This is a genomic window from Dactylosporangium cerinum (assembly GCF_042653625.1).
GTDB lineage: Bacteria > Actinomycetota > Actinomycetes > Mycobacteriales > Micromonosporaceae > Dactylosporangium > Dactylosporangium cerinum.
In genome coordinates this window covers 558049-614259 of the sequence record NZ_JBHSIU010000011.1, presented here as the reverse complement: position 1 = coordinate 614259, position 56211 = coordinate 558049, and the positions used below count along the sequence as shown (strand labels likewise).

55 protein-coding genes and 3 pseudogenes (1 of these 58 only partly in view) are annotated in these 56211 nt (G+C 68.7%); 21 read left to right on the top strand and 37 right to left on the bottom strand.

Annotated elements, in window-relative coordinates:
- Window positions 1-221, top strand: a pseudogene (locus ACFPIJ_RS11770) (hypothetical protein); the annotation flags it as partial.
- A gap of 84 nt (window positions 222-305) precedes the next feature.
- On the opposite strand, the gene ACFPIJ_RS11765 reads toward ACFPIJ_RS11770, so the two are convergent.
- The 9 genes and pseudogenes from ACFPIJ_RS11765 to ACFPIJ_RS11725 all read right to left on the bottom strand — a co-directional run.
- Window positions 306-1472: a hypothetical protein gene (locus ACFPIJ_RS11765; RefSeq protein ID WP_380114756.1), complete on the bottom strand. Its 1167-nt coding sequence runs from the start codon at window positions 1470-1472 to the stop codon at window positions 306-308.
- Between the two features lie 65 nt (window positions 1473-1537).
- Window positions 1538-2038 (bottom strand): SigE family RNA polymerase sigma factor, encoded by a 501-nt coding sequence (locus tag ACFPIJ_RS11760; protein ID WP_380114755.1) that lies wholly within the window; start codon window positions 2036-2038, stop codon window positions 1538-1540.
- Window positions 2039-2147: 109 nt separating this feature from the next.
- Window positions 2148-2756, bottom strand: a complete 609-nt coding sequence (locus ACFPIJ_RS11755; RefSeq protein ID WP_380114754.1) for a hypothetical protein — start codon at window positions 2754-2756, stop codon at window positions 2148-2150.
- A 190-nt stretch (window positions 2757-2946) separates the two neighbouring features.
- Entirely contained in the window at window positions 2947-3582 is a 636-nt protein-coding gene (locus ACFPIJ_RS11750; RefSeq protein WP_380114753.1) for a response regulator, read from the bottom strand.
- Window positions 3575-4738, bottom strand: a complete 1164-nt coding sequence (locus ACFPIJ_RS11745) for a sensor histidine kinase (protein ID WP_380114752.1) — start codon at window positions 4736-4738, stop codon at window positions 3575-3577. Before ACFPIJ_RS11745 ends, ACFPIJ_RS11750 begins: the two co-directional genes overlap by 8 nt.
- A gap of 2 nt (window positions 4739-4740) precedes the next feature.
- Window positions 4741-5436 carry an ABC transporter permease gene (locus ACFPIJ_RS11740; RefSeq protein WP_380114751.1) on the bottom strand — a complete coding sequence of 232 codons (696 nt, stop codon included), beginning with the start codon at window positions 5434-5436 and terminating at the stop codon, window positions 4741-4743.
- A 5-nt stretch (window positions 5437-5441) separates the two neighbouring features.
- On the bottom strand, window positions 5442-6344 hold the full coding sequence (locus ACFPIJ_RS11735) for an ABC transporter ATP-binding protein (protein ID WP_380114750.1): 903 nt from the start codon (window positions 6342-6344) through the stop codon (window positions 5442-5444).
- Window positions 6345-6501: 157 nt separating this feature from the next.
- Window positions 6502-6642 (bottom strand): hypothetical protein, encoded by a 141-nt coding sequence (locus ACFPIJ_RS11730; RefSeq protein ID WP_380114770.1) that lies wholly within the window; start codon window positions 6640-6642, stop codon window positions 6502-6504.
- A gap of 49 nt (window positions 6643-6691) precedes the next feature.
- Window positions 6692-7027 (bottom strand): annotated as a pseudogene (locus ACFPIJ_RS11725) (NACHT N-terminal helical domain 7-containing protein); the annotation flags it as partial.
- Between ACFPIJ_RS11725 and ACFPIJ_RS11720 the strand changes: the two are divergent.
- Entirely contained in the window at window positions 6992-7297 is a 306-nt protein-coding gene (locus ACFPIJ_RS11720; protein WP_380114749.1) for a hypothetical protein, read from the top strand. The pseudogene ACFPIJ_RS11725 and the gene ACFPIJ_RS11720 sit on opposite strands and share 36 nt — an antisense overlap.
- A gap of 148 nt (window positions 7298-7445) precedes the next feature.
- Here ACFPIJ_RS11720 and ACFPIJ_RS11715 read toward each other — a convergent pair whose 3' ends face one another.
- From ACFPIJ_RS11715 to ACFPIJ_RS11690, 6 genes are all read right to left on the bottom strand, one after another.
- Window positions 7446-7964, bottom strand: a complete 519-nt coding sequence (locus ACFPIJ_RS11715; protein WP_380114748.1) for a polyketide cyclase — start codon at window positions 7962-7964, stop codon at window positions 7446-7448.
- A gap of 118 nt (window positions 7965-8082) precedes the next feature.
- Entirely contained in the window at window positions 8083-8484 is a 402-nt protein-coding gene (locus ACFPIJ_RS11710) for an Imm10 family immunity protein (RefSeq protein WP_380114747.1), read from the bottom strand.
- A 211-nt stretch (window positions 8485-8695) separates the two neighbouring features.
- Window positions 8696-9544: a phosphotransferase gene (locus tag ACFPIJ_RS11705; RefSeq protein WP_380114746.1), complete on the bottom strand. Its 849-nt coding sequence runs from the start codon at window positions 9542-9544 to the stop codon at window positions 8696-8698.
- A gap of 219 nt (window positions 9545-9763) precedes the next feature.
- Window positions 9764-10339: a hypothetical protein gene (locus tag ACFPIJ_RS11700; protein ID WP_380114745.1), complete on the bottom strand. Its 576-nt coding sequence runs from the start codon at window positions 10337-10339 to the stop codon at window positions 9764-9766.
- A gap of 205 nt (window positions 10340-10544) precedes the next feature.
- Complete coding sequence (locus tag ACFPIJ_RS11695; protein ID WP_380114744.1) at window positions 10545-11042, bottom strand: hypothetical protein; 498 nt, start codon at window positions 11040-11042, stop codon at window positions 10545-10547.
- 350 nt (window positions 11043-11392) lie between these two features.
- Window positions 11393-11917 carry a hypothetical protein gene (locus ACFPIJ_RS11690; protein WP_380114743.1) on the bottom strand — a complete coding sequence of 175 codons (525 nt, stop codon included), beginning with the start codon at window positions 11915-11917 and terminating at the stop codon, window positions 11393-11395.
- Window positions 11918-12198: 281 nt separating this feature from the next.
- On the opposite strand from ACFPIJ_RS11690, the gene ACFPIJ_RS11685 reads away from it, so the two are divergent.
- A complete protein-coding gene (locus tag ACFPIJ_RS11685; protein ID WP_380114742.1) occupies window positions 12199-12345 on the top strand; it encodes a hypothetical protein in 147 nt (48 codons plus the stop codon).
- A 141-nt stretch (window positions 12346-12486) separates the two neighbouring features.
- Here the strand turns inward: ACFPIJ_RS11685 and ACFPIJ_RS11680 are convergent, their stop codons facing one another.
- Window positions 12487-13056: a TIGR03086 family metal-binding protein gene (locus tag ACFPIJ_RS11680; protein ID WP_380114741.1), complete on the bottom strand. Its 570-nt coding sequence runs from the start codon at window positions 13054-13056 to the stop codon at window positions 12487-12489.
- Window positions 13057-13250: 194 nt separating this feature from the next.
- Here ACFPIJ_RS11680 and ACFPIJ_RS11675 point away from each other — a divergent pair, with 194 nt between their 5' ends.
- A complete protein-coding gene (locus ACFPIJ_RS11675) occupies window positions 13251-13844 on the top strand; it encodes a TetR/AcrR family transcriptional regulator (RefSeq protein ID WP_380114740.1) in 594 nt (197 codons plus the stop codon).
- Window positions 13845-14169: 325 nt separating this feature from the next.
- Here ACFPIJ_RS11675 and ACFPIJ_RS11670 read toward each other — a convergent pair whose 3' ends face one another.
- From ACFPIJ_RS11670 to ACFPIJ_RS11660, 3 genes are all read right to left on the bottom strand, one after another.
- Complete coding sequence (locus tag ACFPIJ_RS11670) at window positions 14170-14313, bottom strand: hypothetical protein (protein WP_380114739.1); 144 nt, start codon at window positions 14311-14313, stop codon at window positions 14170-14172.
- A 291-nt stretch (window positions 14314-14604) separates the two neighbouring features.
- The gene (locus tag ACFPIJ_RS11665) at window positions 14605-16470 is read right to left on the bottom strand and encodes a DUF6461 domain-containing protein (protein ID WP_380114738.1); all 1866 of its coding nucleotides are present in this window, start codon (window positions 16468-16470) and stop codon (window positions 14605-14607) included.
- An 81-nt stretch (window positions 16471-16551) separates the two neighbouring features.
- Window positions 16552-16785 (bottom strand): hypothetical protein, encoded by a 234-nt coding sequence (locus tag ACFPIJ_RS11660; RefSeq protein ID WP_380114737.1) that lies wholly within the window; start codon window positions 16783-16785, stop codon window positions 16552-16554.
- 190 nt (window positions 16786-16975) lie between these two features.
- Between ACFPIJ_RS11660 and ACFPIJ_RS11655 the strand changes: the two genes are divergently transcribed.
- The 5 genes from ACFPIJ_RS11655 to ACFPIJ_RS11635 all read left to right on the top strand — a co-directional run bounded on the left by ACFPIJ_RS11655 (window position 16976) and on the right by ACFPIJ_RS11635 (window position 20237).
- Window positions 16976-17494, top strand: coding sequence for a hypothetical protein (locus ACFPIJ_RS11655; RefSeq protein WP_380114736.1), 519 nt, complete (start codon window positions 16976-16978; stop codon window positions 17492-17494).
- Window positions 17495-17674: 180 nt separating this feature from the next.
- Entirely contained in the window at window positions 17675-18196 is a 522-nt protein-coding gene (locus tag ACFPIJ_RS11650) for a DEAD/DEAH box helicase family protein (RefSeq protein ID WP_380114735.1), read from the top strand.
- Window positions 18197-18355: 159 nt separating this feature from the next.
- Window positions 18356-19318: an isopenicillin N synthase family dioxygenase gene (locus ACFPIJ_RS11645; protein ID WP_380114734.1), complete on the top strand. Its 963-nt coding sequence runs from the start codon at window positions 18356-18358 to the stop codon at window positions 19316-19318.
- Between the two features lie 108 nt (window positions 19319-19426).
- Window positions 19427-19825, top strand: a complete 399-nt coding sequence (locus tag ACFPIJ_RS11640) for a hypothetical protein (RefSeq protein ID WP_380114733.1) — start codon at window positions 19427-19429, stop codon at window positions 19823-19825.
- A complete protein-coding gene (locus ACFPIJ_RS11635) occupies window positions 19788-20237 on the top strand; it encodes a hypothetical protein (protein ID WP_380114732.1) in 450 nt (149 codons plus the stop codon). The genes ACFPIJ_RS11640 and ACFPIJ_RS11635 overlap by 38 nt, the downstream gene beginning before the upstream one ends.
- A gap of 48 nt (window positions 20238-20285) precedes the next feature.
- Here the strand turns inward: ACFPIJ_RS11635 and ACFPIJ_RS11630 are convergent, their stop codons facing one another.
- Window positions 20286-20798, bottom strand: a complete 513-nt coding sequence (locus ACFPIJ_RS11630) for a hypothetical protein (RefSeq protein WP_380114731.1) — start codon at window positions 20796-20798, stop codon at window positions 20286-20288.
- A gap of 393 nt (window positions 20799-21191) precedes the next feature.
- Between ACFPIJ_RS11630 and ACFPIJ_RS11625 the strand changes: the two genes are divergently transcribed.
- The gene (locus ACFPIJ_RS11625; RefSeq protein ID WP_380114730.1) at window positions 21192-21659 is read left to right on the top strand and encodes a hypothetical protein; all 468 of its coding nucleotides are present in this window, start codon (window positions 21192-21194) and stop codon (window positions 21657-21659) included.
- 416 nt (window positions 21660-22075) lie between these two features.
- On the opposite strand, the gene ACFPIJ_RS11620 is transcribed toward ACFPIJ_RS11625, so the two are convergent.
- A complete protein-coding gene (locus ACFPIJ_RS11620) occupies window positions 22076-22936 on the bottom strand; it encodes a helix-turn-helix transcriptional regulator (RefSeq protein ID WP_380114768.1) in 861 nt (286 codons plus the stop codon).
- Window positions 22937-23098: 162 nt separating this feature from the next.
- On the opposite strand from ACFPIJ_RS11620, the gene ACFPIJ_RS11615 reads away from it, so the two are divergent.
- Together ACFPIJ_RS11615 and ACFPIJ_RS11610 are read left to right on the top strand one after the other, a co-directional pair.
- Complete coding sequence (locus tag ACFPIJ_RS11615; RefSeq protein WP_380114729.1) at window positions 23099-23728, top strand: class I SAM-dependent methyltransferase; 630 nt, start codon at window positions 23099-23101, stop codon at window positions 23726-23728.
- Window positions 23729-24533: 805 nt separating this feature from the next.
- Window positions 24534-25895 carry a tetratricopeptide repeat protein gene (locus ACFPIJ_RS11610; protein WP_380114728.1) on the top strand — a complete coding sequence of 454 codons (1362 nt, stop codon included), beginning with the start codon at window positions 24534-24536 and terminating at the stop codon, window positions 25893-25895.
- Window positions 25896-26216: 321 nt separating this feature from the next.
- Here ACFPIJ_RS11610 and ACFPIJ_RS11605 read toward each other — a convergent pair whose 3' ends face one another.
- On the bottom strand, window positions 26217-26687 hold the full coding sequence (locus tag ACFPIJ_RS11605) for a hypothetical protein (RefSeq protein WP_380114727.1): 471 nt from the start codon (window positions 26685-26687) through the stop codon (window positions 26217-26219).
- A gap of 220 nt (window positions 26688-26907) precedes the next feature.
- Window positions 26908-27885: a hypothetical protein gene (locus ACFPIJ_RS11600; protein WP_380114726.1), complete on the bottom strand. Its 978-nt coding sequence runs from the start codon at window positions 27883-27885 to the stop codon at window positions 26908-26910.
- Window positions 27886-28087: 202 nt separating this feature from the next.
- Between ACFPIJ_RS11600 and ACFPIJ_RS11595 the strand changes: the two genes are divergently transcribed.
- A complete protein-coding gene (locus tag ACFPIJ_RS11595) occupies window positions 28088-28651 on the top strand; it encodes a DUF4303 domain-containing protein (RefSeq protein WP_380114725.1) in 564 nt (187 codons plus the stop codon).
- Between the two features lie 131 nt (window positions 28652-28782).
- Here ACFPIJ_RS11595 and ACFPIJ_RS11590 read toward each other — a convergent pair whose 3' ends face one another.
- From ACFPIJ_RS11590 to ACFPIJ_RS11580, 3 genes are all read right to left on the bottom strand, one after another.
- On the bottom strand, window positions 28783-29328 hold the full coding sequence (locus ACFPIJ_RS11590; RefSeq protein ID WP_380114724.1) for a DUF4240 domain-containing protein: 546 nt from the start codon (window positions 29326-29328) through the stop codon (window positions 28783-28785).
- Between the two features lie 181 nt (window positions 29329-29509).
- A complete protein-coding gene (locus ACFPIJ_RS11585) occupies window positions 29510-30172 on the bottom strand; it encodes a hypothetical protein (protein ID WP_380114723.1) in 663 nt (220 codons plus the stop codon).
- Window positions 30173-30425: 253 nt separating this feature from the next.
- Window positions 30426-31781: a ferredoxin reductase family protein gene (locus ACFPIJ_RS11580; protein WP_380114722.1), complete on the bottom strand. Its 1356-nt coding sequence runs from the start codon at window positions 31779-31781 to the stop codon at window positions 30426-30428.
- A gap of 461 nt (window positions 31782-32242) precedes the next feature.
- Between ACFPIJ_RS11580 and ACFPIJ_RS11575 the strand changes: the two genes are divergently transcribed.
- Window positions 32243-34072 (top strand): Hsp70 family protein, encoded by a 1830-nt coding sequence (locus ACFPIJ_RS11575; protein ID WP_380114721.1) that lies wholly within the window; start codon window positions 32243-32245, stop codon window positions 34070-34072.
- A gap of 115 nt (window positions 34073-34187) precedes the next feature.
- Here ACFPIJ_RS11575 and ACFPIJ_RS11570 read toward each other — a convergent pair whose 3' ends face one another.
- Window positions 34188-34502, bottom strand: a complete 315-nt coding sequence (locus ACFPIJ_RS11570; RefSeq protein WP_380114720.1) for a hypothetical protein — start codon at window positions 34500-34502, stop codon at window positions 34188-34190.
- Between the two features lie 187 nt (window positions 34503-34689).
- On the opposite strand from ACFPIJ_RS11570, the gene ACFPIJ_RS11565 reads away from it, so the two are divergent.
- Window positions 34690-35556 (top strand): TIGR03619 family F420-dependent LLM class oxidoreductase, encoded by an 867-nt coding sequence (locus tag ACFPIJ_RS11565; RefSeq protein WP_380114719.1) that lies wholly within the window; start codon window positions 34690-34692, stop codon window positions 35554-35556.
- 155 nt (window positions 35557-35711) lie between these two features.
- Here ACFPIJ_RS11565 and ACFPIJ_RS11560 read toward each other — a convergent pair whose 3' ends face one another.
- The 8 genes and pseudogenes from ACFPIJ_RS11560 to ACFPIJ_RS11525 all read right to left on the bottom strand — a co-directional run bounded on the left by ACFPIJ_RS11560 (window position 35712) and on the right by ACFPIJ_RS11525 (window position 44135).
- Window positions 35712-37055, bottom strand: coding sequence for a hypothetical protein (locus tag ACFPIJ_RS11560; protein WP_380114718.1), 1344 nt, complete (start codon window positions 37053-37055; stop codon window positions 35712-35714).
- A 418-nt stretch (window positions 37056-37473) separates the two neighbouring features.
- Window positions 37474-39636, bottom strand: coding sequence for a LamG-like jellyroll fold domain-containing protein (locus ACFPIJ_RS11555; RefSeq protein WP_380114717.1), 2163 nt, complete (start codon window positions 39634-39636; stop codon window positions 37474-37476).
- Between the two features lie 882 nt (window positions 39637-40518).
- On the bottom strand, window positions 40519-41160 hold the full coding sequence (locus ACFPIJ_RS11550; protein ID WP_380114716.1) for a hypothetical protein: 642 nt from the start codon (window positions 41158-41160) through the stop codon (window positions 40519-40521).
- A gap of 179 nt (window positions 41161-41339) precedes the next feature.
- Window positions 41340-41969: pseudogene (locus ACFPIJ_RS11545) on the bottom strand (ISL3 family transposase); the annotation flags it as partial.
- A gap of 522 nt (window positions 41970-42491) precedes the next feature.
- Window positions 42492-43061: a dihydrofolate reductase family protein gene (locus ACFPIJ_RS11540; protein WP_380114715.1), complete on the bottom strand. Its 570-nt coding sequence runs from the start codon at window positions 43059-43061 to the stop codon at window positions 42492-42494.
- Window positions 43058-43330 (bottom strand): hypothetical protein, encoded by a 273-nt coding sequence (locus tag ACFPIJ_RS11535; protein ID WP_380114714.1) that lies wholly within the window; start codon window positions 43328-43330, stop codon window positions 43058-43060. The genes ACFPIJ_RS11540 and ACFPIJ_RS11535 overlap by 4 nt, the downstream gene beginning before the upstream one ends.
- Window positions 43327-43797 carry an SRPBCC family protein gene (locus tag ACFPIJ_RS11530; RefSeq protein ID WP_380114713.1) on the bottom strand — a complete coding sequence of 157 codons (471 nt, stop codon included), beginning with the start codon at window positions 43795-43797 and terminating at the stop codon, window positions 43327-43329. The genes ACFPIJ_RS11535 and ACFPIJ_RS11530 overlap by 4 nt, the downstream gene beginning before the upstream one ends.
- Window positions 43794-44135, bottom strand: a complete 342-nt coding sequence (locus ACFPIJ_RS11525; protein ID WP_380114712.1) for an ArsR/SmtB family transcription factor — start codon at window positions 44133-44135, stop codon at window positions 43794-43796. The genes ACFPIJ_RS11530 and ACFPIJ_RS11525 overlap by 4 nt, the downstream gene beginning before the upstream one ends.
- A 442-nt stretch (window positions 44136-44577) precedes the next feature.
- Between ACFPIJ_RS11525 and ACFPIJ_RS11520 the strand changes: the two genes are divergently transcribed.
- The 3 genes from ACFPIJ_RS11520 to ACFPIJ_RS11510 all read left to right on the top strand — a co-directional run bounded on the left by ACFPIJ_RS11520 (window position 44578) and on the right by ACFPIJ_RS11510 (window position 48947).
- Window positions 44578-44874: a sigma factor gene (locus tag ACFPIJ_RS11520; protein ID WP_380114711.1), complete on the top strand. Its 297-nt coding sequence runs from the start codon at window positions 44578-44580 to the stop codon at window positions 44872-44874.
- Between the two features lie 148 nt (window positions 44875-45022).
- Complete coding sequence (locus ACFPIJ_RS11515; RefSeq protein WP_380114710.1) at window positions 45023-46699, top strand: hypothetical protein; 1677 nt, start codon at window positions 45023-45025, stop codon at window positions 46697-46699.
- Between the two features lie 52 nt (window positions 46700-46751).
- Complete coding sequence (locus ACFPIJ_RS11510; RefSeq protein ID WP_380114709.1) at window positions 46752-48947, top strand: hypothetical protein; 2196 nt, start codon at window positions 46752-46754, stop codon at window positions 48945-48947.
- Between the two features lie 176 nt (window positions 48948-49123).
- On the opposite strand, the gene ACFPIJ_RS11505 is transcribed toward ACFPIJ_RS11510, so the two are convergent.
- Together ACFPIJ_RS11505 and ACFPIJ_RS11500 are read right to left on the bottom strand one after the other, a co-directional pair.
- Complete coding sequence (locus ACFPIJ_RS11505; protein ID WP_380114708.1) at window positions 49124-49255, bottom strand: hypothetical protein; 132 nt, start codon at window positions 49253-49255, stop codon at window positions 49124-49126.
- Between the two features lie 119 nt (window positions 49256-49374).
- Entirely contained in the window at window positions 49375-50136 is a 762-nt protein-coding gene (locus tag ACFPIJ_RS11500) for an SDR family NAD(P)-dependent oxidoreductase (protein ID WP_380114707.1), read from the bottom strand.
- Window positions 50137-50215: 79 nt separating this feature from the next.
- Between ACFPIJ_RS11500 and ACFPIJ_RS11495 the strand changes: the two genes are divergently transcribed.
- The 3 genes from ACFPIJ_RS11495 to ACFPIJ_RS11485 form a co-directional block, all read left to right on the top strand.
- Entirely contained in the window at window positions 50216-50977 is a 762-nt protein-coding gene (locus tag ACFPIJ_RS11495; protein ID WP_380114706.1) for a hypothetical protein, read from the top strand.
- Between the two features lie 239 nt (window positions 50978-51216).
- The gene (locus ACFPIJ_RS11490) at window positions 51217-51531 is read left to right on the top strand and encodes a trypco2 family protein (RefSeq protein WP_380114705.1); all 315 of its coding nucleotides are present in this window, start codon (window positions 51217-51219) and stop codon (window positions 51529-51531) included.
- A gap of 76 nt (window positions 51532-51607) precedes the next feature.
- A protein-coding gene (locus tag ACFPIJ_RS11485; RefSeq protein ID WP_380114704.1) for a trypsin-like peptidase domain-containing protein crosses the window boundary here: on the top strand, window positions 51608-56211 show its 5' portion. It continues 1114 nt past the right edge of the window; 4604 of the gene's 5718 nt are visible here — the first part of the coding sequence; it begins with the start codon at window positions 51608-51610; its stop codon lies off the right edge, out of view.

Genomic DNA, 56211 nt, shown 5'->3' with positions numbered 1-56211 from the left:
CAATCGGCGCCTTCCTCGGCGGCTGGCTCGCCTCCACCTACGACATCCGCACACCGCTCTACGCCGCCGCCGGCCTCCTGCTCACCATGACCGCCGTCACCGCCACCATGACCACCAACCGCCGGATCGAGGCGGCGCTGCGCGACGCTGCCGCGACCGGCGGTCCAAGCCGCCCGGAATCCGAAGATCCCGTTCGGGAGGGTGCACCCGCACTGTCCTGACGCTTTCACGGAAGGTGTCACGGTTACGCCGAACACCAGGCTGTGGTGTTCGGCGTAACCGTCGTTGCAGCGGTACCTGCCGCGCTACCGGTAGTTCGTGATCACGCCCAACAGGGGGTCGGGCGGGCCAGTCACCAGCTGGCAGGTGCCGGCGGTCGAGCATCGCAGCACTGTTATCGCCGGTGGCAGGTTGGCCAGGATCAGCTGCGCGTCGTCCTGCCACGTCGCGAAGTCGATGTCATGGCGCCTGACCGGCTCGCTGGTGCCCGCCTGCAGTTGCGTCGTGCGGAACAGCCACGTCCCGCGCGGGTACACCGACACGGCGACCCAGGTGCCACGCGGCGAGAAGCGGCCATGGGTCAGGCTCACCCCCGATCCGCACACCTTCTTCCCGGTCGCTGACAACGAATCGCCGATGGGCGCGATCGATAGGCACTGTGTTACGCCCGGGCCGGAGCCCCGCTCGGTAGCCAGGAGCGCAAGTTTGCCGTCGGCGGAAACGTCCCGCACATCGATGCCCGGCGACGTGGTCGAGGCGCCGGTCTTGAGATTCCAGATCGCCACCCCGCTGAAGCCAGGACCACCGTCAGCCGCCGCAAGGAAACGCGCCACCAGCCGGTCACCGCGAAGCCACAACTCCTCCAGCTGGGTGCCGCTCAACGGCGACCGGAGATCGATGCGGTGCCGCACCTCCAGCGACGGCAGGTCGAAGACATAGATGGTGTTACCGACCCGCGCCCCCATGGACCGGCCGTCCGCGGCGTACCCGACCGGCGCGCCCTTGAGCGCCGGCTGGAAGCCCTTCAGCTGACCGGCCTCGGTGAGAAACTCGATCGAATGGAAGTCCATCACACCGCCGGACCGGACCACCCAGCCCCCGGCCACGCCGGTCGCGTCAGACGCGGTGCCTCCGCCCGGATTGGGGATCGTCACCAGCCGGCCCGAGGCCGTCCGGATCGTATTGCCGGTCAGCAGCACGTCGACGCCAACCGGGGCCGAGCCTGCCGAACTTGCCGTTGCCGTGGGGCTTGGTGCAGCGGTACCCGTTGCGGTAGGGCTGGGTGCAGCCGTACTGGTCGGGTCGGGCGACACCGCGGGACCGTGGTGCTGGCCCGACGGACCGGCACCAGCCGCTACCGCGCTGACGGTGATGACGGCGGCCAGCGCCGCCGCCGCGGCCACGACGGTCACGGACCGGCGCCGGCGCACCGCGGACCGACCGTGCCGGATCAGCTCATCGGCGTCCAGCACCTGGGGTGCGAAGTCCTCGACGCTGCGCGTGATCGTCGCCCGGAACTGCGATTCGAATGACGTGTTCACAGCGAGTTGATCTCCTCACCCATCCGATGGCGGAGCGCGGACAACCCGCGCGCGGCGTAGCTGCTGACCGCGCTGCGCGAGATGCCGAGCATCTCGGCAACGTCCGCCTCGCTCATGTCGTCGTAGTAGCGCAGCACGAGCACCGCCCGTTGCCGGACCGGCAGCGTCAGCAACAGCCGGCGCATCTCGTCCGCGTCGGCCAGCTCACCGCTGGCATCCGCGACCGCACTGTCGGGCATTGCCACCGCCGGCTGTTCGGTCGACCACCGGCGTCGCCACCACGACGTGGCCGTCGTGGCCATGACCCGTCGAACATATGCCTCGGTCGCGCCGGGATCCTTGATCCGATCCCACGCGACGTACGTCTTGACCAACGCGGTCTGGAGGAGATCCTCTGCCCTGCCCCGGTCTCCAACCAGCAGGTACGCGGTGCGCAGCAGCGCGGCCGAGCGCGCCACGACGAATTCCCGGTACCGCTGTTCCCCCGACTGATCCATAATGCTCCCCTGGTGAGCTGTTACAGGGTGGACGCGGCGACGAGCCCCCGACCCTGCGACCAGTACTTGTCGGCTACCAGACACCCTTCCGGGCTGGATGCGCCCGGGTTCAAGCGGTGTGCGCGTCGTCCTCCGGAAGCGGTAGATGCGTCACGCGGGTGTGCCCGTCGTCGCTGGGCTGCACGGGTTTGTTTGAAATGCCGTTCGAGTCGGTGCTGTAGAGGTGCACACCAATGTCCGCGAACTCGATCCACAAACCCTGCGGAAACCAGCCGGCAACCGCGTCCATCGGCAGCGCGCCGCTAAGATCCGCACCGCCCTGGAAGTATGGGCTCTCGGTCACCGCCCATCCGGTCAGGACGCGACCGGCGACCGCGGCGAGCGGTTGAGGGTGCGACGATCGCCACTCGTGCGGCCGACCGAGAATTTCGGGCCGGGTCCTCAGATCAATGGTGTTCCAGGTAATTGACAGGTCATCCCAGCCCCGCCAGGCGAGCTCCAGCTGAACACCACCGTCGAACACCAGCACCAACGGGATAACTGGTTGCCACAGATCCCTTTCCAGTTCCCAGCCGATCCAGCCGGCCTGCAGCCGCCGTCCCACAAGCGCGAGCAGGCCGGACCGCTGGCAACGCAATTGCGTCAGTGAGGGCACAAAGTTGGACTGCCATCCGGACATGGCTTCGTCCCAGCGCGTCGGCCCAGCGGAGTTCCCCATAGCGCGGAGCATATGGATCTCCCCGCCGTCGTACCGGCCCGACCGCAGCAACTCAGTAGCACCTGTCCGACGGTCACACCATGGCACGAGCCTTGCGACGCTCAAACCTGCGCTGCGAGGCTTCCGTTCCTGCGGATCTGCTCGACGGTCTCGCCGGCCGTACGCCGGTGCTGGGCCTGCGCTGTCAGCCTCAGTCCACTGTGAGCAGGCCCCGGCGGAACGCCTCGGCGACCGCTGCGGCGCGGTCGTTGACGCCGAGCTTGGCGAAGATGTGCAGCATGTGGCTCTTCACGGTTGCTTCGCTGATGAACAGTTTTGCGGCGGCCTCACGGTTGGTGACGCCGTCCGCGATGAGTTTCAGGACTTCCAACTCTCGGGCGCTGAGCGCGTCGACCGGGGTGCGCACCTGAACGAGGAGCCGGGTGGCGACGGACGGGGACAGCACCGCCTCGCCGCGCGCGGCCGTGCGGATGGCGTGGACGAGTTCGTCGCGGCCGGTGTCCTTGAGCAGGTAGCCGGTGGCGCCGGCCTCGATGGCGGGCAGCACGTCGCGGTCGGTGTCGTAGGTGGTCAGGACGAGGACGCGGGCCGTGACACCGACCCTGATCAGTTCCTTGATCGCGGTGACCCCATCCATTGCGGGCATCCGCAGGTCCATGAGAATCACGTCCGGGCCCAGCGCGCGGGCAAGGTCCACGGCCTGCGCGCCGTTGGCGGCCTCGCCCAGCACCTCGAACTGCGGGTCGCCGTTGAACATCCCGCGGAGGCCACCCCGGACGATGGGATGGTCGTCGACGATGAGCAGCCGGATCGGCGGGTCACCCACGTGCCACCGCCGGGACACTCGCCGAGATCGCGGTGCCGGCGCCCGGCGCCGACTCAATCTCCAGCGTGCCCGCGAGGCGGTCCACCCGCCTGCGCATCGAGGTGAGGCCGAAGCCACCACCGCCGCCGACCCGTGCCGGGTCGAATCCGGCGCCGTCGTCACGCACGTCCAGCGTGGTGACGTCGTCCATGTAGGAGAGGGTGAGCCCGACCCGGGACGCGCCGGCGTGCTTGGCCGCGTTGGCCAGCGCCTCCTGCGCGGTGCGCAACAGCGTCTCCTCGATCTCCGGGTGCATGGGCCGGACCGTACCAGTCACGGTGAACTCGGCGGTCACCTCGGTGCGCTCCCCCCACTCGGTGACGACCGCCCGCAGCGCCTCGTCCAGCGGCGCGGCCGCCAGATGTCCGGGACCGACCGCGTGCACGGATCGGCGGGCCTCGGCCAGGCTGTCGCGCGCCAGCCGGACCGCGATGTCCACGTGCCGCTGCCAGTCCTCGCTGCGCCGCGCCGCCTGCAGCTGGGTGATGATGCCGGTCAGGCCCTGGCCGAGGGTGTCGTGGATCTCGGCCGCCATGCGCTGCCGCTCGTCCAGGACACCCGCCTCACGCGCCTGGACCAGCAGCTGGGCGTGCAGGCCGGCGTTCTCCCGCATGGTGTCCTGGAGCTGTTGCACCATGCGCGTGCGCTCCGCGCTGCGCTCCATGGTGACCTCACCGAAGAAGCTGAACATCACGACCCCGCCCACGATCGCCGCCGTGAAGAACAGGAACGTGAGGATGCCGGACGGGGTGGGCTCGGGCAGCCCGCCGCTGTAGGTCATGACGCTGATCGCCGCAGTAGCGCTCACCCCGACGAAGCGCCAACGGCCCCGCAGGTACCACCACGAGTGCAGGTAGCCGACGAAGCCGAAGAACGACGCGAACCACATCCCGTGGGTGCACAGCAGGCCGATCAGCGCCACCAGCCCGGCGACGTGGACCGGGCCACGCGGCACCAGCCACAGCCAGCCGGCCGCGGCCGCGGCCAACGCGAGCATCGACCACGGCCGCTCCCCCGTCATCAGGCAGAGGACCACGGAGACCGCCAGCAGCACGTACGGCGTCGCCGCCAGCTGCCGCTCCTGCAGCCGCTCCCACCGTTCCAGCCGCTCCGTCATGGTCACTCCCAGCGAAAGAACCTGGCCGCCACCGCGCTGATCATGACAGCATAGGCAGCGAGGACCCCGAGCAGGACCGGGCTGGGCGTGGTGTCCGCCCACACCTGGTGCATGCCCTGCCGGAAGGCGCCCAGCGGCGTGTACTCACCGATGCGGGCGAGCAGTTGCGGCATCTGGCTGGCGGGCTGCATGAGCCCGGCGAGGTAGGCCATCGGGAAGTACAGCAGCACACCGACGCCGTTGGCGGTCCGGCCGTTGCGGGCGAGTGCGGCGATGAGCAGGCCGACGGCGAACATGGCACCGGTGCCGAGCAGAAACGTCACCGCGACCGGCCCCACGGCGGTGGGCAGGCGGGCGTCGAGGACGGTGCCGGCGACCGCGATCAGCAGCGCACACGTGGCCAGCGCCAGCACCAGCTGCAGGACGACCTGGACGGCGAGCAGGTTCGCGGGCCGGACCGGCGTGGTGGACATCCGGCGCAGGATGCCCCGCTCGCGGTAGGTGGCCAGGGTCGTCGGCAGCAGGTACAGCCCGACCAGTCCCACGGCGATCGCCAACGCCATCGGTAGGAGCACGGTGTCGCCCGGCTCGATGGAAGTGCCGAACGCCACCAGGATGAACAGCGGGATCAGCAGCGCGAAGATCGCCCCAGGCTCCCTGGTCAGCAGTTTCACTTCGACGACGGCAAGCTTCATCATGATCTTCATTCGAGGGGCCGGCCGGTCAGGGCGACGAACGCGTCGTCGAGGGTGCGCTTGTCGATGCGCAGGTCGCTGACCAGCACGTGGTGGCGGGCGAGCTGGGCGGTGACGGCGGTGGCGAAGTCACCCCGGCCGGTCACGACGACGCAGTCCCCGGTCCTGGTCACCCTGGCCACCCCGGGCAGGCCGGCCAGGTCGGCCAGTTCACCGGCCATGAGCGTGAACCGCATCTCGTGGTCGGCGTCGATCTCGTCGACGATGCCGGCCGGGGTGTCCAGCGCGACGATCCGGCCCTGGTCGATGATGGCGGCGCGGTCGCACAACTCCTCGACCTCGTCCATGAAGTGGCTGACCAGGACCACGGTCACACCGGCCGCGCGAATCCGCTTGATCAGTGCCCAGGTGGCGCGGCGGGCCTGCGGGTCCAGACCGGTGGTCAGCTCATCCAGAAACGCCACCCGCGGGTTGCCCACCAACGCCAGCGCGATGAACAGCCGCTGCTTCTGCCCACCGGACAACTTGCCGAACCGGGTGTCGCGCTTGTCCTCCAGCCCCCATTCCAGCAGCAGCTCCCGCCAGTCACAGGGCTTCGGGTAGAACGAGGCGTACAGATCCAGCGCCTCCCACACCTTGAGGTTGTCCGGCAGCTGCGTGTCCTGCAACTGGACGCCGACCTGCTCGCACAGCGCGCGCCGGTTTTCGACCGGGTCGAGACCGAGCACCCTGATCGACCCGCTGTCAGGCCGGCGCAGACCCTCCACACACTCCACGGCGGTGGTCTTGCCGGCACCGTTCGGGCCGAGAATGCCGAAGATCTCACCCTCCTCGACACTGAACGACACCCCGTCCAGCACCGTCAGATCCGCGTACCGCTTGCGGAGGTCCATGACCTCGATGACCGCCATGCCTCAATCATCTGGGCCCGGCGCCGCATCCGAATCGATCCGCCGGCTACGCCAAAACGCGAATGCTGCTGACCCGAAAATCAGCCACATGGTTGATGCGCCCGGCATCACCCCGATCGCGCCCGACGCCGCACGATGGCCGACGCGCCGGCTCCGTTCAACGACCCGCTCGATTCCGCCTGACTGCTGCCAGGTCGCTCGAGTGCTCGTCCGGGTCGAACTGGTAACACGTCTCGATGATGTTCACCCATTCGTCGAGCTTCGCCAGCGGCAGCCGGTCCATGTCCCGGACCAGCATCCGCAGGACCATGCTGATGGCCAGGAGCTCTGCGGATGTCGACGACCGCGAGACCGGTCAGGTGCTCGTGCAGGCGGCGCGACTGCCGGACGTACCAGTCGCGCAACTCCCGCCGGAACGCGCCGAAGAACGTCGCCGGCCCCGGCGCGGGCACAGCCGCCGCGATCAGCGCCGGCAGCCACGCCTCGCCGTCGGGGCCACCGGCCAGCGCAACCTGCTCGGTCCGGGACAACTCGGCGTCCTGGAGCACCGGCTTGATCACGAACGGGGAAGGTGTCCTCACCGCGTAGACACTAATGACCCACAAGACGATGGTGAGCCGGCTCCGTGTTGGCGATAAGCTTTCGCCGTGGCTGACCTGGACGAGTTCCGTGAGCGAAGCCATCTGTTGGCGGAGGTGGCCCGGCCGATGATTGCGTCCGGCGCCGGCGCGGATGAGGTCGCCGCGGAGCTACTGCGGATCTCCGGTTCGCCGATCCTCACGATCAGGGCCATCGCCGCCGCGACCGGCATGGGCAACGGCCAGGCCAAGTGGATCGTGCACCGCAACCTCGAGCCGGAGGTTCGTGCGGCGGCGGAGCGTCTGTGGGCCGACGCAGTCGACGCCTTCGAAGACGTCAACCACCCGCCCGCTGAGGATGACGCGGCGCGTTGACCTGGCCCCACGGCTGGATGCCCGCCATGCCCGTTACGGGCGCAATCGCGGCTTGATCAGGTTTCCGGACATGCCGCCGTGGGAGCACATGGCCGCAGGAAGCCCATCAATCTCTGTTGACACGCGACTCTGCCGAGATCCGTGCGTCTCACCGACGGTCTGTGTTCGGGTGCTGGTGATGCTCGGCGAGTTGCTTCAGGTTGAGCAGTTGCCGCCGAGCCATGACCAGGTCGCCGATGGACAACCCGAGGGCTGTCCAGCGGTTCGTCTGCATGACGACCTTCATGAGCAAACGCGTCGCGGAGCGTTCCTCAGGCACGAGGACGTAGGACATGAAGGCCGCCATGATCGTGCCTGTCAGTTGCTTCCCCGGGTCGACCGAGAGGATCCTGCCCCGCTTCCGGCCGCCGGCAGTCGTGAACGCTTCTCCGACCCGAGGATCGGCAAGCCCCAGCAACTGTTGCGGTGAGCGGCGGCCGAGGTTGTCGATCCAGTCGTAGGAGTACGGCGCGACCCTTACCTGCGCAAGCCACGGCCATACCGCCGCGGCGGGCGCTTCGACCCGCACCCCGCGCCAGGCTTGCAGGGCGGGAGACACGACGAAGTCGTCGCACGGATAATGGCGCAACGTCTCACTGTCGGTCACACCCCACCTGTCACCGATCATGCATCCATCATTCATCAGGCTCGACGTCCGCACATGCCGCTGTCCGTGAGCGCAGAGGGGTCGACAGAGCGTTGTTCCGGCGGGTTCGCAGTGAGGACGGTTCGCGCTCGGGCTGGTGCTATGTCCGTAGCACGGTGGGTTGCGCCTCGGGTCGTCCATAGGTCAGGACTCGGCTCAGGTACTGCCGGAGGAGCTCAATGGCTTCCGGCGCAATTGCCAGCTCGACCTGGATTTCGGTGTCGGTCAGGCCGAGTTCGGCCAGTGCGTGCTGGTCGATGATGACGTGCATGCGGTTGCCGTCGATGGCGAGTTCGCGGACGCATCCGTACGCGGTGCCGTGGGTCTCGGTGACCAGGCAGTGGGTGTCGTGGCCGAGTCTCACGTCCTGATCGTCCGGAGGTTCGAGGCCTGCCTGGAAGACCAGCGCGCGACCGGTGCCGTCGTCCCGCTCAGCGATGGCTGCGACCAGGCACAACTCGTCATCTACGCCGGAAACCCGCCCGATGAACTCGATCGGCATGGCGCCTTTGTAGCACGGTCGGCCGAACCATCATGCTGACATCCGCAACTGCCGCCGTGGGAGCATGTGGCCGCACGAATCCCATCACCCTCTGTTGATCTGGACCAGGCCGACGGTGTTCTCGCTGCCGCGCGACTCTGCCGATGAGCGCGCGCCATGGCCGCGTGTCGGACCGCTCGGCAGCGGCGTTTCCGTGGGGCCTCACCCAGGTCTAGTCAGACGAGAGCGCCTCGGCGATCATTCGATGTCCTTGGGCTTCGAACGGCTCGTCACCTACGCGATAGGCCCACACTGCGGTGGCGATCGCCTCGCGGACGCGGTTGCGATACCACGCGGCCGTCTCGCGGGGATCGGTCCCATACCCGGCGAGAAAGGCTGTATCGAGCTTCGGGTCGCGGCGGAAGTCCTGGACGTCCAACCGGGCGAAGTCCGTGAACGCCGGACGCATCGCCGCACGGCCGAAGTCGATGACGCTCACGACGTCGTCGCGGATGAGCCAGTTCCGGGGCTGCCAGTCGCCGTGGGTGGGTACGAGGGCCGACGCAGGCGTCGGCCAGGCGGGGATCTCGGCTTTCAGCCGCTCCACGGTGGCCGCGGCGATCCGGTGTGGTTGGCTGAGCAAGGCCAGTGACTTCTCGTTCTCGCGCCTCTCGTAGTCGTCATCCGTGACGCGAGTCTGACCGTGTAACAACGCCAGCAGCTCGCCTGCCTGCCGATAGGTGGAGGGCTCGTCGGCGTGCTCGCTGTCGAGCACCAGTTCACCGGGCAGGTATCGGGTGACGATGAGCTTCGCGGCCGCACTGCCGTACACCAAAGTGGGTGCACGGCCTCTGCTGGTCCATGGGTCTAGCCAGTTGAGATGGGCGTGGAGTTCCCGCTGGATGTGGTGGTCATCGCCGCCGCCGGCTTTGACGATGAATCGTGACCCGGCGTGGGTTATCTCGAGGACAGTTGTTGCCACCAAGCCCCAGCTGTGGTTCCTCTCGACGTTCGCGGAAGGAAGCCACTGGTCCACCAGTACCTGCTGCTGCGGAGAGAGGTTTCCGAAGGCAGAAGTCACCGCAGGATCATACGAGGCGACCGACCGGGCTCGATCAAACAGTAGTTGGCGACCGCTGGACATCCGCTCATGCCGCCGGTCGAGCGCCGCCAGCCGGACAGGTGTGATTCTCCGTATGTGGTGCCGGATCCGTGACGGCCCGGCGCTCACCGAACTGTCGAGGGTTGCGCCAACTCGGGCGGTACGGCGGACCAGAGGTTGTTCGGACCGGACCGCTGGCTACGAAGTCGTGGTGTGGGTGAGCGTCCATCGGCCGAATCTCAGATCGCCGCCTGGTTCGACGTAGGGTTCCACGTCGAACCGGTAGTTACCCGGCTCGAGTTGCAGAAGGACTCCCGGGTCAGGGTCGGATGACAGCGGTGCCGCGGCAACGGGTATGGGTGCGGGCCGGGCCGGCACGAACTCACTGCTGTACGGCCCGGCGCCGTCGGCCGCGGCGCTGAACACGGCGAGATGGCCACTGTCGAGGCTGATCAGGTCGCCGACTGGGCTGTCCCGGTGCTGGTGAGCCAGCGCAGCCGGCAGGGTGGCGGGATAGTCCTGTCCAGCAGCGAAGACGAAGGCAACGGTGCCACGGCCGGAGGTGAACACCTCGATCCATCCCTCGTCGTTGGGGCGGCCGTCGATGGCGATGAGCGCAGCACGTCCCGGCCCGACCGGGATGCTGGTCACGTCCTCGTCAAGTTCGCAGACCTCGTCATAGACGTCGTCGGTGTGCCCGAGCCAGGAAGCACGCAGCGTCGCATCCATGGCCAGGAACACGTCGCCGCAGGTGTACAGCCGACCGACATGCATCCACACCCGGTATCCCCTCAGAGTTCGCCGCCGAGTTGTCTACTGGGCAGCCAACCACAAGGTCAGTCGCACGGAACTGCCGCCACCGGGTGCCCCGCGAGACAAATGGTCGAGCTTGATCACGTACGCACACATGCCGCGACCCGGGCGCGGTCCTCGTCGCTCGCCGTGACGAGCGCCGCTGCGCAACGGAGTACATAGCGGCTCAGTCTCCCGAATGGCCGCCGAAGTGGATGTGCGCCGGTCTGCCGTCGTGGTAGCTGATGATGTACGTACCGACCCAGCGGTCCCGTTCGCCGGCGATGTCGGTCCCCATCCACGCCTCTACCTGGCTCGCCGAAGGCTTCACCGTGTCGAAGGTGTAGATCAGGTTGTCGTCAGCCAACGGGGACACCGTCGCGAATGCCGGCTCGGCCGACACACCATTGACCATGTCAATGATCGAGTGGGTTCCCGAGCGCGGCTGCGCCTCGACGAGCGTGTCCGGGTCGATCGGCGTCGGCCCGGACCTGCGCTCCAACCAGTCCTCAACGATGGCGTCGTAGCGCTCGGGGTCGGTGTCGCGCGGGGCGAGACTCGCCCGGAACTCGTCTTCCGTCATGTCCAGGTCGGGATCGCGGGACTCCCGGTAGTAGTCACCCCGCTCATAGACCTGTTGCCGCAACTGCTGGAGCGCGGCGTTCACATCGGCCTGGTAGTCCACGGTGTACCACCATGCAGACGAACCCATCAGCGCTCCTCCCGAGACCAAGCAAAGCACCAACGATCTTTCCACGCGACCTGGCTGCCTCGAGCGCAAGCCCAAGATCGGGTGCACGCACATGCCGCTGGTCTCGCGCGGCTGCCGACTCGGAAATCATTACGCTTCGTGGCGACACCGTTGCGTCGAACCGCAACAGCGGCGCTCGCTCGTGCCGATGACAGCGCAGTTGATCAAGGCTGCGGAGAGCCCTCAAGGCGCGCCAGGCCCACCCCGGGACTTGCGCCTTTGGCGTGGCAGACCCCGTTCTCTACTCGGCGTGCTGCAGCGCGACGGCGGTCGGCTGGGCACAGCTATCGTGGGGCGCAGGGCTGTGCCGTGGGACAGCTGGCCAGGAACAAGACGAGGTAGCTGTGCATGTCGTGAGGCTGCACCTGGATCGGGTCGTGGCCGGCGACGGTGAAGAACTTGGCACCTAACGCCACCCGTCCGATCTTGAAATCGAAGGTACACGGGCCCCGACCGAGTTGGCTGGGTGTGCCTGGCCCCAGCCGGTAAACGTCGAGTACCTGGCCGGTGTCGTTGACGAACGTCAGGTGGGCGCCCTCGGTGACGTCGCTGAAGTCTCCGATACCGCGGCAATGCTGGTCGTTGTCGTAGAAGCCGTAAGCAGCAGTGAGGACCACGGACCCAGTTATGGGGCCGTCTTCGCCGAGCAGCCGAGAATTACGTGTCACGCATGCGACGACGAGCAGTGCGGCAATCCCGATCGTGACAATCACGCGCAACCAGATCATCAGCTGGTGCGATGGCGACTCCGGCTCGTCCGAAAACGGCCGCCGCTGACCGCTGTTCATCGCATCCGATGGAGTGCCCACGGCCAACAGTGTGGCGCGAGGTGTCCAGTAGCACACCTCGCCCAGAGCTCGCTCAGGCGCTTCACACTCTCGTTGCCGGCCCGACCCCGGCCTGGCCAGCCTCGGGCTGAGCCCGGTCGACGCATTTCCTAACCCGAGTCCGCGGCACGATCAGCACCGCAAGATCCCGTGCGCGCTCATGCCGCCTAGGGAGAGCGCAAGTTCGACCGCGTCCGTCACACCGCGTGACGAGGCCACGCGGCAACCAGCGCGCTGAACTGCCGATGTCAGTGTGTCTGATCTTGTCCGAGGCTGGGCACCTGTGGTCGTGCCTGGTCGGGTTGATCGGCTTCGAGTTGGACGGCAACATCGTCGTCGACCAGTTCAACGGCGTCGTACCAGAGCAGCGCTGGGGGCATCTGCTGTCGGGCGGCGGAGAATTCCGGTGAGCGCTGGAGTTCTCCGCCGCCCGGTGACCAGGGCGTCTGGATCACTTTGGACGCATGGCAGCCGAAGGAGTGCGTCGGTCGAGAACCGCCGGGACTGCCCGGCATCCTCCCGCAGATGGAACGGCGCTGTCGCTTGCGGGGTCAGTGTTTCTGCAGGTCGCGGCCGAGGAAGGCGAGTAGGCCTCGGTGGGTGGGGGCGTCGTCGGGTGCTGCTCGCTCGGCGCCGAACATGCCGGGCTGCCGGAAGGTGTCGAAGTCCATGCTGTGCATGATGGCGAGCAGTTGTTTGCACTGGTGCTGGTCGACGCGGTGCTCCTGGCTGGTGGCGACGGCGAGGTCGACGCCATGGACCAGGACCTCGGTGAGGTGGATCAGCGCGGCCATCGGCCCCGGCACGGCGCCCAAGGACAGGTGCACGGTGGTGGCCAGCGCGTCGGGGTGGTGCCAGGCGGCGCGGTCGAGGACGGCCGCGTGGGCGTAGGCGCGGTGGGGGTCGTTGCCGAGCCAGTCGGCCTCGTGGTCGGCGCCGGCGTCGGTGCCGGACAGTTGTGCGGCGAAGATGCGCATGCCGCCGACCAGGTGGTTGAGTTCGGTGCGCACCTCCCAGCCGGGGCACAGTGAGGGCTTTGCCAGTTGGGCGGAGGTAATCGCGTCGACGATGGTGCCGGTCATGTCCAACGCGGCGTCGATGCGGTTGACAATGGTGGTCATCTGGGTCTCCGGTGTGTGGATCGGGGTCATACCGCGGTGTGGCCGAACATCCGCAACGTCTCGTGTCAGAACTGGGGATCGGCGGGGAAGCACAGAGGTCGCATCACTCGCTCCTATAGCAGCTGCTGACTGCGTTAAGACGCTAGGCGCCGCGCCGGTACAAACGCAAGTGTGAGCTGCGTTAAGCTGCTGGCGTGATCGAAGAGGCCAAAGCTCGACGTCCCGGTGGCCGCAGCACCCGGGTGCGTGCTGCGGTTCACCGGGCCGTCACGGACCTGATCGCCGAACGCGGATACGGCGCATTCACCGTCAGCGACGTGGCGGCCCGGGCCGGCGTGGCCGATACCAGCGTCTACCGCCGCTGGGGCAGCCTCGAAGCCCTTACCGCGGACGTGGCCATCACCTGGTTGACCACCAACTCACCCATCCCGGACACCGGCAGCCTCGACAGGGATCTGCGCGCCTACGCCGCCGGCGTAGCCCGCGACGTCAGCGGACCCGACGGGCTGGCCGTCCTGCGCCTGGTTATCGCCCTGTCCAACGCCGACGAGGTCGGCGTGCAAGCTCGCAACCAGTTCCTCGCCGAACGAAGCCGGCAACTCCAAGGCATGCTCGACCGCGCCAGGCACCGCGACGAACAGCCGCCCGAGCCCTTGGACATGCTCGATCACATCCTCGCCCCGATGTACATCCGTATCCTCTTCGGCGCCGGTCCGCTGACGCCCGAGTACGTGGACTCACTCGTCGACCGACTCCTCGGGGAAAGTGCTCAGGGCCGGAATGGGTGAGCGACGCCAACCATGCACTCACGGGCGTCAGCCCAGCCCGTTCACCCGCAGCAGGCCGGCGCCGACATCGGTGACCTCGTAGAAGACCTCGCGGCCGTGCTGGGCGCGTCCGACGATGCCGGCGCAGTGCAGGGCCGAGAGACGCTGGGAGACCGCGCCGAGGGATAGCCCGTCCGCCGCGCAAGGTCGCTGGTCGTCGCTGGCGCCCGCAGCAGATCAGCGAACGACAGCGGACCCGCACGGCCGTCCGGCTCCCAGGGAACGCCGCACCGTCATGCGAATGGTGCGGCAGGCCGCGCACGAAGGCTGCACCGCATCCACGACATCAGAGCGAGCACCACCCCACGGCGGACTTGATCAGGTGCGCGGATCTGCCGCTGATCGAGCGCAACGGCTCGCTGGCGACGGTTCGCTGCGGCGAGTTGCTGGAGGTGCCGAGCGCCAGCCCGAACGCGTCATTGTCCTGCAATCGGTGAGTCGGTGGCGAGCGTCATGCTGAGTGTGAGGAGTTGCAGACACGGTACGTCCGGGCGGCCGAACTCGAAGTGCGTGCCGTCGCCGCGAACGGCCATCTCGATGCCCTGCCAGGAGCGGACAACACGGCCTTGTGGTGCAAGGAACGCTGACGCCTGCCGCATCGTCGACCATCGCCACAGTGTGCTCCGCGGGCCGAACCACTGATGACATTCCGGGCCCAGATGCGCGACCAAACGAGAGGGTGCGGCATCCGCTTCTGCCGTACGGCGAGCGCGACGCACCCTCACCGCACGTCGGGTCGACCAGCTTCCTGAGGTGCCGAAGGTGGTGAGTCGGTGCGGTTCCCCTGGGAGTTGAAGCGGGCCGACCGTGACAGCGCGCGCGGGACGCGGAAGCCGATGCCGGTCTCGAAGATCAGGGCGACGTCGTCCGTGGTGATGCCACAGCCGGTGAACCGCTCGACCGCCACCAACCCCTTCTCCGTTCGGTCGCCGGGTTCGGCGAAGTCGAGCCCGGCGAGAGCTGCGGCGACCTGCGGCGGGACCGCCTCTTCACGTCCCCAGGGTTCGAACGAGGCGAGCAGTTGACCGCCGTCGGCGAAGGAGAGCCGGGTAACCGCGTTGACGTTCCAGAACATGCTGGCCGCCCGGCCAGAGGCTGACGCGGCGCACAGCACCGCCGCATTCGAGCCCCGGTGACCGTTGTCCTCCACGACCAGGACCGCGTCGCCCGTGTCCAGCGCCGTGACCCACGTTTCGATGGCGCCGGGCGACGACAGATCGCGCCGTATGCCGTCGATCGGTTCGGGTCGGTTCGGATCGGCGCCGAAAGCACGCAGCGTCTGTTCCAGCGTTGTGCCAATGACAACCGTGACCGTCGCCGCCACCGACAGCGGGCTGCGACGCACCCACCGGTAGGCGTGTTCGGGGCGCGGCGGCCGGACCGGCTCGGGCTCGCCGCGCAACCGGTGGCCGAGCCGGTCGGTGCGCTGGTGCACGGTTTCCGCCGCAGCCGGCGCCGCCCAGACGATGAGCTTGTAGCGCTCGAATTCGGTGTCGAGGTCATCGCGGCCACGGGCGTGGACCCGTACCCGGTAGTCGCCGGGCCACGGCGGGGTCTGCCGGCGCAGGCTCGGACTGCTCGTGCCGTCGGGCGCGATCACCGACGCGCGGCCCTCGGCCGCGGGCCAGCTGACCTCGACGATCTCCTCCCACCCTGACTCGACCTCGGCCGGTGCCTGCGCGAGCACGGCCAGTTCGACGTGCACCGAGCCCTGCGCGACACCGGTCCGGATGACGGCGCCGCCGTCGGTCACGGCCACCAACCCGTTACCGGCGAAGTCGGCTTGCCCGACGACCTCGTATTCAGTCAGCCCGAACCGGTTCCCGGCCACGCTGACCGAGCCGTACATGCCGCGCGGCAGGAGGTAATCCGCGCGGACCTTGGCCAGCAGCGCCGCCGCGTAGGCCGGCGGCATGGATCCGTCCCGTAGCAGCAGTGCCGCCGCACCAGCCCCGAGGCCGACGATGGCAGCGGCACGCTCCACGACCACCGGTGGGGCTACCTGATCGACCACGGCACCGGCAACCGCCACAGCCAGGCCGAGATGGGCGGCGCCGTGGCGGGCAGCGATCGCGGGCTCGTCCGTCACGGCCGGCGGGATTGTGAGCAACCGCGTGACCGCCGGGTGTGCCGCAATCCCTGTTGCCAGGGCAACCGTGCGGTCGGCCAGTCCTGGATGCAGTCGCTCCAACAGCGCGGCGGCGGATGTCGCCTCGCTGTCGTGCCCGCCAGTTGCCACCCACGCGTACCCACCCGGCGCAAGACCCGGCAGATCCACTACGAGGCTCGGCGCGCCGCTCCAATCATGACCGGCAACGACGAGCTCGAGCGCGCCGAGCAAACGCTCCACCAGTAACGGTCCCAGCGCTCGCAGCGCGGTCAGGCACGCGGGCTCGCTGTCGGCCGTACCGCGGACGACATGCGTGCCCGGAGAGCGTAAGTCCGCCTCGTCCGGCGCGCCCAGCCGTCCCAGCGTCCGGGCGGGCGTGACGGGAACCCACTGGGTGAACACCGGGATCGCCGCCGCGACGAAGGCCGCAAGCCCATCGCTCGGCAGGTCCGGTACATCACTCATCGTCCGCCCCATCGCCCGATCCCGTTGGCCCGTACGCTACCGGACTCATCCAAACGCGCCGATTCCGTCCGGGCGTCAGCAAGACCGCGGGCGCTATGTCCGCAGCACGGCGGGCTGCGCCTCGGGTCGGCCATAGGTCAGGATTCGGCTCAGGTAATGCCGGAGAAGCTCAACAGACTCCGGCGCGACTGCCAACTCGACCTGGATCTCGGCATCGGTCAGGTCGAGATCGGCCAGTGCTTGCTGGTCGATGACCATATGCATGCGGTTGCCGTCGCTGGTGAGTTCCCGGACGCATCCGTACGCGCTGTCTGCAGCCTGATCCACGGCCGGTGCCAACTCGTACCGATGTGCGGTCGGAGGCGTCACCCCTCATTGACCGGCACCAGCACAATGTCTCCCTCAGGACGTGGGCCGACAAGGGGCTGACTCGACATCAAGTACGGGCCGGATCACGTGGCTGCACATTGACTGCCGATCGACAATGATGGTCACAAATACGTCGAGCGGGGGCGCAATGATCGAGGTCGACACGTACCTGGCAGCCGTGACGCAGCGGATCGAGCAGGCCGGCGGCCAGGTCCAGCGAATGCGGATCGGGCCCATCGACGCGGTACTCGGTGACTTCTTCGAGGCCAGCGTCATCGCGCGTGGCCACATCCGGTTTACGGCGGTGATCGCACCGGTGGCCACGGTGACCGCCTTCGCGGTCCGCGACTTCATCAACCACGTTCACCAATGGTCGCTGCGTACCACGCACCAGGTCCCCGGCGGTCGCACCGAGATCATCAACTTCGCCGGGTTGGTGTCGCACGAGGTGCACCCCGATGCCGTAGCGATCGCCGTCGACAAGCCACCGCTGCAGGGTGTCGGAAGCACCCGGCCGGTGGTGATCGACCTGGCCAAGGGGCAGGTGCACACCTGCACTCGTACCCGGTTCCTCGGTATGGCGCTGCAGAACACGATCAGTGCAAAGCAGCAGTTCCTCTACCCGCACCCGGCCGAGTTCCCGGCGCAGCGCCCACCGCTGCCCTGACGTCCGTTCGTATCGCAGCCCGGTGGCGTCGCCCGAGGTTCGAGCCACCGCCGCCGACCCGAACCGGCACACTCTCATGCCGCCGTCCGTGCGCGCCGATGAGCGCGCAGGTATCCGGCGCCGACGCGGCCGGTCGTAAACGCCTCGATCGTGAGGTTGAGGACGGATAGCGTTGGCGCGGTGACCGGGACGCTGCTGTTCATCGTTGGGCCGCCGGCCGTGGGGAAGATGACCGTGGGCGAGCAGATCGCCGCCCGGACCGGCCTGCGGCTGTTCCACAACCACATGGCGATTGAGCTGGTGCTTCGGTTCTTCCCGTTCGGTAGTCCGCCGTTCGGGCGGTTGGTTGACCGGTTCCGTCGTGACCTGATCGAAGAGGTGGCGGCCAGCGATCTGCCCGGACTGAGGGTGCCGCAGCTTCCTGTTCTGGCCCACGAGGCGAGTCGGCCGGAAGTCCATCAAGGCCAGATGATCTTGGCATCCGGACATGCTGCCGGTCGGACGCTACGGCTCGGCAGTGATCGTCGCGCTGCGTACCCCGTCCCGGCGCCGTACTCTGCGGACTTGACGCCTTCGAGCGCGTCACTGGCGACGGACCGGCGAACCGGCTTCGGTCACAGCGTCGGGGTGGCAATGACGCGTATCGACCAGCGTGTCGAGAACCAGCCCTCGTCGGCAGCGAGATCCCCGGTCGGGCAGTAACAGCAGCGGAAGACGTCCGCACATGCCGCCAGTCGGACGCTGCCGCTCTTTGACGGTCGCAGGGTGTAGCAGTTCAGGCTGTGCGGTTGTGGTAACAGTCGCCACGTATGGTCGGGGTGGATCAATTGTTGCTTGCCCTCCTCGGCCGGGATGTGATTCATGAGCACGCTGGACATTCCGCTGTTCGACATCGGTGCCTGGCGGACCGCCGGCGTCGAGGAACGCGCCGTGCTCGCCGCCCGGCTCGACCGGGCCATGCAGGACTGCGGGTTCTTCATGGTCAGCGGGCATGGCATCGACGAGGCTCTCAAGGAGAGCATCCGTGAGTTGTCCCGCACGTTCTTCGCGCTGCCCGACACGGTGAAGGAGGCGTACGCGACAGGCGTCGGCGGGCGGGGGTGGATCGCACGTGGCCGGGAGGCGAACGCGTTCTACGGCGAGGTTGCTGATGCGACGAAGGCCGACCTGAAGGAGTCCTTCACGCTCGGGCGTGAGGACCCTGCCGGTGATCCCGCCTGGTTCATGGCGAATGTCTGGCCGGATCAGGTGCCCGGATTGCGCGAGCCGGTCACCGAGTACGCCGCCCAGGTCCAGGACCTCTATCGGGAGGTGCTGGAGGTGCTGGCCACCGCGCTTGGGCTGGAACCTGGCTACTTCGTCGAGCGGACCAGGAATGCGCCATACACGTTCAACATCAACCGCTATCCGGCACTATCGGTCACCGGTGCGCCGCTGGAGGGGCAATTCCGGGTAGCACCGCATACCGACTGGGGGATGCTGACCATCCTCGACCGGCAGCCAGGCTACGGCGGGCTCCAGGTGCAGACGCTCGACGGCGAGTGGGCGGATGCGCCGTACGTGCCGGGCGCCTTCACGGTCAACATCGCCGACCTGCTCGCCCGGTGGACCGGCGACCGATGGCGTTCCACCCGGCACCGAGTGCTGCCACCGTCGCAGGCCGACCCGAACGAGGAACTGATCAGCCTTATCGTCTTCTGCGAATCGGACATGGACCGGGTCATCACGCCACTCGCACCCCCGGCCGGCGGCGGCACCGACCATCCGCCAGTGGTGGCCGGCGACTACTACCGAGAGCGGGAAGCCGCCGCGTCGATCATCTGAGTCGACCAATCCGGTGTACGGGGATCTGCCGCGAAGCGGGACGCTGCTGAGTGCGCTGGAGCATGGCGTGGTGGATGCCGGCCGAGCAGATTCCGGTACCGTGTCGGCGTGGCCAACGACGACGGCGTGATCGGTAACGATCCGCTCGTCAACGGTATGCGACTGTCCGTGCGACTTCGGCGGGACTTCACCGTCACCGACGCGGACCGCCTCCTCGCGACCGCCCGCCACACCTACTGTGAACTCAACCCAGGCACGAGCGTCGACGAGGCCAACGACATGGTGACCTGCGCCGCCGACGCGCTGTTCATCATCCTCGAACAGGCTGGACTCCTCGGCGACAGTGCCGACGAACGGCTCGCCGGTCACGCCTCCAATGGACTGGCGACCGGCGGATGGCGGGCACAGATCGTGCTCGATGAGCTGCACCCGTTGTCTCCTCGACCTCGAGGCGACTGTCTGCGCGGAGATGACGTCTTCGCACTCCCGCCCGACGACGACCACTGACGGCCTTGCCGCACCAGGCGCCGCACGCGATTATCCGAACCGTCCCCAGACCATCGACGAGCTCTTTGCCGACGAGAGGGTCCAGGAGTCGGGCACCCATTCGATCCTCGACATGCGGCGAGTGCTGCCCGACGGCGAGCCGCAGAAGTTCGGTTGGCTCGATGCGGCTGTGACCTCGCCGTTCGAGTTTGATCGGCGCTTCGCCGAGCACGGCGAGCCCGAGTACGGAACGATCGCTCCGGTGACCACCGCGGAGGCGCTCGACCGGGCAGGCGTCGAGAAGGTCGGTCGCGACCACTTGGAGGTGATCGACGATTTGGCCAAACACCGCTGGTTCGGACGATGCGCCGTCCTACATGACGCCGCCGGTATGCCGACCGAGATCTACTTCTGGGGCCGGTCCGGGGACTGACTGCCCGCGCACTCATGCCGCCGTCCGTGCGCGCCGATCGTTGCAGGACTACGGCTGCTTCCCTGCCTGCAACCCGTTCGGCCGGGGGTCGGACGCCGGGTCGAGTTGACCGGCCTCCAACGGGCGCGCCGTCCGCGCCGCCCAGAACGGGCGCAGCCGCGGTATCAACGCCGCCAGGTAGGCACGCGCGTCGCCGGGGCCGCGTAGCGGCAGCCTCACGCCCACCGAGAACACCCCCCACGTGTACTCGTCCGGCCCGCACACTTCATCGCAGAACTGCGGATGCCCGGCCCGGAAGTACCCTGCGCCCTCGGCCGTCCAGACCAGCCCCGCACGCCCGTCGTCGGGTGCGATGACGTATCCGTCGCCCTCGACCCCGAAACCGGTGATCATGCCGAGCCGCCACCCGTCGACCTCGGACTCCGCGACGACCCGAAACCCGTGATACGCGGGCGCGTCCTCTGGCGGCGCCAGGAACGCAGGCAGCGCCGGATCGACCGTCACGGCATCCTCGTCGACCAGCACCTCTCGGGCCACGGGCGGCATTTGCTCCTCGGACACGCCGTCGATCCTCGCACGGACCGACTTCATCGAGCGACGGCATCCTCATCTGCCGCGCTCCGATCGCTACGGGGCGCAACTGTCCGGGCTGGCTGCGGCGCGCGGTCATGCCGATGTGCGCGCACCTGATCTTCTTACGCCAATCGGGCTGATCGAACGGACGTCAACAGGGACCAGCCTGCAGGGAATCGAGCCCTATGGATCTGATGCGGGCTGGCCGCGGACATCGCTACGATTCGTCATCAAGGGCCGTCGACGAGGAGCCGCATGGGCTATTGGGGGACGTTGATCGCCGTCCGAGCGGGTGAGCCGCCTGCAACGTTGTGCAGGTTTGGCGCAACGGTTCGGGATGAGGATCGAGCCCTGCGTGGTGACGGCTGGCAGGTTCTGACCGTGGCGGACGATCTGACAGCACACCTGTCCCTGTTGGCCGACGTGGTGAAGGAGACCGGCCATCCGGTTCTCGCCGCGTACATCGCGGACAGCGACTACGGGCGTCTGGCTGGAAGTAGCCCGAACTCCGGCCTATGGCACACCTGGCTGGACCGGCGCACCGCCTACGCGTTCGAACGCGATCATCAGGTTATGGCGGGCCTTCCGAAGGCCGCCGCAGTCGCACACGCCCAAGGGCTGATCCAGACAACCGGGCTGCGGCCGACCGAGGCCGCACGACGGGTGGCGTCGTGGGCGACCGATGCTGGCTACCACGCGTCCGCAACCTCGATCCGGCAGATCATTGATCTTCGGCGCCCACCAGGCATCAGCGCATGGTTGAGATTGCCGTGGGCGCGGTTCGTGTTCGCTGAGGAGATGTTCTTTGCCATCCTCGATCACCTGGGCGTACCCCGTCGACCCGCGTGACCGGACTCGGAACGGACCTCCCACCTCGACCAGGCATCCGCACCTGCCGCGATGTGGGCGTCGTGCGTGGGGTACGCGAGCGGAATCTTCGGCAGCAGGGTGGAACTTCGTCGGCTGGTGGCCGCTCGCCGCGTCCAGCCCGCTGCGACGTGTCAGAGATGGCCGCGGTGGCGATCCGTCTGGATAGCGGGCTGGCAGCTGCTGTGCTCTGGCGAACCGTTTCGCGTCGGGCACCACCATGTCCTGGTCCCTTACCCATGGCCCGCGATCTGGCGTTGTTTGCCGACGTCCTTGCGCTGGTGGCCGTCAACCTCGACGCGGCAGAGCACGGTCCAGCCCTGTTTCGAGACTGTTCCTGCACCGACCATGCGGGAAGCCTCCTCACGGGGTGGCGGGCGGCCCTTGTGGCCACCCTGTCAGCCGCGCCGCCAAAGCGCCGGCGTGATTTGGTGTTCGGTCCGGAACCGTCGGATGAAGTAGCTGACGTCGGGATAGCCGACCCGGTGGGCGATCGCCGCCACCGTGAGATCAGTCTCGGTCAGCAACCGGCGGGCCTCCTGCATCCGCCGCTCGGTGAGCCACTGCTGCACGGTTCGGCCAGTCCGGCGACGCACCGAGGTGGTCAAGTGCCCCGGGGTCAGCGCCAGCTCGGCGGCCACCTCGGCCAGCGAGATCGGTTCGGTGAACCGGTGCTCGATCACGTCGAACACCGCGGCCAGCAGCGGTTCGTCGGCCGACCGCAGCTCACCGGCGACGTCACCGGCCAGCCGGGCCATCGCGACCAGCAGCAGCATGAGGTGCGCGAGCGACGCCTCCGACCATCCGGTCCGCCGGGTCCGCAGCTCGCCGTCGAGAGCGCTGATCCGCTCTACCCAGCCGGGCCGCTGCTCCGGCGGGACCCGCAACCGCTGCGCCCGGTCGGTGCCGCAGGCGAACGGGAACAGCAGCGGGTGCGCCCGCCACGAGTACGCCCCGCTGCGGATCACATCGGCCGGGAAGAACACCACCCATCCGTCCTCGACGATCTGGTCGGCAGGCTCTGGAAAGGACAGCACCTGGCTGGGCGCGATCACGAACAGATCTCCGTCGGCAGCTGTCCACGTGCGGTCGTCGATGAGGAAACTGCCGCCGGCGCGGTGTGCATACAGCAGGACCAGGAAATCGTGGGTGTGCGTCTGCGGGCCGGGCAGCGGCTGCGGCGTCAGCGGCCGGTCGGGCAGCCGGGTCACCGCCACCGGCGGGATGCCGGGCACCCGCCGGAACACCGCGACCGGCACGCCGCTGGTGGTCCTGCGGTCCATCCGGGTCAGCTGTGCGTGCGCCGGAGCATCCGAAGAATGTCCTATCCCCGCCACGGATCCGGCGATGGCACCGCTCTGCTCGCGCACGACGCTGAGAGTACGACCGAAGTTCGTCTGATCACCACTACGGAGGCTGCCATGACCGACACCGTACGGCCGTACATCCCGGCGATGGGCCGACACTGGATGCTGTTCCTCTACGACCCGTTCGCCCGGGCGGCCGGCCTCTCCCAGGTGCACGGGGAGCTGCTCGATCGGGCCGGCGTCCAGCCCGGCCACCGGGTGCTGGAGGTCGGCTGCGGCCCGGGCGACCTGCTCATACAACTCGGCCGTCGGGTGCCGGGAGCCGACCTGACCGGGATCGATCCCGACCCGGCCGCGCTCCGCAAGGCCCGTCGCAAGGCCGCCCGGCGCGGTCTGACGGTGCGGTTGATGCTCGCGTACGCCGACGAACTGCCGCTGCCGGACGCCAGCCTCGACCGGGTCCTGTCCTCCTACATGCTCCACCACCTCGATGAGGAGCCGCAGGTGGCGGCGATGCGCGAGATCCGCCGGGTGCTGCGCCCCGGTGGCGAACTGCACGTGGTCGACGCGGACGGGACGCGGCGCCCGGGCGCGCGGGGGCACCAGCACCCGCGGCTGGCCGGACACACCCCGGAGCGGATCCAGGCGGTCATGCGCCAGGGCGGGCTGACCGAAGTATCCGCGACCGGGCACGGAAGCCGCCGATTCGCCGGCAACTACGCCTTCTTCCGCGCCGTTGCCTGACAAAGTATTGGGCGCCTTGGCACCGTGGACGGTCTGCGAGTCCAGGACCGCCGTCGACGGCTGTGGATCACGGCCTTCAACCACCCGGACCGCGCTCGCACACCACGACCGGCCACCGCGGCGCGGATCCCGCCCCGGTGGCGGCTCCATCACCTCGAGGTATGACAACGCGTTCTGAGACGGCACCACGGAGCATCCCGCAGTATCAGCCGCACTCATCTGCCGCAGATCTCGCACAGCGACCGACACGAAGAGCGTCACGCTGTGTGGCGGCGGCTTGACGCCGCCGGACTCAGTATCGTTCCCGTCTCCCCGATGCTGTACTGATCACGTGGAAAGCGGCCCCTACTGGACCGAGTGGCGGCGCGCCAAGCGGCTGCTGCTTGTGGAGGACATACGAGGCAATGGCCCTTGCCATTGGCTCGTGTTGCAGGCACCAGCGTTCATCCGGGCGGGCGAACGCTACCGCACCGAACCAGCCGGACTTACCGTCGAACACAGCGACGGCAGCCGCACAACGCATCCGGGAGGATGGGAGACCCGCCTCTACTCCTGGGCCTTGAACGGAGACCCGAACGTCGGACAGTAGCGAAAGTCGTCCCAGAACGTTTGCGAGATCTGGATGTCTATACCTGCGGCGCAGGCCCGGCATCCGCTCATGCCGCATCAGGTGTGCGGGCGGCGATTGACACGGCTGCTACCCGGCTCGGCGAACGGCTCGACCCGAGTCACGCCGCGGTTCCGGACGCGGCTCTAGAGCTGCGGATCGCGGAAAGTGTCGTACCCGGCGGATAGATTCCCCGGCGTGTTGGACACCCTGGACGCCGAAGATCTCAGTTACCGCACCCGGATGCTGACAGGCTGTATCCCGCCATATGCGGTCACCAGGCTGCTTGAGCTCGGCCACGTCGGTGAGGTCGAGCGGCAGGCTTCCCGTGGCGAGTGGTTCTGCGCCCTGGCGATCGCTGAGGAGGCTGCACCGCAGCGGGCCCGAGCGGTGCTCGCTCCGTTCGTCGCCACGGGCTGGTGGGAGGCAGCGGTGGCCCTGGCGCGGCTGCTGGAGCGATGGGGGCAGGGCGAGGAGGCGATCGCGCTGGTGCGTCCCCGTGCGGCGGCCGGTGACCGGTCCGCGCTGGAGTTTTTCGGGCGGTTGCTGGCCCGCCATGGGCGCGCTGGGGAGGCGTTCGACCTGTTACGCCCGCACGTCGAGGACTGGTGGCTCGCGGCCGCCCTCGTCGACGTGGCCGAGGCCTGCGGCCGCGATGAGGAGGCCGTCGCGCTGCTGCAGGAGCGCATTGGCGCGGCCGTGCGCAACTGCGACCACGACACCTGCGACTCCCGTGACATCCGGCCCTGGAATGCCGTCGGGCTGCTTGCCGACATCCGCGAGCGGCAGGGCCGCCTCGACGAGGCCATCGCGGTGCTGCACACCCGCGAGGGCACCTCGGTCAACGGCCGCGACCAGCTCGCTGACCTGCTCGCCCGGCATGACCGGGTCGAGCAGCTGCGGGCCTATGCCGCGGCCGACTACCACGGCCACGCCGCGGAGCGCCTCGCGGAGCTGTTGGAGGAGCGCGGCGACGTCGCCGGCGCGGTCGAGGTCTATTGGGGGCTCGACGACGCCGTCGTGCCGTGGGTGTGCCGGGCGGTGCCGTTGGCGGAGCTGCTGACGCGGCACGGCCGCGGCGACGAGGCGGTCGAGGTGCTGCGCGCGCTGGTCATGAGCCACGCCGGACACGACGACTGCCTCGCTGACCTGCTGTGCACGCTGTATGCCGAGCAGGGACGCGCCGCCGACGGCCTGACCTTTCTCGACGAGCTCAAGGCCGAGCGCGGCGACGAGGACTGGGAGTTCTTCCGGCTGCGGCCGCCGCTGCTCGCGGCACTCGGCCGGCTGGACGAGGCGGTCGAGCTGGCACGGTCACATCCGGAGGGCGACAGTTGGTATGGGTTGTTGACGCCCGCTGCGCTGCTGGCCAACGCGGGACGCACGGAGGAGGCCGTCGAAATGCTCGCCCACCACGAACCCGGCCACGGGTATCACCTGGCGACCTATCTGCTCGACCTTGGCCGGGTCGCCGACGCCGTCGCGGTGCTGCAACGCTACGAGCCACGACCCATGACACCGCCGCAAGCCGACAACGTGGTCGACGAGCCGCCGTTCTAACCAGTCGCCGTTACCGGTGCCGCCCGAGCCACTGCCGATATCGACGGTGACGGCGCCACCTTCTCCTAACGCCACGACACCCACCGCTGGCTTGTACGTCGCGACGGACACTGGAATCTCAGCCGTCCGCATCAACCTGCCCATTGCAGCAATGCCCCCATGCCCATTGGCGGCTGACGACCGGGCTGGCGCACGCTCATGCCGCCGATCGAGCGCTGCGGATCGCAAACGACCGTCGCGCTCCGTGGGGTCCTGAGCGGGCGTAATTTCAGGGCCGGGGCTGGTCTGCGCTCGTGTCGAGGGAGTCTGCGTGGTTGTGCTTCAGTCGTCGGGCCAGACCGGCTCAAGGCTGCCGTGGGCGTCGTGGAATAGGTGCGGTCGAAGGTGCGGGATTGCGGTCAGTGCGCTTCGCATCTCGGCCACGTCGCCAGCCCGGGCACGAATCGGCTGGCGGGCGAGCAGGTTGCGAAGGTCGGAGAATGGCCACACCATTCCCAGCAGGCGTCGAAGTTCGATCAAGATCTGCAGGCCGTCTTGCGGGACTCGGTCGACGTAGATGTCGGCAATGATTGGCAGGTTGGCGCCATGGGGCATGTCGAGAACGGGACAGCCGGACAGTCGCATGCCCGCGGTGATCCGCGCAGACTCGGACTCGTCGCAGACGAGCATGGCCTTGGACGTGATCTGGTTGACCGGCAGGTAGCCGCCGTCACTGCTGTTCACCAGAACCCATCCGGGCTCCGTCTCCCAGAACTCGCCAGCGCCGTCCTGGCGTCCCGCCGCATCCGTCACACCGCCATCCTGGCAAACGCTGTCCGCAACGTCAGGCGATATCAGGCTCGGGCGGCCCCCCACAGTCCCTCGCTGGAACTCAGCGATGATCGCGCCGGATGCCGCACCCCCGATCTGTCGGTGCGCGCTTCTGCCGCATTGCGCTTGCTGCCATGGTGTCGCCTGGGGTGCCGTGCTGACCGTGGCTGCTCTTCCGGCCAGGTTCATCCGGCCCTGATCATTATTCGGTTCTGATCGTGATCTGGATCGCCACGAGGTCGCCGTTGCTGCCGATCTCGGCATGGGCCGGGAAGAAGCCGTCGCCGACAGACGTCATCGCGAACATGATGTCCGCGCCGCCGACGTGGATGGTGGCGGCTTCGTGCTCGGCCGCACGCACGCCGGCCATCACCTGCCAATGGTGGGAGTGCGGCCGGAAGTCGAAGGCGAAGAGTCGACCCGCTGAGCTGTTGCGATGCGCGTCCAAGGCGACTGCCTTGCTGTACGCCTCGCGGATCGGAACGTCGAGCCAGCCGAAGCCGTCAGCGCCGACCCGGCTCGCGCCGAACTCGGCTGCCACCGCTTCCTCGTCCCGGCCCCAGAAGACGACATCCGCCATGCCGTCCATCGCGTCCTCATGCACCCACGCATTCAACGCATCAGCGTCGGCAAAGACGAGCCGAGCGTTATCGACACCGATTCGACCAAGTTCACGCCGCTGCGCCGCCGGGCCGGCGCTGACCTCGAGGCGGATGCGTCGCCAACCCCAGTCCTCGTCAGGCGATGCAGTGACCCGCAGCGGCCGGTCGGCAGGCACCCCACCGATCACGATCACCGGCACACCACTGACCAGAAAACTCGGCTCCCCACCAGCGATAGCCCGCCGCACCCGTTCGCGGTGCGGGACCTGGCCCTCGAACCGCCGTAACGCAGCCGAGTAGCGATGCTCGCGACAGTGCTCGTCGAACAGTGCGGTGAAATCCGCGGCACTGCGCTCCGGAATGTCGTACAGGGTGCGGCCGACCTGCCGATCGAACGATCGCGCGGCCGTCTCCGCGTCGGTCCCGACGATCTCGAAGTCGACCCCCGGCGGAATGTCGTCGGCACGCTGTTGCTCGGGCGCACGGTCGCCGGACCACAAACCCAGGTACCCGCCATCCATAAGGACCAACTCACCCGACGGGCAGGTGATCGCTCCCAGCGTCACGATCTTCGTCACGACCCGAAGCATAGGAGCCCTCAACGCCTGCCCGCGACGCAGGTAGGGCGTCCACACAACCGTCGAGGACCTTGATCACGTTTCCGCTCATGCCGCTGTCCGCTCGCTGCCGTGCAGTGAGAATCCATGGGCCGTAGCTGTCGGTGCTGGCGATCGAAGCCGGTGCCGCACGCCGGTGGCTCCGGCGAGGTACCGTGCGGTGGTGGTTTGGCAGGACTTCGAGGCGGCGTGGCACGACAGCGGATGCCATGCCCTCGCTGGTCTGGCCGCGGCCTGTCCGGGCGAGCGGTTGTACGCCGCGGCGTTCCACCTCTTCTACGCCGGTGGCACCGTGATCCTCCCGCCCGCGCTGGCCGCCAACACCGAGACGGCCGTGCGCCGCAACGACGGATACTCGACGCGGTTCACACCGCCGGAGTGGCGGTGGGACGTGCTGGACGCCGCGAGCGATGCGATGCGGCCGTGGTACCAGCGCCTCACCGAGGAGTACCTGGCCCCCGCCACCAATGATGCCGAACGTGACCTGGCGCTGGAGTCGCTCTGGACGGCTCATGACGCCGCCATGGCCCGGGTCTGCAAGGCGATGACCGCGACCGCGCGTCTGGGCGGCATCCACAGCTCGCTCCCGGCCACGTTCGTCGTCGTCATTCTGGAGGGCCAGCGCGGAGACGAGGAGGCGGACCTGATCCGCGCGAGCGTCGATCCCTTCGTGCTCACGACCGTTCCCGAACTCGCCGAGCATCTGCGAGAGGCCGAAGAGGCGTGACCCTACTGCCGGCTCAACGGCCGCCGGCACCGATACTGACACGCACTTCTGCCGCGATCCGCTCGCTGTCCACCGTGACGGGGAGTTGTCCAGCCAGTGTGCTGACGTAGCCGACGAGCGCATGCGGGTGATCAGCTGGCTGCGCGTTCCCACGGACGCTCGATCCACGGATTGGCGTCGAGGTAGGCCGTGAGCTTGGGGAAACGTTGCCTCGTATGGTTTTCGTCGGTGAGGTCGGCCGGAGTTCCGACCGGTGTGTCGGGTCCGGAAGGCCCATCGATCGCCAAGGGAGCCCCGGTTGCGGCGATGTGCGCCTCGAGCGGAAGGCCGCAGAACCAGTCGATCCGCGCGTTGTGCCGGTCAGGCGCCAATTCGACAAGGTTGTCGGGGTCGTCCTGGACCCGTCGCATGGTTTGCCGCCCATGCGACACGATCCAGTCCTGCACCGCGAGGAAATCATCATCGTCGAAGGGACCCAACAACAGCGTGGCAGCGTCCCGGATGGGCCAGCGGTAGAGCTCGTCCTGTGCCTGGAACCAGAGCTCCTCAAACTGTTCAATCTCGTCCGGAGTCAACGCGCAAAGGCGACGAAGAAGCACCTGGGCGACGCGTTCGGTGTCACTGCCCGCCTCAGCTCGGGCCCCCTCGACGATGCGCCAGAAGACCGCCCACTCCACTGCCAGACCGTACCAAGCCGATCCCGTGCCGCCGGATGCCGCCGCGACGAGCCTTTACCGTCCGTACGTCGGCCGCGCCTCGCCCGTCGCGCGCCTGTGGCCGACAAGCGTGTGCTCATGGACGGTGACGGCCAACCCAGGCTGGCTCCTGTCGTCGTGGACCTCGGAACAGCGGACGCTGTCAGCCGTTCTCGCCCGCGGAGGTTTGGTAGAAGCTGTTCGGGATCTCGTCGGTGCGTTCCGAGTCGAAGGGACGTTGGATCACCACCCGCACAAGGCGGTGAAACCAGTCCGCAAACGACAGCGATGCCGGGTGGTTGAACGGGTCCGGTACCCACAACCCGGTCTCGACGTACTTGGCAAGGTCACACTCGAAGTCGTTGCTCTCACACAGGATCGCCAGTTCACCGTCCTGCCGTTCGACGTCGGCGTCGGTGTAGAAGCACCAGCGGCTGGCCTCCGTCGCGTAGCCGGCGGTGGCGAAGGCCACCAGGAAACTCGTGTAGATCTCCTCGTCGTCCAGCGTGGCACCGTCGATGAACGAGTGCCCCTTGGCCACTTCCTGCGGCGAGAAGATGTTGAACGGTTCGTACGTCGCCCAACCGCCGCCGTCGCGGTACTCGATCCGCAGGAATGAGCAGATCCGCAGAAACGCTCGATAGCCGCGGGGAACCGTAAAGTCCTCGGGCCGAAACGGCACCGGCAGCCTGGACGAGTGTGCTTCGTCGATCAGCTCGGGCAGGCGGTCGATCTCCTCGTCGACAAGTGGCGGGCCCTCCACCAGGCGCACCGTCGGCTGGAGCACCGACCATTGCCGTAAGGCCGCCAGATCGTCCAGGATCACGCAGCCGATGCTACAGAGCAACCCAACCCACCCCGCCGGGCGCGCGCTCATGCCGCTGCGGGTGCGCGGCGCCTTGACAGATGCTTGTCACTGACGGTGCGTGACTGTCAGCGAGGTCGGGAATGCTCCTGGCGGCGGCAATGGTCTACCGCCTCCACCGCCGCGGCCGATCTTGGTGTAACGGTTCCGGAATGTCACACAAGTCGGGGACACATCCGGGACCGCTACTCCAAGATCGGCGGGAAACGGGGGCTCAGCTCGCCAGCGCGAACCGCTCCGCGTGGATCTGCAGCGGCGGCACCTTGAGCTGACGCAGGCTCTTCAGCACCGCGTCGGTCATCGCCGGCGGGCCGCATACGAACACGTCCCGCTCCAGGATGTCCGGGACGAGGCGTACCAGGTTCTCCGGGGCGAACGGGATGTTCGGCGGGTTGCCCGCGCCGGTGCGGCCCGAGAGCACGTGGACCTGCGCGCCCTTCATCCGCGCGAGCTGCTCCATCTCCGCGAGCAGCACCGCGTCGGCAGGGCTCTGCACCCGGTACAGCACCGCAATCGGCCCGGAAAGCTCCTCGAGCAGCGACCGGATCGGCGTGACCCCGACCCCGCCGGCGAGCAGCACCGTGCCTTCGCGGGTCTTGTGGATGCTGGTGAAGGCGCCGTACGGCCCCTCGGCGAAGACCCGCGTCCCGACCGGCACGTTGCGCAGCCCGGCACTGGTCTCGCCGACGGCCTTCGCGGTGAGGCGCAGCGCGTTGTGGCCGGGTGCCGCAGACAGCGAGAACGGGTTGGCCTTCCACCAGCTGTTGTACCCGACGAACCGCCAGATGAAGAACTGCCCGGCGCGTGCACCCAGCTTGTCGAGGTCCTTGCCGGTCATGTGGACGGAGACGACGTTGTCCGCCTCGGGCACGACCGCGGCGACCCGCAGCTGCATCCCGGCGTTGCGGCGCAGCGGGACGATGATCCGGCCGATGATCAGGGAGAGGCCGGCGAAGGCCCAGAGGCTCCACCAGTACAAGGTGGACACGATGGTGGCGGTGAACGTGGAGGCCTCGTACATCTGGTGGATCAGCGCCAGCACGATCGCCACGTAGAGCAGCACGTGCACGGCGTGCCAGGTCTCGTAGGACAGCTTGCGGCGGGCGAGGCGCACGGAGACGCCGACGGCGACCGCGATGATGCCGACGGCGATGAATCCGATCATGGTCGGGCCCATGCCGATGAGGTTGGACGCCTGCTTCAGGAAGGTGCTGTTGTACGCCTGGGCGTAGCCGAGCATCACGAACGTGGGGTGCAGCAGCACCAGCCAGAACAGCGAGAAGCCGGTCCACCGGTGCCAGGAGGTCAGCCGGTCCATGCCGAGCCGGCGGTCGAGCCACGGCAGCCGGGCGATGAGCACCAACTGCAGCAGCATGGCGAGGGCCGCGTGCAGGCCGAGGAACTTCCCGGTCGCGTGCAGCGCGTTCTTCGCCGGGTCGGTGGCGAAGAACAGCACCTCGATGATGATCAGGTTGAGGATCACCGCCCCCCACAACGCCGCCATGGCCCGGACCCGCGGATGCGCGAGGGCAGCGCCGCCGCCGCTCCTGGTCGCGACCGGTCCTGTCACGCTCTGATCCGCAGCCGTCACGGCGTTCTCCCCTTGTGTCCACGATGCGCAGACGATGCCTTCGTACAGGTACGCATGCAGGGCCGGGCCGGTTCAATCAGGCGAACGGCTCAGGGGCGGCGAGTGACCGCCCCGGACCCGTACGGCGGGTTCGCCCTGATCGCGCTCCTCGGACTCCTTGGACTCCTTGGACTGCGGATCTTCGAAGCCTGCGCAGCGAAACCGGGCACGCGGCAACCTCGACCGGCACCCGAACCACATCCTCGCCGCCTACATGGCCTCCGGCACGTAGCCGCGGCTCACGACTCTGCCGAGGAGGGCGCACGTGATCTCCAGGCCCGCCTGACGTCTCACAACCTCGATCGTGTGTCCAGCTCATGATTTGCCGCTGGAGGAGGCCGTGTCGGTCAGGTGGGTTACGTGTCCTACCAGCGCGGCAGGCCGCCGCGTACAGTGGCTCGGTGCCTCTCACCGGTCACCGTCTCGGCATCGACTTCGGCACGTCCTCGACGGTGGCGGTGCTGTCTTGGCCGGACGGGCGGATCAAGCCGCTGCTCTTCGACGGCACGCCGCTGCTGCCGTCGGCGGTGCACGCCGGACTGGCGGCCGGGCAACCGGCGCAGTTGCTCGTCGGCAGCGACGCGGTACACGCCGCCGGCGCGCAGCCCGAGCGCTACGAGCCGTACCCGAAGCGGCGCATCGACGAGGGAACCCTGCTGCTCGGCGACGCCGAGGTCCCGCTGACGGATTGTGTCGCCGCGGTTCTGGAGCGGGTCGCGGTCGAGGCTCGGCGGGTGGCGGGCGGCGAGCCGGACGACGTCGTGGTCACGTGCCCAGTCGGCTGGGGACCGCACCGGCGTCGCACCCTGGCCGCTGCGGCACACGCAGCCGGCCTGCCAGACGTGCGGATGACCTCCGAGCCGGTTGCCGCCGCCGCGTACTTCGTCGACGTCGTCAAAGGCGCGGTGCCGGACGGCGCACCGATCGTCGTTTACGACTTCGGGGCAGGCACCTTCGACGCCAGCGTGGTCCGGCGCCGGGCCGGCGGCTTCGACGTTCTCGCCACCGTGGGCCTGGACGACACCGGCGGCCTCGACATCGACGCCGCGATCGTGGCGCACTTCGGCTCGGTGTACGCCGCAAGCCGTCCCGAGCTGTGGCTGCGGCTCACCGCGCCGCAGACCGCCGCAGACCGGCGCGCTGCCCGCCAGCTGTGGGACCACGTCCGTGGTGCGAAGGAGCGCCTGTCGCGGCTGAGCACGACCGTCGTACACCTGCCGCTGCTGGAGGTCGACTCCCCACTGGGTCGTGAACAGCTGGACCGGCTCGCGCAGCGCGTCGTCGACCGTACCCTCGATGCCACCCGGGCGGCGCTGCGCGACGCGGGCCTCGGGCCGGCCGAGCCGGCGGCCGTGTTCCTGGTCGGTGGGTCCAGCCGGCTCCCACTCGCCGCGACCGCGCTGCACCGCGGCCTCGGCGTCGCGCCCACCGTCATCGAACAGCCAGAGCTCGTCGTCGCCGAAGGCAGCCTGTACGTGCCGCGCGACGACACGACCAACGAGCCAGTAGCGTCCCCTTCACGGCGCCCATCACCTCGCGCAACCGGGAAGCCCGCCGTAGCCGCCGCCACAGCGTCCGTCACAGACGCCGCCGAGGCTGCCGGCGCGCCCGAAGCCGCACCGACGGCTGCACGGCGGGCGCGGGTCGTGCTCCTGGTGGTGGCCCTGCTGACGGCCGGCATCGGCCTCTGGGCCTGGCTCGATTCCTCGCAGCGCTCGCCCAGGACGTCACCCGGCCCGAGCACATCCGCCTCGGTCGCGTCCCGCTCGGCAGGACCCAGCAGCAACCCGCCGACCACGGTGGCCAGTTCACCGTCGGCGTCCGGCGCCGTGGTGCCCGCCGTCGTCCCACCATGCGCCGACAGCGACCTGGACCTGAAGGTGATACCGGACCAGGAATCCCAACTCCGTGGTGCCTCCCTGAACATCGGTCTCTTTGTGGCCAACGTGGCGACCCGCGACTGCATCCGGGATGTGGGCGGCGACCAACAAGAGATCTTCCTCCAGTCCGGCGCCGTCAAGGTGTTCTCGTCGGCCGCCTGCAATCCACGGCGCGGGAGCGCGCCGACCGTACTGACGAACTCGCAGCAATTAGGCTTTTACACCGTGTGGGACGGCAAGGCGACCTCGGCGGGCTGCACCAGCCGGACGCCACCACCGCCCGGGGCCTACCAACTGTTCGCGCGGCTCGGCACGAAGCTGTCAACGCCCGTCAACATCCAGATCACCTGACACAAACGCGCGGTTGCACATCGGGTGACGCTGAGCCGAGTTCCTCACGCAGGAGCCGGCCGACGTCCACACTCTTGGGTGCAGTCATCGCTTGATCTCTCCTTCGGTACTTTCGTCAGTTCGAAGGATCAAACTGGTACGGCGGGTCGGGCGGCGCGGACCGCCAGGCGCTGGCCAGGCTGGCAAGGTCAGGGCCGGATTCCCAAAGCATTGCAGGTTCGTCGGGCATCGCCGCGTTCAGCAGCTGCAGCAGCCGCTCCGATGGCAGGGCGCCGACCTGCCGCGCGGCGGTCCGCTCGGCGTCGGCGGACAGCCCGGTGGCCGTCAGGTGCTCGCTGGGCACCGTGTACTCGTCGTCCACGTTCACATAGAGTGCGCCGGTCAGCAGTGTCGTGATGGGGTCGAGCGGCAGGTTCAGGCCGGCAGCCACGACATAGTCGCCGTCGACCCCGGCAGTGATGCGAGCACCAACAAGATCAGGTGCGCGGACATGCCGCGAGCCGCGCGGCCCGCACTACTTGGGCTCGATCTGCCGGACTGCTCTGACTGAGATGTACTCGGTGCCACCCGACGATGACCTTGCCCTGACGCCGGTGTCAACGCCTAGCGTCGCGGCAATGAGGTTCGCCGTCAGCTACAGCACCCCGTACCACGGCATCGATCCCGACCGGATCACCGCTTTCGCACTACACGCTGAACAGTGCGGCTTCGAAGGGCTGTACCTGCCCGAACACATCGTGCTGTACCCGGGCGCGACCATCGGCGGGGTCGAACTGCCCCCGACGCTGCCGTACGCCGATCCGCTGGACTGCCTGGCCTTCATCGCCGCCGCCACGAACCGGATCCTCCTCGGAACGGGAGTACTCCTGCTGCCGTACCGGCACCCCGTCATCCTCGCCAAGCAGCTGGCTACGATCGACGTCCTGTCCAGAGGCCGAATGCGGCTGCTGACCGTCGGCCTGGGCGGCCTGCCGGGCGAGGCCGCGGCGGTCGGAGTGGACTACGCCAGCCGGGGCCGCCGGGCCGATGAAGCGATCGACGTCATGCGACTGCTCTGGGCCGGCGGCGCCGACGGCGTCAGCTTCCACGGAGAGTTCTTCGACTTCGACACACTCGTCAGCTTCCCGAAGCCGCACGGTGGCGCCGAACTCCCTGTTCATGTCGGCGGGTCGAGCCGGGCGGCGGCCCGCCGCGCCGGCCGACGTGGTGACGGCTACTTCCCCGGCGGCATGCTCACCCCGGACGAGCGCCGCGCACAACTGAACCTCGCCCGAGAGACAGCGGTCGAGGCCGGCCGCGACCCGCAGGCGCTGGAGTACACCAGATGGGCGTCGACCGAGCTCACGCCCGACCGGGTCGAGGCCTTCGCCGCGCAGGGCGTGACCCGCCTCGTCATCAACGTGGCCGCCACCGATCCCGTCGAGCAGCGCGACGAGATGTCTACCTTCGCCGACCGGTTTCGCCTCGCTGACGGCGCCTGGTAAGGCATTCGAGCAAGATCGGCACCATCCGCTCATGCCGCTGCGGGCGCTCGGCGCCGGCCAGTCGTTACCGATGGTGCGTGGCTCGGCGGGTTGCGGCTTCCGATCGTGCCGATGACAGCGCGTCTGATCTTGGCGATGTGCGGAGGTCTGGGTCGTCAGAGCAGGCCGCGCTCGCGTAACCGAGTGAACCGGTCGGGCGACAGGCAATCGGCCAGATTTCGTTCCAGGTCGACCAGCTCGAGGTCGACCGGGTACACCACGAAGTCGTCGGCGACCGGCAACGTATCCGACCAGTCGTGGAGGTTGAGCCGTGCCGCCACTGCGCACAACAGTTGCCGGCCGATCTCGGATCCAGCTGCGACGCCGACATCGTCGGCGTTGAGCAGCGCAAGCTCCTGTCGTACCAACCGGACCGATGGGACGTCGTCGAGGTTGACGTCGGTGCCCGCCTCGAAGTCTTCCGGCGACCATGCAGCCTGAACATCGATCGCCGTCAAGGCGACGCGCTCGTCCTCGGTGGCCGCGTGGACCATGAAGGACAGTGCATCGGACCGAAAGTAGCTCAGTGCGATGCGGGCGACCGGGCCGTCGATCACCAGGCGTGCCACGGCGTCCCGGATCAGCAGGAGCACAGCGTCCTCGATGGTCCTGCACTCCGCGACGAGGTCGAACCCGGTCGGCGGCCGCTCATGGCGCACCACGGACCGCCGGCCCGTGACCTCAACGACGCGGACCAGGCCGCCCTCGTCGTGCTCGGCTGCCAGCACCGAAGCCGCACGGCCATCGTGCTCGATCTCGACGCGACTGATGTGACCATCGGTGTATACATATCGTTCCCGCCCCGACCCGCGCTTCGCGAACATGTCGGCCGAACGCATCAGCCCGTGCTCGAAGCGGTACTCGTGCAGGTAGATGGGTCCGTCCGTATCGAAGTGCGCCGCCTCGACCACGTCGCCGTCGAAGCGGACGAAGGTCTCGTAGTACAGGCGTCCGCGAAGAAAGCCGCTGTACTGCTCGGCCACCACCGCGTGGCCCTCGGCATCGAACCCGATGCGTAGGACATTCCGATCCATCGGCGGCCGGGCGTCCAACCGGCGGCCGGTCTTGAGCAGGTCCCGCTCGAAATGCAACGGACGAAGGTCCAGGCCCGGCCAGGTGTACCACTCCCAGCGTCCGACCAGCGCGATCGCCGCTCGTTTCCGAGCCTCGTATTCGCCAGCGAGCTGAGCAAATCGCCCGGCAAGATCGGCCATGCCCGAAACCCTACGCCGGCGTCCCGCCTTACCGAGCGGCGGTCGCATGCACCCGGATCTGCCGCCGATCGTGCGCGGCGGCCGGCTGTGGCCTTTGAGATGGTCGAGCAGCACGTCCTGGCGACCGCCAGTCCACTCGTCGTGCTGACCTACGTACACGCACGCGCCCGAAGCACCGGGCGCGAACTCGACTTCCCAATCTTGCAGACGATTACCGTAGAGAACGGGCGAATCACCGAGGTCCATCCGTTCTACTGGGACACCGCCGCGATCGCCAACGCCTGCACAGCACACCTGCCCGTCGCTGGTGGCGCGTGGACTCGTCCATAGAACCGCGTGCTCAGGTGCGCGCTCATGCCGCTGGTCTCGCGCGGCGGCTACGCCAAACGGCGTCACGACTCCGTGGCTGGCTCCGTGGCTCCGGTTCGGTTACGCGGTGGCACGACCGTGCCGACCTGCGGGGACCCGACTTGGTCGAGAAGCTTGCAGTGAACGCACCAACCACGAACGTGGGCCCCGGGAGAGATCCCGGGGCCTACGTCGTCATGTATTCCACGCTCACTCGGATTGTGACCCAGCTGTTCGCTGGCGGGTGCCATCGCTCCGACTGGAGCCGTCAGTCCGACCGCATGCGGGCGTGGACGCTCCCACTAGAACGGGGCGCTCACCGGCGACCCGAGTACAGCTGCGCCACGTGGTCGGCGCTGAGCTCGTAGCCGTACAGTCGGAAGTCGTCGATCAGACCGTCGAACCGGGGGTCGCCCCAACTCGTCCCACCGATGAAGTTGGCCGCGGTGTTGCCGCCCACGCCCACGTTGCCGATGCCGATGGGGAAATTGGTGCGGGTGCCCTGGAGCACTCCATTGAAGTAGATCTTGCCGGTCGAGCCGTTCATCGTGAACACCACATGGGTCCACTGGTTGAGCGGCAGGTCCCGGCCCGAACCGAGCGTGAGGCGCTCCTGTGCTGGGTTTCCCGCCGCCTTGAAGGTGGCCCCGAAGCCGGTGGTGCCGCTGTTCGTGCCCGACTGGAGCAGGAAGAACGTGTCCGTGCTGCTGCCGATCTGCAGCAGCGGCACCCAGTTCGGGAGGGTGTCCGGACGTGCCCAGAAGGACACGGCGAACTGGTTGGTCAGTCCGGCCTGGATGTTGTCGGGCAGCTTGACCTGGTTGCCCGAGGACGCGGCGCCGCCCGGCAGGTTCACCGCGCTGCCGGACCGGCCGGCTGCCCAGGACGTCGTGCCCTGCAGCGTGGCCGCACCGACCGACGTCTTCGCGCCCGAGTTGCCGGCGGTGGTGCCGGTGTTCTCGTTGAAGGTGTAGCGCACGGCGCTGCCTTCGTTGTACATCGCCGTCACCTGCGCACCGCTCAGCGCGGACGTGTTGTACACCCGCACGTCGTCGATCAGGCCGTCGAACGCGGCGTCACCGTAGCCGTTACGGCCCAGCCAGTTGTTGGCTGTCGGGCCGATGCCGGTCATGGTGACGGTCAGGTCGTTGCGGCTCGCGATCGCAACGCCGTTGAGGTACAGCGTGCCGGTCGAGCCCTGCCGGGTGAAGGCCACGTGGTTCCACTGGTTGGCCACCACGTCGCGCACGGGATTGGCGTAGACCCGCTCCTCGGGACCGGTCTTCGCCTTGAAGCTGGCGGCGAGCCCGGTGTTGCCGCTCACCTGGGTCTGCATCTGGATGTGGAAGTAGCTCCCGGCGGAGCCGAGGCCGTCGCCGATGTGGAACATGCTGGTCCAGTTGCTCTTGGTGTCGGGGCGCACCCAGAACCCGACGCTGAAGTTCGCCGCGTTCTGCAACAGGTTGTCCGGCAGGTCGACCGCGTTGGCGGTGCTGCCGCCGGGCAGGTTGATCGCCTTGCCGAGGATGCCGTTGGTGGACCAGCCGGTGGTGCCGGTCAGGACGGCCGCACCCACGCCAGTGACACTGCCGGTGTTGGCGGCGGAGGTGCCCGTGCCCTCCTCGAACTCGTAGCGGACCGGGACACCGGCCGGCGCGGCCGGCGGTGAGCAGTCGGCGCTCAGCAGCCCGGCGGCGTAGGCGAGGCCGTTCTTCATCTGGGCAAGCATGTACGGTTCGGCGTAGGCCGTGCCCTCGTGCCCCATCGAGGTGTACCAGGACCGGCCAGAGTCGATCTTCTGGCACCAGGTGATCGGGTGCGGGGAGCCGTTGGCGCCGCCGCCATAGGACGACTCGTCGGCCTCGATCAGGGTACGGACGTTGGGTGCGGGGTTGACCACCCAGTCGTACCATTCGTCGCTGCGGGTGATCGAGGCGGTCACGCCCTGGACCAGCGGGTGGCTGGTGTCCGTGACGAACACGCGACCCGGCCGAACGCCGGGGTTCTCCGGGTGTCCCTCGGAGACGGCGCCGACGAGGCGGTAGTAGAACGGGTTGACGTCGTGCTCGCTCTGACCGACCGACCATCCGGCGTAGTGCATGCCCATGTAGCCGCCGCCGCCGCGGATGTAGGCCTCCAGGGCGGAGCGCTGGGAGGCGTCGAACAGCACGCCACCGGTTTGCGCGAAGACCACGGTGTCCTTGGTGGCGAGGTTCGCGGTGGTGAAGGCCGCGGGGTCGTCGGTCTCCTGGATGTCGACCGGCTGGTTGTACTGCGTGCCGAGCTGGGTGGCCAGGTCACGCACGGCCTGCCGGGCCTGCACGTTGGATGCGTGGAAGTTGGTCTTGTAGAACAGCAGCACGGTGAGCCGGCCGTCATCGGCCGGAGCCGCTAGAGCGCCGGCGTTGGCAGCAGCGGGCGCCGCCGATCCGGCAAGCATGGCCAACGCGACGGACGCCGCAGCGAGCGGGGCGAACACGAGCCCCCGCCATCGATCGGCAGGTGCGAAGGGGGGCAACGGGGAGGACCAGCGGGGCACTTTCATGAGACATCCCTTGGGGTTCGGCATGGCGGATACCACCACCGGAAGGATTGAGCGTGAACACTTCTTAACACAAATGAGAGAACTGCGTCTATGTACTCGAACCTAGATCTACATGGTTCTCATATGTGAACCAGTTCTGGATACCGATGGTGGAGGCGAGCCGTCGTCGGCGGTCCCGAGCGCTACGGGACGATGATGTGGCGATCAGCCACAAAGGGCGTGCAGACGGTCGGCGGCGACATGGTCGAGGTACGCGGCGAGGTGTTCAGCCGTCCACACAGCGACGGCGCCACCATGGCCGACAGGCCGGCGTGAAGGGATCGTGAACGGTCACGGCACGGTAGCGCGCATCCAGCGTCGCCACGATCGGCCAGAGCTGTCGGCGTGCTGGTCGACGGAGTTCGGCGAGCAGAGTCTCCAGCAGGGCACGATCGTCAGCAAAGGGTGGGCTGAACTGCCATCCGAACCGCCATCGGTCTGGCCGCGGGCAGCGGGCCCAACCGGCCCACCGAAGCAACGCTCGTGCGACCTGGCCGGAGTCGAGGCAGTGACGACGTTCGAAGTCGCGGATCTGATGCCCGGTCGAGGCTGACAGGTTGGCGGGCAACGGCACGCGTGACGCGGGGACCCGATACCAGCCGCGGGGGCGGGACGACAGCATCCTGAGCTGACTCGCTGATCGGCGAGGCATGAACACTTCCAGCATCGGCTATGTCAGTACATCATGCCACTGCCGCGCACTGCCGCCGTCTCTGGATGCTGCTGGGCCCGACACACTCCCGTTCTCCGGACGCCTGCCGCGCCAGCCCTACTGTGCTACCAGCACACGCTCAGGTCGACGCTGCCCCGCGCAACGCAGCCGTAGTAGTACCTGATCTGCGCTTCGAACTGCTCGATGATGCGGTTGGCGAACTCGGGGTACGCAACGAGGACGCGTTCGGTCTTGTCCCACACGGAGGCCAGAACCTCGGCTGTGCGGTACTCGCCGATGCCGTAGCAGGGCACGTTCGTGTGGAAGCCGTACTCGGTGTCCCCTTCGCGGTAGGCGCTGTGGTGCGCGACGTCGACCGGCACCTCCACGATCTTCTCCCAGGCGGCGTTCCTCTGGTCCCAGTCGTCGCTGAGCACGCCTGTCAGATCGATCCGCTCCGGGGTATCGGCCGCGAAGAGGAAATGGCTGAACCAGTCCGGATCCGGGTACTTGCCGAGGTCGAGGACGCCGAGCCGGCGCCGCTGCGTGGCAGAGAAGGTCAGGTGGGGCCAGGTGAAGCGCGCGCGAAGGTCCTCGTCGGTCAGGGTTGAGCAACTCGCCGCCGCGCTCCAGCCCGGCGCAGTGTTCGAGTCCGGATCACCGGTCTCGAACAGGAGCCCGTCGACCCACTCCTCGTCATCGGGGTGTTCGAGCAGCCGGGCAAGCAGGGCCGCAGGTATCTCTTTGTACTCCGGGTACATTCCCATCACGCCACGCTACGGACCGCCCGCCACAGACACCCGGCGGCCGCCACCGTCAGCTCGATCCTCGGCTACCACCTGGGCATGTCCAACAAGGAAGAGCGACGCGAACCGGCGAACCATCGCTGACCAGCAGGCGACGATCGACAAGGATGTTGGCCTCGGGCGTGGCGGCAGGACAATGGGGCATGGCACATCGAGCGTTCACCGGCGTGGAGGATGACGACCCGGTTGCGGAACCCGAGCGCGGAGCCGCGTAGGTGTTCGAGCCGTCCGTTGAGCGCCTCGGTGGGGCCGTTGGACGTGCCGGGCCGGTCGAAGTAGGCCAGCACGTCCACGGCGCGCTTCTTTAGCGTCCGCCCGAGGATGATGACCTCGCGGAGGGCGGCTGGGACGCCGTGGCTGATCGAGTGGATGAGTGTCTGCATCCTCATCTTCCCGCGGGCACGGTTCGGCTCGCGGTAGGCGGCGATCATCGCCTGGTAGACACCCCAGGTTGCCTCGACCTCTACGTGCTGCTCCTCGACGAACAAGGCTCGCAAGCGTGCCGACTGTTTGTCGGTCAACAGGTCCGCGCCGGTGTGCAGCGTTTGCCGGGCGCGGCAGAGCGGGTCGTTCTTGCGCCCTCGCTGACCATGGATGTCGTTCTGAACCCGGCGCCGGCACCGGTCCAGCGCATCGCCCGCCAGCCGCACGACGTGGAAGGGGTCCATCACCGCGACCGCGTCGGGGAGTTCCTCGGTGGTGGCGGTCTTGAACCCGGTGAACCCGTCCATCGCGACCACCTCGACACCGTCCCGCCAGACCTGCGGTCGGCCGCCCTCGCAGCCGCAGTCCCGACACCGGCGTTCATCAGAGCCGTCCACGGGGACGACCCGGCACGCCAGGACCGCCCGACCAGGCTCCAGACGCTGCCCGGTGACCTCCAGGCCGAGCTCGTCGAGCCGGCAGAAGGCTGTCAGATCGGCAGGCGCGAAGGACAGATCAGCACCGGCGGAGCCGGCTGCAGGAGTAGCGTCGCGCAAGTCGAGGTCCTCCGGATGGGCGGCGTGAGAAACCCTCATCATCGAAAGACCTCGACCCGCAGACCTGAAGAGCCGCCAAGCGCTCGCCGCAACGTTGAAGGAGGACTGCCCGTTGTGCGCCGAAAGGGTCGGCTTCGCTCTGGTCATCGATACGCGTAGCCATCGCTCCGCATAGGTATTGGCCGTGGGCCCACGAGCATGGCGGCGGTGACGGGCGGGCTACTCAACCGCACCTGGACCGGAGTCCGCTGAAGTGCGACCAGAGCTGTCGGCCATCGCGCGGCGACGGCCGACGTGCCACGACGAATTCCGTCAAGCCGTAGCTCGCGTGGGCCGGTATCGCAGGGCGACCGCCCCCGACCGGAACTCATGGCGGTCCACGAGCTCAAGCTGGATGCGCTCATGCAGACCGGCGAGCAACGTCGGCCCTTGTCCGGCAAGGACCGGCTGCACAAGGAACTCGTACTCGTCGATCAGTCCCAGATCCGCCAACGCCAGGGGCAGCGTCACGCCACCCACCCACAGGCCCACGCCCGGCTCCTGCTTGAGCCGCTCAACCGCTTGCCCTAAGTCGCCCCGTACCAGGTCGGCATTCCAGTCGACCCCGCTCAGCGTGCTCGACACGACGTACTTCTTGGCCTGGTCGATGGTCTCGGCGAACGGAATCTGCCACTCACCCATCCAGTCAGGCCACGTTCCCGTGGCCGGACGCCGCCACGCCGACTGCATCATCTCGTAGGTCACCCGGCCGAATAGCAGGGCATCGGCTCGTTCCATCTCAGCGGTCCAGTAGTGCATCGACTCCTCGTCCGGGGGGAGCCCTGCCTCGTGATGGCAGCAGCCGTCAAGCGTCACGTTGATCGAGTATCGAAGTGGTCTCATCGAGAGGTCCCCCTTGATGCGGCTGCCCAGAGGCAGGCGGACTCGGCGGTCGAGTCGGACTGGGCGGCGAGCTCGGGCGACGTCTCCCACGGGGCCATGGCTTCATAGAGTTGCCAGCCGTAGAGGTGTGGCCCGAGCGGGCGGATGAGGTTCGTGGGGTGCACGAATAGCTCGTCGGACGGCGCTCTCCAGTCGAGGCTGCCGTGCTCGTCCTCGATCAAGAGGTCGAGGGAGCCGTTGGTGAGGTAGACGAGGTTGCCCATGCTCACGACACCGCCATCGTCGCCAGGTGGGCGTCGAGTTCGGCGAAGCTCTGGCGCCAGCCCTCCTCGGTTGCCCCGCTGACGTGCGCCGGCAGCCACTGGCGAACCTCGAGGCGGGTGCGCCCGTCGGGCTCGTCGTAGAACTCGAACCGGAACCGTGTCTCGAACGCCCCGAAACCCCCCGGAAGGCGGTCACGCACGCGCATCACGCCGTCGAGCACCCTGCCCTCGGCGACGTCGGCGAGGTCGATGTGCACCTCCGCCCGGATGGACGGGTCGTCGGGGAACACCTCCACGAACCGCTGGTAGCCGCCGGGTCGGACATCGAACTCCATCTCGTCGAGTGGCCGCACGCTGCCGGTCGGCCCCCACCAGGCCGCCACCTGCTCCGGGTCGGTGAAGGCCCGGTAGACGAGGGCCCGGGGCGCGTCGAATACGCGCGAGATGGAGAGGTCGGGTGTTTCGGTGGTCATCGGTTCTCCTGCTCCTGTTGAAGCGTGGCGAGGTGGGCGTCGAGGCGGTCGAAGGACGAGTCCCAGAACCCCCTGAAGCGCTCGATCCAGACGGCCGCCTCCCGGAGCGCCGCCGCCTCCAGATGGCTCCGCTGCCATTTCCCCTCGCGCGAGCGGGAGATCAGGGCGGCACCCTCGAGCACCTTCAGATGCCGTGACACCGCCGGCATCGAGATCGGCAGCGGCGCCGTGAGCTGCGTCACGGTGGCGTCGCCGACCGTGAGCTCGGCGAGGATCGCCCGCCGGGTGGGGTCGGCGAGCGCCGCGAACACGAGGCTGAGTTGATCGGTGGCGGTCACCCCGTTCATTTAACCAGCTCGTGAAGTGTTCATCAAGGCACCGTCGGAACGAGTCGGCGGCCAATGAGCGCAAGTGCCACATCTCGGCGCTCTTCGCAACGACCAGGACAGCGCAGGTCACGTCATCTGCGCTGCCCCCGACCGTCGGCTTGGGGACAGCCGACCCGATCGCGGCCAAGCCGCTACCAGTGGCTCTGAGCTGAGGCCGGTCGCCGCACCGGTAGCGGCGGATCGTGACCAGCAGCGTCGTGGGGCGCCAGCCGAACGGTTCGTGCGCCAGCCTTGGAAGACCTCGACCTGTCTCATCGCACCGACGAGCCGACACCGCCAACGAAGCGATCACACCCTCGTCTGTGAAGAGCCCGGAAACACCGTCGTTGAAGCCAACCTCGGACCCTGTTGCTGTCGTGTACCGAGGCGACACAGAGACTCGAGGGGGCCGGTGGACGATGAGGCAAGTTTTCGTGAGTTCGTGTCCGCACGGATCGGGCGGCTGTCGCGCGTCGCGTTCCTGTTGACGGGCGAGCATCACGCGGCCGAGGACCTGGTGCAGGTGACGCTCATCAAGGTGGCCCGGCACTGGCCTCGGGTGATCCGCGGCGGCGATCCGGACGCCTACGTGCGGCGGGCGCTGTACCACGAGCACGTGTGCCCGAGCAGGGCAACACCAAATATCACGGCGCCACTCATGCCGCCATCCCCAACCTTCCGACACGAACCAACCGGCGGAATCCGCTGAATCGTTACGTTCACCGCCAACCTTTTGCGAGGATCGATGCGTGTTGGGGGAAGCGCATCCTGGACCGGTCGATTCGGCGCCGTGACGAACGCACCGGTCCAGCTCCATGTGCACGGTCCGCGCTCAACATCACCATGGGGGTTGGAACATGAGTCGGTTGTCGTACGAGCAGCAGGAGATACGGCTACGGCGACCGCTTGAGCCTCCGGCCGAGACGTTGGCGCCGGCACCGACAACGCGGCGGCGCGGAATGCTGTCCGCGCCGGCCGTCTTCACCGCCGCGTTCCTGACGCTGGCCACGCTGCTGGTGTTGCGCAACTGGGCGCTGTTCTCGGTGGTCATCAACGAGGGCGGCGACTCAGGAGCCAACTCCATCCTGGTCCTGCGCGCCAAGGACTTCGACCAGCTCGTCGGCAACTACTCGCGGCTCGGCTTCAACCACCCAGGCCCGGCGTTCCTGTACGTCCAGGCCTTCGGCGAGTGGCTCCTGCACGATCTGCTGCACGTCGTCCCGTCGCCGTGGAACGGCCAGACCGTTGCGCTGCTGGTGCTCAACGCGGCGCTGCTGGCCGGCGCGCTGGCCGTCCTCGGGAGCTGGCTGCGGTCATGGACGGCGATCGGTCTGGCGGGTGCGGTGCTGGTGGGATACGCCGCCACGGCGCCCGACCCGGTCATCGCCGGCACGTGGATGCCGCTGCTGTACTTCCCGCCGTTCCTGCTCCTGCTCACGGCTGCCGCGTCGGTCGCGGCCGGCCGGGCGGACCACCTGTGGGTGCTCGGGCTCGCGGGCGGGCTGCTGGTGCACGGGCATGCGGAGTTCCTGTTCTTCGTGCCGTTGATCGCGGGCGCCGCGGTAGCCGCGCTGATCCGCCGCCGCCGATCCGAGCCGGCCAGCATCACTCGCCGCGCCTGGCTGCCGCTCGCGGGCGTGCTTGCCGTCTTCACGTTCCCGATCCTGGTCAGTCTCGTCGTGCACTGGCCGGGCGAGTTCGGCAAGTATCTCAGCTACGGCTCGTCGTCGCAGGCCGGCGGCCACACGCCGTGGTCGTCGGCCTTGTACGTGGTTCGCTTCTGGCCGGGCGAACATCCGCTGACACAGTCGATCGTGGCCGTGGGGTCGTGGACGGCGGCGGTTGTGCTGACCAGCCGGCTGCCGGACGGCCCGGCCCGCCGGTATCTGCGTGCCGCCCTCGGCATCGCCGGCCTCGCCACCGCACTGTTTGCCGTCTACGCGCAGTTCGGCATCGATCACCTCGCGGAGACCTACATCGGCTTCTTCTCCTACGCGCTGCCGCTGCTCGTCATCACGGTCGTCGTGTTGGCCGCGGGCGAGTCGCTCCGTGTCCGGGCGCCGCGCCCGGCCGCGCCTCGCCTCGTTGCGGCGGGTGCCGCGATCGCGCTCGTAGCCGGCCTGCTCGCCGCCGGCAACGCGCCGACGCTGGCCACACCACGCTACGACAACGTCCCCGAGCTGGCGGCCGCGATGCCCTCCGTCATCGCCTGGGCGGCCGGTCAGCCGCTGGTCCTCGAACTGCGTGGAGACAGTCCACTGCCCGATCCGACGCCGCTCCTGCTCGCCGGCAAGCGCAGCGCCACCCGAATCTGTGTACGTGACCCGTGGTGGACGTGGATCGTGACCAAGGAGCTGGTTTGCACCGACGAGGAGGTCGCGACCGGGAAGCAGGCCCTGCTCAGCGCCCCGGGCGATGTCCCGGCCAGCTCGACCACCGTCGCCGACCTCGGCCGGTTCGTGCTGTCAGTGTCCACCCCACCCGCGCAGAGACATCGCCCGGCTCGGGCGCCGCTGCCGCCTGGCCGCCTGTGAGGCGGCGGGACTGGTCAAGGTCGCTGCTCGGCGCGTGTGAAGATCTTCTGCGATGACGACGCACCTGAACCTCGAAGAGATCTTTGCCGGCCTCGACGACGTGGAGTGGCCCCACATCGGCTTCTCCTACGCCGAGTTTCCCGCCGAGAAGCTGCGCACCATTGGGTCCGCAGACGCGGAGGTCGCGCGGGAGGCTGTCGGTGACTTCTGGGCGGCCATGAACACGCGCGCGCCGCGCTACCCGGCGACCGTGGAGTGCATCCCCTTCCTCGCTCGGCTCTGCGCGGCGGGCGTGTTCGTCGGGGAACTGCTGGAGCTGCTGCACAGCGTCGCCTACGGGCTGAACCAGCCCCGCGACGACCAGGATGCGCTGGTGGCGGCCGTGGCCGCCGAGCTGCCGCTGCTGCTGCCCCGGCTCGACGACCCCGACGAGGACAACCGTCGCTGGACGATCGGCATCATCGCGCTGTGCGGCCGCTCACGGGAGGCGGCCGAGGCGATCCGCGGCCGTTGGACGCGGGAGCCGGATTCAGATCTGCGCACCGAGATGCTCAACGCCTGCCGGCACGCCGACCCGGAGATCGCCGCCGAGTTGAGCGTCGCCGCGATCGCTCCACAGGAGGCTCCCGAGCTCCGGCTCGCCGCGACGCTCAGCCTCGTGCTGGCAGACGCCCTCTGGACGCCCGAACTGGCCGCTGCGGCCACGGCGTGGGCGCTGCCCGGCGACGACGTCGAATCCGCCGAGCGCTGGTTCGACACCAGCACGGGCGACTGGAAGGAGACCGACCGGGACGACAAGTTCGTCGAGCTGCTGGGCCTGCTCGCCGGGCGCGGCGCGCTGGCCGAGGCGGCCGCCCTGGCGCAGGCCGTCCTGGCGGTCGACGGCCCCGGAGAGGGCTTCCGGCGCCGCCGCGCGCTGTCCGGCATCGACGAGCTGTGCGGCGAGTACCGCGGCGCGCCGGTGTTGCTGGCCCCGCTGCTCGTGCCGCTGGTGGCCGACGAGGATGCGGCGGTGGCCGAACAGGTCCTCGCCGTGTTGCACCGGATCGGACCGGAGGGTCGGCTCGCCGCGGATGCCGTCCTGGCGGTGGCCGACTCGCGGGACGGAAGCGACGACGAACTGGCCGACAAGGCGCTCGGGGTGCTGCTCGACCTCGGCGACCCGCGCGCCGTGCCGCTGCTCGCCCGCGACCTGCCACGCCGCAGGAACGCCCTGGAGGTCGCCATCGGCAGGTCGTGGCGCGGGGGCGGATCGACCGCGCCCTTCGACCCCGCGCTGCTCGACGCGGCCCGGGACCTGCTCCGCAACCCGGACCGGCGCAACTCCAGCGCGCCCAGACATCTGTGCTCGTTGCTCGCCTCGTGGGGAGCCGAGGCCGCGCCGGCGCTTCCCGAGCTGTATTCGCTGCTGGACAAGAATCCGCAGCACGCACCGGCGGCCATCGCGGCCGTCGCGGCCGGCACCGATGCCGCCGCGGAAGCCGCCGCGCGACTCACCGCGCTCGCCGACGCCGCCTCCAGCTATGACCGTATGTTCGCCGCCGACGCGCTGCACAAGCTCACCGGCGACGCCGCCCCGCTGGTCGCCGCCCTGGGGCAGGGGTTGGCCGGGGTGCTCTACGAGCTGCGGTACGCGATGCCGCGGGCCGGCCAGCTCGGCGCGGCGGGCGAGCCATTGCTGCCCCGGTTGCGGGAGCTGCTGGCGTACGACGACCGGGGCTGGACCACCGACGACCGGATGGCCGCCGCCAGCTCGATGTACGCGATCGCCGGTGACGCCGTCGCCGACGAACTGCTGCCGGTCCTGTCGACCGCGCTCGACAAGCGCAGTGCGGCGGCGGCCTGGCTGGTCCGGCGGATCGGAATCCCGGCCGCGAGCCTCGCCCCGCAGCTGGCTCCGCTCCTGGGTTCGCTGCGCACGGCGCTGGCCGCCGCCGGGGCCCTGCTGGCCCTTGCCCGGTCCGGCCCGGGCAAGGCGCTCCCCGACCCGATCGGGTCCGACGGGGTGATCAGCCACGACGACCTCGCCGAGGTCCTGCTCACGATCGTGGAGTACGGCGGACGCACCAAGGTCGCCATCGCGCTACTGCGCCAACTCGGCGGGGGAACGTTCGAGCCCGCGGCGGTCGACGCGTTGCGGCGGATCCTCGCCAACGAGCACCGGCCGCCGCCGATCGGGTACGAACTCGACCGCATCCACAACGACCAGGACCGCGTCGCCGCCATCGGCGCCGCGCTCGCGGAGTAGCGGAGGGTTCCGTTGCCATTGCAGTGGCATGCCGCCGGGCCGGGCAACCAGTGGATCGCGCCGATTCACCGAACGCTGAGGAGCCCGCACATGGATGCCGCTGAGTTCCACCCGGGCGGTCGAACACCACACCTCCAGTTGATCCGGGAACATCATTCCTGCGTCACGGCGCCGGTTCAGTCCCGCAGTGGCTCGAAGGTGGGTGGCCGCGGCCGGACGGTGCCGTCCCAGAGTTCGTGTTCGGTCCAGGCCGAATCATCTACGAGGACGACCATCAGATCGTCGTCGTCCCACATCAGTCGAGCCAAGACGCTCTCCATCCCCCGCGGTAACCGCCGCGGGGCGGCGCTCTCCGGGCGCAATTCCGTGCCCGGCCACGGCCGCGTCGGCGGGTCTGCGAACGAACTCGTCCCGCGTGGCGCGCGGGTCAGGCGGGGCTCAGGTCGATCGGGTTGGGGCCGGTGAGCACGCCACCCTCGACGGGCAGCGTGTGTCCGGTGATCCAGGCGGCGTCGCCGGAGCCCAGGAACGCGACCGCTGCGGCGATGTCCTCCGGCTCGCCGACGCGGCCGAGCGGGTACATCGATGCGAGCTGCTCCAGCGTTCCCGGCTGGGAGTCCCAGTTCGGTGTCCGGACGGTGCCGGGGGCGACGACGTTGAAGCGCACGCCGAGCGGGCCGTACCGGGCGGCGTAGTTCGTCGACATCGCGATCTGGCCGGCCTTCGCCGCGGCGTACTCGACGTTGCCGAAGGCGGCGAGGCCGTTCACCGAACTGATCGTGACCACGTTGCCGCGGGTCTTCACCAGATGCGGGAGCGCCGCCTGGATGCACCGGGCAGCACCGACGAGGGTGAGGTCGAGCTGGCGGTGCCAGTCCTCGGCCGAGGTGTCCTCGGGCGCAGAGGTGACGATGCAGCCGCCCGCGTTGTTCACCAGCAGATCGAGCCGGCCGAACCGGCCGACCGCCGCAGCGACCGCGGCGTCGACGTCGGCGCGTGAGGTGACGTCGACCTTCATCCCGAGTGCGTGCTCAGCGCCTGCCTCCTCGGCCACCGCATTGGCCGTGTCCTCCCGCAGGTCCGTGACAACCACCGCACCGCCCTCGGCCGCGACCCGCCGCACGACGGCCCTCCCGATGCCCTGCCCCGCCGCCGTGACGAGCGCGACCTTGCCTTCGAACCGCCGCATGACCACTCCTTCAGCATGTGCCGCCATTCTCCCCCGCCGACCCAGCGCCCGCCGGGGGCCGCCGCACTAACCTGACGGGGTGGGGGTTGACGGGCCCGGGTTGTTCTCCGACGACACAGCGCTGGATGTCAGGGACGCCTACCGGGAGGCGCTGGAGGACGGCGCAACCGATGCAGCGGCCGAGGCGTCGGTGCTGGCGGCGTTCAGTGACTCGCTGGCCGACGACGACGAGGGCGTCGTGGTCTGGCTGGCGTTGGCGTACTCGCAGTCCAAACTGGGACGGCTCAGCGACATGACCCGTCAACGGGCCCTGGCCGTGCTGGACGCCGGCGCCGACCTGGCCCGGTGGTCGGAGACTGGGCCACGCGGGGTGGAGCAACGTGCCGCGGCGTTGGAGAAGGTCCGCGCTCAACTGACCGGGCCGCAGCCCAAGCGCAGGAAGGTCCGGCGACCGGCTCGCGCGGTCACCGGTCTGCCCGTCGGCCAGGTGCTGGGCCACCGCGCCCGCAGTGGCCGGCTCTACCTGATGCGCGTGGCGGACCTGTTCGACACGCGCGACGGGCTGTACCCGGTCCTGCGGTTCCTGGACTACGCCGAGCCGGACACTCCCGCATCCGCCGAGCTCGATGACATCGACGACCTGGCGATCGGGGCGTGGCTGATACCGCCGGTCGAACTCGTGATCATGGATCGCAACCAGGGACACGGTCTGGCGGTGATCGGGTCGCTCACCATCGCTCGGGAAGGCCAGCAACTGGCCAACTGGACCGCCTGCGACTGGTCGGACCTGACGCAGCACCTCGACCAGCGCGACCGCGACCGGTACGGCGCGCAACACTGATCGACGGCCGGTGCCCGGCGGGGCGAACGGCGGACGGACGGGTCCAGGTGCTCCTCGTGCGGCGTGGTAGCTGCTGATGCTGTCCGTCAGTACCTGAGGAGAAGCGCTGCGTCTATGCTGTTCGCCGTTCGACACTCCCGTCAGGTGTCCGGTCGCCGACAGCGGGCTCTCCTTCCGGGTAGTGGATGAGCGACGTGGTACTGCGTGCGTCGGTGACCGGGTTGGGAGGGAGGTCCGCGATGGACAGTGGTGGGGTCGAGCTCGGAGACCTGATCTGGCAGGTCAGGCATGAGTTGAGCCGGGCAATGTGGGCGGGCGAGCACACGGATCTGCGGTTTGAGGCAGGTCCGGTTGAGTTGGAGTTGACGGTTGCGGTGGAGAAGGCATCGCAGCCGGGAATGAAGGCAAAACTGCTGGTGGTCGATGTGGAGTTCGGCCGGTCGAACACGTCGACGACGACGCAGCGGATCCATGTGACGTTGCATCCGCGCCGGGCGGATGCTCCAGATCGACCTGCGATGATTGCGGGCGGCTCGATGGAGAACGAGCGGTGACCGGCCGCCTGAGGCGGTGACAGCATCGGTGGCCGGTGCCGGGTCGTCGCCATGGCGGGATCTGAGTGGGAAACGGGTGGCCGAGGTCATCGTGACCCGGCCCGATGACTCGTCGATGCGTGGGTCCGGGTACCGGGTGCGGGATCGGTTGGTGCTGACGGCGGCGCATGTGGTCGCTGGGCAGGCGTCGATAACGGCACGGTTCGATGCCGGGCAAGCGGACGAGTGGTCGACGCCGGCAACCGTGGCATGGCTCGACGTGTCCGCGGATCTGGCGTTGTTGCATCTGGAGCACATCGGTGGAACCGCGGTGTCGCCGGTCCGGTTCGGGCGGTTGTCGGCGCAGGCGGTGCGGGTCGAGGTGCACACTGTCGGGTTTCCACGGTGGAAACTGCGTCCGGTCGCCGACGGTGGTCAGGTGCGAGAGGCGCACCACGCGGTCGGGTTCGTCGCGGGGCTGTCGAATCTGAAATCGCGATCGTTGGAATTGACGGTTGATCCCCCGGCACAGGACCCGGATCCGGGCACATCGCCATGGGAGGCGATGTCGGGCGCGGTGGTGTGGGTCGACGGTTGTGTCGTCGGGGTGGTGTCCGAACATCACCGGCGGGAGGGCCTCAACCATCTGAGCGCTGTCCGGGTCGAGGTGCTGACCGGAACTGGACCCGGATCGCTGCTGAATCCGTCCGGCGGTGGCATCACGTTGCTGGAAGTGCCGGCTGCCGCCGGCACTGCGGCGCCGCGGTTGCCCGGCGCGACCAATGATCCGCAGGACCGGGCAGCGGGTTCGCTCGGCCCTGCGGCGGCCGGTCTCCATGCTCAGCAGCCGGCGTGGTGGACCCGGTCCGGCTACATCGAGCAGGTCCGTGACATCGCCCCGGCCGGCGGCGAACCCGGCGGCCTGCGAGACCGCGACACCGAACTCGCCGAACTCAGCGCGTTCTGCTCCGGCGAGGAGCCGTTCCTGTGGTGGCGGGCCGGGCCTTGGGCGGGCAAGTCCGCGCTGCTGTCCACGTTTGTGCTCAACCCTCCGCCCGACGTCGACGTCGTCGCGTTCTTCGTTACCGCTCGCCTCGCCGCCCAGGCCGACAGCACCGCGTTCACCGATGCTGTGCTCGACCAGCTCGCCGCCATCGTCGGGGAGAGTCTTCCGGCATCACTGACACCTGCCGCCCGCGAGGCGCACCGACGCGCACTGCTGCGTGCAGCAACCGCAAAGGTCAAGGCCGCCGGGCGCCGGCTGGTGCTTGTCGTTGACGGGCTCGACGAGGATCGGGGCGGGCGGGCCGGCTCCGGGCTGCCCAGCATCGCGTCGCTCCTGCCGAAGGTTCCCGGCGAAGGACTCAAAGTCCTGGTCGCGAGTCGGCCGGCCCCGCAATTGCCTGACGATGTGTCTGACGATCATCCTATGCGCCGGTGCCGGATCCGTGAGCTGGACGTGTCTCCGCACGCGACCAGGATTGCAGTTCGGGCCACCCGCGAATTGCATGAACTGTTACGTGCCGACCAGGCACACCGCGACGTGCTGGGAGTGGTCACCGCGAGCGGTGGTGGTCTCACCATTCATGAGCTCGAGGAGATCACCGGCCTGGCGCCCTACGAGTTGGAGGGCATGCTCGGCGGGGTGTTCGGTCGCACCGTCGCCGATCGAGTTGAGCACAGCGGCGCTGATCCACACCGCGTGTACCTGTTCGCGCACGAGACCCTGCGCGAGACTGCGATACGACAGCTCGGTGCCCAGCTCGGTCACTACGAGCGTCAGATCCATACGTGGGCGGCCCGGTATCAGCAGCAAGGCTGGCCCGCGGACACTCCGCAGTATCTGCTGCGCGGCTATCCACGGATGATCGCCGCGACCGCCGACATCGACCGGCTGGCCGCCATCGGCACGGATCGAGCCCGCCACAACCGGCTGCTCTCCTCCACCGGCGGCGACGCCGCGGCGCTCAACGAGATCAAGGCCGCTCAAGACCTGATCATGGCCGGCCCGAATCCGTGCCTCGTCACGCTGGCCCGGCTGTCAATCAACCGCAACGATCTCGCCGATCGTAACGCCAACCTCCCCACGGGCCTCCCGGCGGTCTGGGCCATCCTCGGGCAATCAAGCCGCGCCGAATCGCTCGCCCACAGCATTGCCAGTCCCTACCGACGCTCGGACGCGTTGACCGCACTCGCGGCAGCACTGGCCACGACGGGGCAAGGCGAGCAGGCCGAAACCACCGCCCGCAGCATCACCAACCCGCACGAACGGACGAAGGCGCTCATCGCCCTGACGGCTGAGCTGACCAAGGCCGGGCAACAGTCGCGAGCAGAGATCATCGCTCGAAGCTTCACCGATCCGAATCCACGGTTGGAAGCGTTCACCGCGATAGCGACCGCCTTGACTGCGTCAGGCGAGCAGCGGCGAGCAGTACAGGTCGCGGCCGACGTCGACGCCTGGGCCAGCAGCATGACCAAGGATCCGTACCATCAGGTGCTGGCATTGGCAGCAGCGGCGAGGATGTTTGCTGCCGCCGGTGCATGTCAGCGGGCCGAGACGACTGCTCGGAGTATCACTGAGCCTTACCCACGGTCGGGGGCGTTGTCCGCTGTGGCGACCGCGCTGGTTGCAGCGGGCGAGCAGCAACGAGCCATGGAGATGGCCGTAGCCGCCGAGAACGCCGCCCGCAGCATCAGCGACTCCAGTCAACTGCGGGCGTTGACCGCTGTCGTGACGGCGCTGGCCGCCGCCGCCGAACACGAGCGAGCAGCACAGGCGGCCGCTGACGCCGAGGCCGCCGCCCGCAACCTCGCCGCCCCATATCGGGGAGCACAGGCGTTGGCCGCTGTGGCGGCCGCGCTGGCCGCCGCGGGTCACGATCAACGAGCTGAAATCGTCGCCCGCAGCATCACCGATCCCTACCAGCAGGCGGAGGCGTTGGCCGCCACGGCGATCGCGCTGGCCGCCAATGGTCGACATCAACGAGCGGCGACCATTGCCCGCAGCATCACCTACTCGGCCGACCGGGAGCGGGCTTTGATTGCCGTGGCGACCGCGATTGCCACCGAGGGGCAATCTCAGGCTGCCGAGGTCGTTGCCCGCACCATCACCGACCCGGGCCGGCAGTCGAAGGCGCTGACCGCCGTGGTGACAGCACTGGTCGCGGCCGGTCGGCTTCAGCAAGCCGAGACCATTGCCCGCGGTATTGCCGACCCGGTAGGGCGGGCACGGGCTTCCATCGTCGTGGTTGCTGCGTTGGTCGATGCCGGCGAACTGCGTCAAGCCATACAGGCGGCTATCGACGCGGAGGCCTCCGCTCGGAGCATCACCGACCTCAGCCGGCGATCTGAGGCATTGTCCGTCGTGGTGGCCGCGCTGGTCACTGCCGGGGAGCTGCAGCGCGCGACACAGACAGCTACCGACGCAGAGGCTTCCGCCCGGGGCATCAGCGAGCCGAACACACAGGCGCGGGCGTTGACCGCCGTGGTGATTGCGTTGGCCGCGGCCGGTCAGCACGAGCGAGCTGAAACCATTGCTCGCGGAATCACCGATGAATACCACCAGTCGGATGCATTGATCGCCGTAGCGACAGCGCTGGCCACGGCCGATCTGGATCAGCGGGCCGAGACAGTTGCGCGCAGCCTCACGGGCACTTTCGTGCGGACAAGGGCGTTGACCGCCGTGGCGACAGCGCTGGCCGCGGCCGGACAGCATCGGCGAGCTGAAGCCATCGCCCGCAGCACCGCCGACCCGTATACCGCGGAACAGGCATTGACCGCCGTCGCGATCGCGATGGCCCGTTCCGGCGGTAGGGACCGGGCCGAGGTCATCGCTCGCGGAATCACTGACATGTACCGGCAGTCGGAGGCGTTGACGGCCGTGGCAACGGCGCGGGCGGCAGCCGGCGAGCACCAGCGGGCCGCGCAGGTGGCCGCGGACGCTGAGGCCGCCGCCCGCAACATCAGCGACCCGGACCAACTGCGGGCGCTGACGGCCGTGGTGTCTGCGTTGGCCGCTACAGGCCAGCAACAGCGAGCAGCCCAGGTAGCCGCCGACGCCGAGGCCTCCGCCCGCAGCACCATGGACCCGCGCCAGCAAGCGCGGGCGATGACCATCGCGGCGACAGCGTCGATCGCGGCCGGTCAACTTCAGCGTGCTGAGACCATCGCTCGTGACATGACCGACCCTCATTGGGTGTCGGAGGTGGTGACCGCGTTCGCTACGGCCGGCGAGCATCAGCGGGCCGAGACCGTCGCCCGCGACATCACCGATCCCTATTATCGCTCGACGGCGTTGGCCGCCGTGGTGACCGCGCTGGCCGGGACCGGTCAGCATCAGCGGGCCGAGACCATCACCCGCGAAATCACCAACACGTTTCAGCGGTCGGAGGCGTTGACCTGGGTGGTGACCGCATTGGCTACGGCCGGCGAGCATCAGCGGGCCGAGACCATCGCCCGCGACATCACCGACCCGTACCAGCAGGCGCGGGCGCTGACAGCGTTGGCGACGGCGCTGGCCACCGCTGGTGAACTCCAGCGAGCCGGACAGGTGGCCGCGGACGCCGAGACCCTCGCCCGGAGTTCCCCCGCCCAACACCACCGGTTGGAGGCGTTGACCGCGCTGGCGTCAGCGCTGTCCACCGTCGGTGAGCACCAGCGAGCCGCACAGGTAGCCGCGGACGCCGAGGCCGCTGCCCGAAG

Excerpts from the sequence above, each read along its gene's own strand:
- ACFPIJ_RS11530 (WP_380114713.1), bottom strand. The coding sequence starts at position 43,797 with ATGACCACCGAAACACCCGACCTCTCCATCTCGCGCGTATTCGACGCG.
- ACFPIJ_RS11745 (WP_380114752.1), bottom strand. The coding sequence starts at position 4,738 with ATGACGGAGCGGCTGGAACGGTGGGAGCGGCTGCAGGAGCGGCAGCTG.
- ACFPIJ_RS11510 (WP_380114709.1), top strand. The coding sequence starts at position 46,752 with ATGACGACGCACCTGAACCTCGAAGAGATCTTTGCCGGCCTCGACGAC.
- ACFPIJ_RS11540 (WP_380114715.1), bottom strand. The coding sequence starts at position 43,061 with ATGAGACCACTTCGATACTCGATCAACGTGACGCTTGACGGCTGCTGC.
- ACFPIJ_RS11735 (WP_380114750.1), bottom strand. The coding sequence starts at position 6,344 with ATGGCGGTCATCGAGGTCATGGACCTCCGCAAGCGGTACGCGGATCTG.
- ACFPIJ_RS11515 (WP_380114710.1), top strand. The coding sequence starts at position 45,023 with ATGAGTCGGTTGTCGTACGAGCAGCAGGAGATACGGCTACGGCGACCG.
- ACFPIJ_RS11645 (WP_380114734.1), top strand. The coding sequence starts at position 18,356 with ATGAGCACGCTGGACATTCCGCTGTTCGACATCGGTGCCTGGCGGACC.
- ACFPIJ_RS11710 (WP_380114747.1), bottom strand. The coding sequence starts at position 8,484 with ATGCCGATCGAGTTCATCGGGCGGGTTTCCGGCGTAGATGACGAGTTG.
- ACFPIJ_RS11655 (WP_380114736.1), top strand. The coding sequence starts at position 16,976 with ATGATCGAGGTCGACACGTACCTGGCAGCCGTGACGCAGCGGATCGAG.
- ACFPIJ_RS11700 (WP_380114745.1), bottom strand. The coding sequence starts at position 10,339 with ATGCATGTCGGTCGGCTGTACACCTGCGGCGACGTGTTCCTGGCCATG.
- ACFPIJ_RS11730 (WP_380114770.1), bottom strand. The coding sequence starts at position 6,642 with ATGCTGGTCCGGGACATGGACCGGCTGCCGCTGGCGAAGCTCGACGAA.
- ACFPIJ_RS11680 (WP_380114741.1), bottom strand. The coding sequence starts at position 13,056 with ATGACCACCATTGTCAACCGCATCGACGCCGCGTTGGACATGACCGGC.
- ACFPIJ_RS11665 (WP_380114738.1), bottom strand. The coding sequence starts at position 16,470 with ATGGGGCGGACGATGAGTGATGTACCGGACCTGCCGAGCGATGGGCTT.
- ACFPIJ_RS11760 (WP_380114755.1), bottom strand. The coding sequence starts at position 2,038 with ATGGATCAGTCGGGGGAACAGCGGTACCGGGAATTCGTCGTGGCGCGC.
- ACFPIJ_RS11635 (WP_380114732.1), top strand. The coding sequence starts at position 19,788 with ATGACGTCTTCGCACTCCCGCCCGACGACGACCACTGACGGCCTTGCC.
- ACFPIJ_RS11740 (WP_380114751.1), bottom strand. The coding sequence starts at position 5,436 with ATGATGAAGCTTGCCGTCGTCGAAGTGAAACTGCTGACCAGGGAGCCT.
- ACFPIJ_RS11715 (WP_380114748.1), bottom strand. The coding sequence starts at position 7,964 with ATGATCGGTGACAGGTGGGGTGTGACCGACAGTGAGACGTTGCGCCAT.
- ACFPIJ_RS11550 (WP_380114716.1), bottom strand. The coding sequence starts at position 41,160 with ATGGGAATGTACCCGGAGTACAAAGAGATACCTGCGGCCCTGCTTGCC.
- ACFPIJ_RS11565 (WP_380114719.1), top strand. The coding sequence starts at position 34,690 with ATGAGGTTCGCCGTCAGCTACAGCACCCCGTACCACGGCATCGATCCC.
- ACFPIJ_RS11615 (WP_380114729.1), top strand. The coding sequence starts at position 23,099 with ATGACCGACACCGTACGGCCGTACATCCCGGCGATGGGCCGACACTGG.
- ACFPIJ_RS11490 (WP_380114705.1), top strand. The coding sequence starts at position 51,217 with ATGGACAGTGGTGGGGTCGAGCTCGGAGACCTGATCTGGCAGGTCAGG.
- ACFPIJ_RS11755 (WP_380114754.1), bottom strand. The coding sequence starts at position 2,756 with ATGGGGAACTCCGCTGGGCCGACGCGCTGGGACGAAGCCATGTCCGGA.
- ACFPIJ_RS11500 (WP_380114707.1), bottom strand. The coding sequence starts at position 50,136 with ATGCGGCGGTTCGAAGGCAAGGTCGCGCTCGTCACGGCGGCGGGGCAG.
- ACFPIJ_RS11560 (WP_380114718.1), bottom strand. The coding sequence starts at position 37,055 with ATGGACCTCGGTGATTCGCCCGTTCTCTACGGTAATCGTCTGCAAGAT.